Below are 57034 nucleotides of genomic sequence, written 5' to 3'. Positions count from 1 at the left end.
AGTTGATCGCGCCGCCCAGCTCTCCGCTGACGCCGGTCTTGAAAATCAGCGGCGGGGCGCCGAAAACCTGTTCCGTCTCCGCGGCGAGGTCCATGCCGTATTCCTGCTGTGCGTAGGCCCGCAGGATGATCCAGCTCTTGTCCAGCGGTCCGCCGGCGATGCCGATCTTCTGGCCCTTGAGGTCCGCAAGGCTCGTTGCCGCGCTGCCCTCCGGGACCATCAGCGCACCAACCGCGCGGCTGTAGGGCACGAAGACGAAGTCCTTGCCCTCAGACCGCTGTCGCGCCACCCAGAGCCAGTCCGAGACGATCACATCCGCCTCGCCGCCCTGGAACGCCACTTGCGCCGCCGGACCGCCGGCCATGCCCTGCACCTGAAGCTCGAAGCCGTGCGCGGTGTCGAAGCCGTTATCCTTGATGGTGGTCAACTCCCAGTTGACCGTTCCGGATTCCTGCACGGCCGCACGCAGCACCGGCATCTCGGCCCAGGCCACGCCTGCCGTCAGGGCCAGCACGCTTGCGGCGCTGCCCAGAAGTCTCATGAAGCTCATGGCTCTCCTCCCAGAGTATCTCTGTTTTCAGAGTATCAGGGCGAGTTTGCCCCGATATACGACCAATGGACAAGGCAGACTCACGCATCCGTTGACATGGATCAACAAGATTGCCGCCCCTCGGGTACAGGGTGCGGCCAGGTTGAAGAAAGGATCAAGACGATGCGTACCCTGCCCCTCCTGATGGCCGCTTTCCTGGGCGCGGCCCCGGCCCTTGCCGACACCTTCGAAGAGGTCAAGGTCACCGCGGGAAAGACCCTGTTCGACGGCGAATGCCGCCGCTGCCACGCCCCGAACAGCACCGATCCGTCCTACGGGCCGCCGCTGGAGAACGTGCTCAATCGCGCCGCCGGATCGGTGGAAGATTATGACTATTCCATAGCCTTGTCCGCCTCCGGCATCGTCTGGACCCCGGCGGCGCTGCGCGCCTGGATGGAGGACAACGACGGCTTCATGCCGGGGACCAAGATGCGCCACGTCGGCATCGAGGACCGCACGGTGCAGGACTTCATTCTCGCCTACCTCGGGTCGATCTCGCCGCAGGACAACACCGCCATCGACGGCCAGTAAGCGTCCGCCCCGGCAGGGCCCGTGCCCTGGCCCGGGCCGCCCGCCCCGGGCGATTCCGACACGCCGCGAATCGCCCGCCTCCTGTCAAGTGCCGAACAGTCGTACGACCTATGGCCCGTACCACGGTTGCGTGATCTGCTTATAGGCTCTGGGCAGCAAGACCCCGTCGGACACTGGTCCGGCTCCGGGAGACCACTGCTTGTTCACGGGAGGAGACACATGAACAAATTCGTCGCAGCCGTCACCATCGCCCTGCTCGCCGCATCCGGCGCGTCGGCTCAGGTGACCGAGGACATGCTGGCCAATGACGCCACCATGACCAACCAGGTCGTCACCAACGGCATGGGCCGCAACCTGCAGCGCTACTCGCCGCTGGAGACCCTCAACAAGACCAACGTCAAGAACCTCGTTCCGGCATGGGCCTTCTCCCTTGGCGGCGAGAAGCAGCGCGGCCAGGAGACCCAGCCGCTGGTCTATGACGGCGTGATGTACATCACCGGCTCCTACAGCCGCATGTATGCCATCGACGTGAAGACCGGCAAGGAACTCTGGCAGTATGACGCCCGCCTGCCCGAAGGCATTCTGCCCTGCTGTGACGTGATCAACCGCGGTGCGGCGATCTACGGCGACAAGGTCATCTTCGGCACGCTCGACGCGACCCTCGTCGCGCTGAACAAGGACACCGGCGACGTCGTCTGGCGTGACAAGATCGCCGACTACAAGGCGGGCTACTCCTACACCGCCGCACCGCTGATCGTGAACGGTCTCGTCGTGACCGGCAACTCCGGCGGCGAATTCGGCATCGTCGGCGAAGTGCAGGCCCGCAACGCCGACACCGGCGAGATCGTCTGGACCCGTCCGATGATCGAAGGCCACATGGGCACGCTCAACGGCCAGGAATCCACCATGACCGGCACGCTCAATGCGACCTGGCCGGGCGACATGTGGAAGACCGGCGGCGGCGCGACCTGGCTCGGCGGCTCTTATGACGCCCGCACCGATACGCTGATCTTCGGCGCAGGCAACCCGGCCCCGTGGAACAGCTGGCTGCGCGACGCGGGCCAGAAGAACGACGGCACCGGCGACAACCTCTATGCCGCCTCCCGCGTCGGTATCGACCCGGCCACCGGCGAGATCAAGTGGCACTTCCAGACCACTCCGCGCGAAGGCTGGGACTATGACGGCGTGAACGAAGTGGTTGCCTACGACAGCCGCGACGGCCAGATGCGCCTCGCGACCGCCGACCGCAACGGCTTCTTCTACGTGCTGAACGCCGAGGACGGCAAATACGTCGGCTCCACGCCCTTCGTGAAGGACATCACCTGGGCCAAGGGCATCGACGAGAACGGCCGCCCGATCTTCAACGAAGAGAACCGCCCGGGCGATCCGACCGCGGCAGCCGATGGTGCGAAGGGTGAGGTCGTCTTCGCCTCCCCGTCCTTCCTTGGTGGCAAGAACTGGATGCCGATGGCCTTCTCCCAGCGCACCGGCAACTTCTACGTGCCGTCCAACGAATGGGGTATGGACATCTGGAACGAGCCGGTCGCCTACAAGAAGGGCGCGGCCTACCTCGGCTCCGGCTTCACCATCAAGCCGAACTACGAGGATCACATCGGCTCTCTGAAGGCGATCGACCCCGACACGCTGGAGATCAAGTGGGAAGCCAAGAACGAGGCTCCGCTCTGGGGCGGCGTTATGACCACCGCTGGCGGCCTGGTGTTCTACGGCACCCCGGAAGGTGAGTTCAAGGCACTCGACGACGAGACCGGCGAGGTGCTCTGGTCCTTCCAGACCGGCTCCGGCATCGTCGGCCAGCCGATCACCTGGGAGCAGGACGGCGAGCAGTATGTCTCCATCGTCTCCGGCTGGGGCGGCGCGGTTCCGCTCTGGGGCGGTGAAGTGGCCAAGAAGGTCTCCTACCTGAACCAGGGTGGCATGGTCTGGACGTTCCGCCTGCCGAAGGAACTGGCGGCGAACTGAGCCCTGCCAGCCTGACCGAACACGAGCGCCCGGGTTTCGACCCGGGCGTTTTCCGTTTCAGGGGACGAGGACGGAGGCGGGTTTATCCGCACCATACCGCTTGCACTTTGCCGCAGATTGCCGCAACTTGCCGCAAAACACCGCAAGAGGCCGCATGATCACCGATCCCCCCCTCCACAGCCCCGAGGCCAGGCAGGACCTGCTGCGCCAACGCCTCGAACGGGGTGAGAGCCTGCGGCTGGCCGGACTTGCGGAGGAGTTCGGCATCTCCACCGACAGTGCCCGCCGGGACCTCAAGGCACTGGAAGCGCAGGGCTATGGCCGCTGCATCCGTGGCGGCGCCCTGCCCGTCGCGCGGCTCTCGCCGCCGACGCTGGCGCGGCTGGGCGAGCATGTCGAGGCGCGCCAGAGAATCGTCGCCGCCACCCTGCCGCTGATCGAGGACGGCATGGTGCTGCTGCTCGACGGCGGCACCACCGTGCTCGCCCTCGCCCACGCGCTCCCACCGCTCCCGCAGGCCCTCGTCGTCACGCCTGCGCCTGCCGTGGCCCAGGTCACGCTGGCCAAGGGCATCCCGACGCGGATGATCGGCGGCCGCCTCTCGCCCGGCGGGGCCATCGCGGTGGGCCACGACGCGGTGCGGCAGGTCGAAGCCATCGCCGCCGACCGTGCGTTCCTCGGGGCCTGCGGGCTGTCGCTGGACTTCGGCCTCTCGTCGGACGACGGCGATGAAGCGGAAGTGAAACGCGCCATGCTGGACGCCGCGCACGAGACGTGGATACCCACCATCGCCGCCAAGCTCGGCCGCACCACTCGCCATCACGTCGCCCCGCTCGGGCGGCTCACCGGCCTCGTCACCGACGCGCCGGAGCCACAGACCCGGCCTTATGCCCAAAGCCCGATGAAAGTCCTCCATGTCTGACGTCTACTCGACCCGCGCCCGCATCGCGGTCTCCGCCACCTTCGCGCTGAACGGCTCCCTCCTCGGGGCCTGGGCCTCCCGCGTGCCTGCGGTGGTCGAGCGGTTCTCCCTGAGCGACGCCACCCTGGGGCTGTTCCTGCTGGTCATGGGCATCGGCGCGCTGATCTCCTTCCCGCTGGCGGGCAGCATGGCCGACCGGCGCGGCGCCTACCCGGTGACCGTGGCCCTCGCCGCCCTCTACCTTGCCTCCATTCTGCTGATCGGCTTCGCGCCCGGCACCGTCGTGCTTGGCATTGCGCTCTTCCTCTTCGGGATCGGCCACGGCGCGATGGATGTCACCATGAACAGCTGGGCGGCAGAGGTCGAACGCGCCTCGGGCAAGTCGATCATGTCCTCCTTCCACGCCATGTGGAGCCTCGGGGCCGGTCTCGGCGCGGGCGGCGGCTGGCTGGCGACGAAGGCCGGGCTGCCGCTGGAGTGGCACTTCACCCTGACCGCCCTGGCCGCTGGCCTGCTCTTTGGCCCGCTGATGCGCAGCCCCTGGCAGTCGGCGCGGAGCGCACCCGGGAAGAAAGGCCCGATCTTCGCCCTGCCGCGCGGGCCGCTGGTGCTGGTGGGGGTCATTGCGCTCTGCGCCGGGGTCGGCGAGGGCGCAGCGGCGGACTGGAGCGCGGTCTACCTGCACGATGTCATCGGCGCCAGCCAGTCGCAGGCAGCGCTCGGCTACGCCGTTTTCTCCGCCACCATGGTCGCGATGCGGCTCTGCGTCGACGGGCTCATCACCCGCTTCGGCCCGATGAAGGTGGCCCGGGCCAGCGGCCTCTTCGCCGCCTCTGGCTACCTGCTCGCCGTCGGCCTGCCGGGCTTCACTCCGGCGCTGGCGGGCTACGTCCTGATGGGCATCGGTTACGCGGCGGTCATTCCGCTGGGCTTTTCCCGCGCCGCGCGCGACCCGCATGTGCCGCCGGGTCAGGCCATCGCCTCGGTGGCGACCCTGGGCTACGGCGCGATGCTGATGGGCCCGCCAACCATCGGCTTCATCGCGGAGCTGACCTCGCTCAGGGTCTCGCTCGGGCTGATCGGGGTCATGGCGCTGCTCATCGCCGCGCTGGCCCCGGTGCTCCGCCGCTGAGCCAAAAGGCAAAAGCCGTCAGCGGCTTTTACCGCGCCTTGAACAGCCCGCCCAGAATACCGCGGACGATGCGCCGCCCGGTGGTGCCGGTCAGTTCCTTGACCACCATGTCCTGCATCTGCTCGCCGAAACTCTTTTCCTCCCGCGTCCGCCGCACCGGCTTCGACGTGGAGCGTCCGACCTGCGTGCCGGAGTAGCGCCGCCCGGCGTTGTACTCCCGCGCCGCCGCCTCCTCTTCCTCTTCGGCCTTCTCCGCCGCTTCCGCTGCCCGCGCCGCGTCGTCCGCACGCTTCTTCAGCATCTCGAAGGCCGACTCGCGGTCCAGCCTTGTGTCGTACTTGCCGCGCAGGGCAGAGGCGCCCAGCACCCCGCCGCGCTCCGCCGGGTCAATCGGGCCAAGCTGCGACGACGGCGGGCGGATCAGCGTCCGCTCCGCCATCCCCGGCACGCCTTTCTTCTGCAGCATCGAGGTCACCGCCTCGCCGACACCGACCTCGCGGATCGCCTCCTCGATGTCGAAGGCCGGGTTCTCGCGGTAGGTCTCCGCCGCCAGTTTCAGCGCCTTGCGGTCCCTCGCGGTGAACGCCCGGAGCGCGTGCTGCACCCGGTTGCCCAGCTGACCGAGGATGTCCTCCGGGATGTCGTCCGGGCTCTGCGTGATGAAATAGACACCGACGCCCTTCGACCGGATCAACCGCGCCACCTGCTCGACCTTGTCGACCAGCGCCTTCGGCGCGCCGTCGAACAGCAGATGCGCCTCGTCGAAGAAGAACACCAGCTTCGGCTTGTCCGGATCGCCCACCTCCGGCAGTTCCTCGAACAGCTCGCTGAGCAGCCACAGCAGGAAGGTCGCGTAAAGCCGCGGGCTCTGCATCAGCGTATCGGCGGCGAGGATGTTGACCCGCCCGCGCCCCTCGGCATCGACGTACATCAGGTCCGCCAGATCCAGCGCCGGCTCCCCGAACAGCGCCGTGCCGCCCTGGGTTTCCAGCACCAGAAGCCGCCGCTGGATCGCGCCGACGCTGGCGGTGGAGATGTTGCCGTAGCGCAGGGACAGGCTCTCGCGATTTTCGCCGACCCAGACCAGCATCGCCTGCAGGTCGCTCAGATCGAGCAGCGGCAGCCCTTCCTCATCCGCCACGCGGAAGGCGATGTTCAGAACGCCCTCCTGCGCCTCGCTCAGCTCCAGCAGCCGTGCCAGCAGCAAGGGTCCCATCTCCGAAACCGTCGTGCGCACCGGGTGACCCTGCGCGCCGAACAGGTCCCAGAAGGTCACCGGAAACGCCTCGTAGCCGAAATCGTCGAAACCGATGGTGGCACAGCGCTCCATGAACGGGCCGTGCAGCTTGCCCGCCGGGTCCCCGGCCTTGGCCATGCCCGACAGATCGCCCTTCACATCCGCCATGAAAACCGGCACGCCCGCTTTGCAGAACCCTTCCGCGAGGATCTGCAACGTCACCGTCTTGCCGGTCCCGGTCGCGCCCGCCACGAGGCCGTGACGGTTGGCATATTTCAGGGTCAGATGCTGCTTTTCCCCGTACTGCGGGCCGCCGCCGCCCACGAAAATGCCGTCCGTCATGCTACGCTCCCGATAATTCCAAGGCTGAACATACATCCTTAACCAATTGATGCCATAGTCTATCTGTCCGGGATGACATGTCCTCTCCTATCCCGGACAGACTTCCTCCCTGTCAGACTGGCCGCGCCCCCGGGCGCGGCTTTTTTCGCATCCGGCGCAGACGCGCCCCCGGGGACGGCGGCCCGGACCGACATTCGGTTAACCTTCTGCGCTGCGGCAGAAATTCCGTGAAAAAACCCTGTTGACCGCCGCTTTGACTTCTCGTAGCGTTCCGATCAATGAAAAGTCGGCCAGTCCGACAGGGAGTGAAACGGAAAGGGGCCGTACCGGCCCCTTTTCAAATTTTACAGCCTATTCAACCGTTTGTGACCCGCCGTTCACGGCAATTTTTGGCCCGGGTTCGCGAAGGTCAGGTATTTCGACCCTGACACTGCCGCGCTGACGTGTTAAGCGACGGGTAACCCGAAAGAGGATTTCAGAGGACATCCATGACAAGACCCATTCTTCTTCTGTCGCTTCTGGCCGCGCTCGGTGCGGCGCCGGCATTGGCCCAGGACACCGCAACGGAACCGGCCGCCGAGCCGGCCCAGGATTCGCAGGCCGGCAGCACCAACATCGGCGGTGCGCTCGACCTCGGCGAGGAGGATACACCTGAGTCGCAGGGCAATCCGAACCAGCCGCAGACCTACATCAAGGACACCTTCGGCGACTGGTCCCTGCAGTGCCTCCGGGTCGAAGGCCAGGACGAAGTCTGCCAGATGTACCAGCTCCTGAAGGACAAGAACGGTGCCTCCGTCGCCGAGGTCAGCATCTTCAAGCTCAACAACGGCGGCCGCGCGGTGGCCGGGGGCACCTTCGTCGTGCCGCTCGAAACCCTGCTGACCCAGAAGCTCGCGGTCTCCGTCGATGGCGGCCAGGCCCGGCGCTATGACTACAGCTTCTGTGCGCCGGTGGGCTGCTACGCCCGTGTCGGTTTCACCGCCGAGGACATCCAGCGCTTCAAGGCGGGCGCCAAGGGCGTCGTGACCATCATCCCGGCGCTGGCCCCGGATCAGAAGGTCGCGGTCGACATGTCGCTGAACGGCTTCACCGCCGCCTATGAGCAGGCGTCCTCGCTGAACCAGTAAATCCCGTCCCAAAGACGGCCAAAGCCCCCGGATGCCCCGCGCCTCCGGGGGCTTTTTCATACCCGGCAGACAGTTATGTCTTGATTGACCGGAGTTTTACGGGAACCTGACCGGGTTGCCTTGCCCGATTGCATTTTTTCAGCCGAAGATTTCAGGAGCGCCCGCCATGACCGATGCCGCCCACGTCGCCAAAACCGCCAAGACCTACGCAGGCTACGCCAAGGCCGCCGCCGACAAGCTGGAGGGCTGGCAAAAGGAAGCGGCCAAACTCTCGGAAGCGGGCAAGACGCTGAACGATTTCCAGACGGTGATGCAGGGCCTGACCTGGGCCGGCAAACTCTCGGCGGGTCTCGGGGCGGTGTCCTTCGGGGTGGCCGCCATCGCCTCCTTCCTGCCGGTGCCGACCACGGAGGACAAGATCTACAGCGCCGTCCAGGCGCTGCAACGGCAGGTCTCCGACCTCAAGACCGACATGGAAACCCTGTTCGACGAACTGGAGGAAAAGGTCTACCAGGCGGTGATCGAGTGGCTGCTCCAGTCCGACCATATCACGCATATCAAGACCGCGACCGACATCCTTGAAAGCATCGCCGCGCGCCGGGCCGATCCCGCTCTGGGCGGACTCACGTCCGTCGAGGACGACCTCTTCAACATCAACCCCGATGCGCTGCGCTATGCGCTGACGGCCATCGAAACCGCGCTGACCACGCAGGAGCACAAGAAAAACCTGCTGTGGCAGACCTATGATCTGTCTTATGGCGACCCGCGCGAGATGATCCGCGTCGGCGGGAATTACCAGAGCCTTGCCATGGCGGCGGTGTCGGCCTTCGGGGCCTGCAAGGTGATCCATGCCCGCAGGGCAGCCGAAGCGGCGGGCGAACCCTTCGGCGAGGCCGAGGCCGCCGCCGTCATTGCCGAGGCCGCCGGATACGAATCGGTGCCCACAGATCCCGCCGGGCAACTGGCCCATATCGTCGACACCGTGCGCCAGCAGGTCAACCGCTGCTATGACCGCCGCGAGCGCGAGGCGGTCGTGAAGCACTACTTCGACACCAAACTCAAGGCAAAGCATCGCAAGGCGCTCACCAACTGCCAGGGCTACGCCGAAACGATCGTCAAGGACCTGCACACGCAGTTCCCCTACCTCAACTTCTCCGCCATCGTGACCTGGGGCTGGCGCGGCGACACGCGGCGCGGCTGGCATGTGGGCGGTGCGGAGTACGGGGTGTTTTCTTATGGCCGGATGAAACCCGAGGCGGACAGTGGCAGCGATCCGGAGGATCGGCGCAACCTCATCGTCTATTTCGCGCCGCGCACCGAGGCGGGCGATCCGCCGCTTCATGTCCTGCCGACCCTTCCCGAACCCAGCCCGGCGCGCAAGACCGCGCTCGGACTGATCTCGATGGCGGCCAACTATCCAAAGCACGGCGGCCTGTTCCGCCAGTGGAAAAAGATCGGCATGACCGGCTCCGTGACCACGCTGATCAAGTCGCTTTACCCCGGCTACATGGGCCGGATGCCGAAGCATTGGGGCGGGGATCTGGTCTGGGCGTGCTATACGGACGACACCTTCGGCACCTTCGCCGACGACGGCAAAAAGACGGGAGACGAACGGGCGGCGAACGCGCTGCTTGCGGTGATGGGGGTGGCGAGCCAGAACCCGATCGGCTTCGTGATGAAATACGACGTGACCTACCTGCGCAAACGCCCTCCGGAACTGGAATGCCGATACTACCAGGTCATCGGCATCTGGGACGACGCGCATTGACCGGGCGTTGCTCCGCGGCAGGGTGGGTCCCAAGCCTTGCAGCGTCCCGCCTTTTCCCCGAATGACCCTGCGCCACACATGTCCCGATAGCACCGCAGGTGCGACAGGGTATTTGTGGCTCAGGTTCAAGGCGGGGCGCTTTAGTGCCGTGTCGCTGACCCCGGCAGCCCGTCCAGCACCGCCCGTGCCGCCCGCAGACCGGGGAAATCCCCGCCCCGGCCAAGGCGCTGCATGGTCAGGTCCATCGCCGCCTGCTGGTCACCGGGATGGTCCAGAACCTCCAGCACCGCCTTCGCAATCGGCTCCGGCTGGCATTTCTGGCCGATGAATTCCGGCACCGCGCGGGTCTCGGACACCAGATTGACCAGGGTTACCGTATCCACCAGCAACATCCGCCCGATGATCTGGCGGCTAAGCCAGCTCATGTCATAGGCGATCACCATCGGCGTGCCCGCCGCCGCCAATTCGAGCGAGACCGTCCCGGACGCCGCCAGCGCCACGTCCGCCGCCTTGAACGACGCGCGTTTCATCGCGCCGCCCGCGTCGCCGTCCGGCGCGATCACCAGCGGCGATCCGGGCCAGCCCGAGACTGCCTCGCGCACCGCCGCCGCCACGTTGGGCGCGGCGGGCACCACCAGCCGCAGGTCGGGACGCGCCGCGTGCAAACGCCGCGCGACATCGGAGAAGATCGGCATCAGCCGGGAAATCTCGGACCGGCGCGAGCCCGGCAGCATCAGGGCCATCGGCCCGTCGATGCCCTGCCCCGCCCGGAACGCCTCCGCCTCTGCTTCTGTCGCCTGCGGGTCCGTCACCACCGGATGCCCGACGAAATCGCAGGCGATCCCGGCGGCTTGCATATACGGTGGCTCAAACGGCAACAGCGCCAGAACCTGGTCCACATGCGCCGCCATCTTCGCCGCCCGCCCCGGACGCCAGGCCCAGACCGTCGGCGCGACGTAGTGCACGATCCGCACATCCGATCCGGCCTTCACCAGCCGGTTCACCCGCAGGGAAAATTCCGGCAGGTCGATGGTAATGAGCACGTCCGGGCGCTCCGCGATCACCGCCTCCGCCGTCTGCCGGATCCGCGCCTTCAGGTGGCGGTATTCCTTCAGGATCTCGCCGATCCCCATGATGCTGATCTCATCCATGGGAAACAGGCTCTCCAGCCCTTCGGCCGCCATCCGCGCCCCGCCGATGCCGCGAAACGTGACATCCGGAACCAGGTCCTTGAGACCCTGCATCAAGGCCGCGCCCAGCTTGTCGCCGGAAGCCTCGCCCGCCGTGATGAACACCCGCATCAGACCGCCCTTTCCCGGACCCAGAGGAACAGACCCGCCTTGTCGAGCGTCCGGATCACCTCGGCGCGGTCCAGCACCATGACACCGCCCGCCTCGATCACGATACCCGCAAGGCCCAGTTCAACGACCCGTCGCGCGGTCTCCGGGCCGATCACTGGCAGGTCGGCCCGCCGGTCCTGTCCCGGTTTCGTCGCCTTGTAGAACACCGCGCCGGGGCTCGGCTCCATCCGCGCCAGCATCGCATCCGTTCCGTCCTGCCCTTCGCGGGCGATCACTTCGCCGCCGCGCACCACGCAGGCCTGCCCGAGATCCTCGCGAGCCTGGCTGAGCGACACCCGGTCGCCCTCCTCCGCCGCGTGGCGGGCTTCCTTGTCCGGCTGGACCCTGGTCAGCACCCCGGCAGGCGGCAGCAAGGCAGGCGCAACCTCATGCGCGGCCACGACCTTGAACCCCGCCTCCTCGATCAGCGCAATCACGATCCGCAAGGCGCCATCATCGCCATGGGCGAGCGCGCGCTTGATGCCGGGGACGAGTTTCAAGGTTGCGAAATCCAGTCGTAGCAGCGAGAGCCGGGGGCGATCGACGCTGCCGCACAGGCACAGCTCCGTCACGCCCCGGCGTTTCAAACCGTTCAGGAACCCACCCAGCCGTTCGAGACGGAACACATGATCCGCGGTCAGCCGATCCGGCTCGGACCCCTCCAATGCGCAGATCAGCGGCGCATCGGGCAAGGCCGCCACCACCGCAGGCGGCAATGCCCCGCGCCCGGCGATCAACGCAAGCACCGGGATCAGCCCGGCGTCAGGAACGAGCGGTCGCTGTCGCCCAGCACGAAGTCGACGATCTCGCGAACGTAATCGCTCTGGGTCTCCTCTCCGAGCCTGCGCGCCCGGTCCTGGAAGGCGCCTTCGCCCTGTGCCAGCATCTGGAACGCCGCCCTGAGCGCGGTGATGTCCGAACGGGCCACGCCCCGGCGCTTGAGGCCAACGAGGTTCAGCCCGTCGAGCTTGCCGCGCGGCGCCTGCACGAGGCCATAGGGAATGACGTCGTTCGTCACCATGGTCACCGCGCCGATGATCGCGCCCTTGCCGATGCGCACCCATTGGTGCACACCGCTGAGCCCGCCGATGATCACGTCATCCTCCAGCACGCAATGCCCGGCCAGCGCGGCTGAGTTTACCACGATCACCCGGTTCCCGACCTGCGCGTCATGCGCGACGTGGCAGCCCGCCATGAACAGCCCGTCGTCCCCGACGCGCGTGACGCCGCCACCGCCCTCGGTGCCGGTGTTCATGGTCACATGCTCGCGGATGCGGTTGCGCTTGCCGATGACCAGCTTCGTCTTTTCGCCCTTGAACTTGAGATCCTGCGGGATCTCGCCCAGCACGGAGAAGGAAAACACCGTGGTCTCGTCGCCGATCTCGGTCTGGCCGGTGACCACCACGTGGCTCTTCAGCGTCACGTTCTGGCCGATCACCACCTCCGGGCCGATATGGCAGAACGGGCCGATGTAGCTGCCGCCGCCAAGGACCGCGCCCTCTTCGACGATGGCGCTCGGATGGACCGTCGCGGGGGTCACGCGGGCAGGTCCATCATGGCGGTGAACTCGCATTCCGCGGCCATCTCGCCGTCGACTTCCGCCACGCCGCCGAACTTCCAGACCTTGCCGCCGGGCTTGCCGCGTAGCGTGGTCAGCTTCATCCGAAGCTGGTCGCCCGGAACCACCTTGCGGCGGAACTTGCAGTTGTCGATTGCCATGAAATAGACCTTCAACTCCTTGTCCGCGAGGTTCAGCGCCGTGCCCACCATCACCGCCGCCGTCTGCGCCATCGCCTCGACGATGGTGACGCCCGGCATGATCGGCAGGCCGGGAAAATGGCCCTGGAAATGCGGCTCGTTCATGGTGACGTTCTTGATCCCGACGGCGGACTTGGTGCCGTCGATGTCGATCACCCGATCGACGAGCAGGAACGGGTAGCGGTGCGGGATCAGCCGCTGAATCAGCTGGATGTCCGCGGTAAGCAGCGTGTCGGTCATGGCCGGGTCCTTTGTCGTTTGCATCTGCCTAGCAACCCGGACGGACCGGGGCAAGGTTCAGGGCTGCGTGGGTGCCGCTGGCGTTGCGTCCGGCTCCGGCGCCGGTGCGGGCGCGGTCTCGGCGGGGGGCGGCAGGTCGTCGCCCGCGCCGATCTGCGCGTCCATGCGTTCGATCACGAGGTCCGTCACGTCCACGTCCGAAACCGCCACGATCACCGCCCGCCGTTCGAGGATCACCGCGGCGCGACTGTCCACCATGATCTGGCGCAGGATTGGCTGGACGATCTGGATCATCTGCCGCCGCGCCTCGTCCGGACGGGCGCTGACCTTGCGGGCCTTGGCGTCCTGCTCGTCGCGCAGGCGCTGCACCTTCTTGTCGAAGGCGTCCGCCAGCGTGCGGAAATTCTCCGGCGACAAGGTGGCGCGCTGCTCGGTCAGGCGGCGCTCCTCCTCGGTCAGCTCGGTTTCGATCTGGCGGTTCTCCGCGGCCAGTTCCGCGCTCTCGCGCTCGATGTCGGCGATGGTGCTCTTGCCGTAAGCGCTCTCGGAAAAAACCCGCTCCAGCTCCAGAACGAGGATCGGGCTTTGCACCACACCCTCGCTCAGAGCGCCGCCCACCGGCTGCGCCGCCCCGGCCAGAGGCCAGAGCGCCAGCGTCAGACAGGCCAGCACGCGGCGCATGGCGTCAGAATTCGGTGGAGACGGACAGGTTGAAGTTCAGCGGCTGGTCGTATTTCTCTTTCTTCACCGCTTCGGAGAAGTTCAGCCGCAGCGGGCCGATGAAGCTGTCCCAGAAGATCGAGAAACCGACCACGTGCCGGGCGTTGAAGTCCGAATAGAGCACGTTCGGGTTGCCCGTCGGGTTGTCGTAACCCCAGACCGAGCCGACGTCGTAGAACACGCCGCCGGTGATGCCGTATTCCTCCGGCAGACCGAGCGGGAACTCCGCCTCGAAGCTGGCGACGGCATAGTAGTTGCCGCCCAGCACGTCGTTGACGTCCGTCCCGGCGATCTTCTCGCGCGGGCCGATGCCGCCATATTCGAAGCCGCGCATCAGGTTCGGGCCGACCACGAAACGGTCGGTCACCCGGCTGGAGCCCTTGGAATAGCTCAGTGCGCCACCCTCGATGGAGGCCCGCAGCGTGACTTCCTCGTTCATCACCTTGGTCTGCGCCACGGCCTTGGCCTTGGTCCGGATGAACTGCGTATCGCCGCCGAGACCGCCGAAGTCCTGGCCGAACTCCAGCAGCACGCCCGCATTCGGGTTCAGGCCGGTGCGGCGGGTGTCGTAGCTGAAGGTATAGCCGAGCGAGCTGTCATAGCGCTCGCCCAAAGCCGCCTCGCGCCCGATCTCCGCGCCGACCTCTGCCTTGCCGCTGAGCGTCGGGCTGCCGAAGACGGTGGTATAATCCAGATCGCGCATGTCCGAATAGCGCAGCGTGTAGCGCAGTTGCAGACGGCCGTTCTCGGACACCGGGAAGGTGATCGACGGCTGGAACACGCCATCGGCGGTGTTGTAGTTGCTGGTCAGGATCTCGCTCTCGGCATAGCTGAGCGCGAGGCCGAAGGCCACGTCCCGGCCGAGGAAGCGCGGCTCGACGAAGTTCAGGTTGTAGCGGTTGGCGCCTGCGGTGGTCTGCACGCCGAAGCTGAAGGCCTGCCCGCGCCCGAGGAAGTTGCGCTCGGAGAAGGAGATCGACGCGCCGAAGCCGTCGGTGGTCGAGTAGGAGCCGCCGAAGCTGAGCGAGCCGGTGGGTTTTTCCTCGACATTGACGTCGACGATCACCTGGTTCGGGCTGGAGCCCTCGCGTGCCTGCACGTCTGCCGTGTTGAAGAAGCCGAGCGCGCGGATACGCTCCGCGCTCTCACGGATCGCGCGCGGGTTGAACGGATCGCCCTCCGCCACGGTGAACTGCTCGCGCACCACGCGGTCGAGCGTGGTGGTGTTGCCCTCGATGTCGATGCGCTCGACGAAGATGCGCTCGCCCCGGGTCAGCATGAACTCCACGTCCAGCGTCAGGTCACGGTCGTTGCGGGTGATGCGCGGCTCGACCCGGACGAAATTGAGCCCCTCGGAGATCGCCATGCGCTCGAGGCGGGCAATCTCGTTCTCCACCTTCATCGGCGAATAGACCACGCCGCTGCGCAGCTTCACCGCCTTCATGAAGGCGTCGCTGTCCACCTCGGGCAGGTCGGAGGTCACGGTGACCTCGCCCACGTTGAACTGCTGGCCTTCCTCGATGTTGAAGGTCACGAAATAGCCGTCGCGCTCCTGCGCCAGCTCGGCGTTCACCCCGGTGACGCGGAAGTCGACATAGCCGCGCGAGGCGTAGAAGTCGTTCAGCAGCTGCTTGTCGAACTCGATGCGGTCCTCGACGAAGGTGTCCTTCTTGATCAGCGCCCGCAGGAAGCCCGCCTGCTTGGTCTCCAGCACCCGGCGCAGACGGCGGTCGGAATAGATGCCGTTGCCGGAAAAGCCGATGCGCTCGATCTCGGAAATGCCGCCCTCGAAGATCTCGAAGGCGAGATCGACGCGATTGTTGCTGCGCTTGATGACCTTGGGAGTCACCCGCGCGGCAATGCGGCCCTGCTGGGCGTAGGCTTCGGAAATCGCCTGCGCGTCGGCCTCGGCCTGACGCGGGCTGAAGACGCGGCGCGATTGCGACTGGACGATGGACGCAAGGTCATCGTCCTTGATGCGCTTGTTGCCTTCGAAGTTGATGCGGTTGATCGTGGGATATTCGACAACCTTGATGAGCAGCGTGGAGCCCTGCGGGATGAGTTCGACGGATTCGAACAGGCCGGAGCCGACGATCCGCTGATAGGCATCGTTCAGCTGCGCGGCGCTGACCTGCTGACCCCGGGCGATCCCGGCATAGGACAGGATGGTGCTGCCCTCGATGCGGGCGTTGCCCTCGATGGTCACGGAATTGAAGGCATAGGCCTGGGCAAAGGCAACCTGCGGAACACTCACGGCACCGACTCCGGCCGCGAGGGCAATGGCAACGGCCACCACCTTCGACGCCTTCGAAACCCGGTTGTTCCCGATGAAACCCTTTTGCGCGCTCTGCGCGGAAACGACAGTCGTCATTATCGCAATCCACTCCGACATCCCTTGCAAAGTCACTACCGGGATTGGAGAGGGTTGTCAAAAGCCGATGGGCCTATGTCCTACCATATGTTGCGGTTTTTGCCGTGATAGGCGCAAACCGGCTCACGCCGGATTTTGCGCTTGACTATCAGACCAGCAGCGCCCCGAGGTAAGCCCCGAAAAACAGGGCAAAGATGATCGTCGCGATGTACAGCAGCCGGTCCCAGTTGATGGTGACCAGCAGGCTCACGCTGCGGTATCCGGCTTGAATCGTCTGCATGGATTCGGCTCCCATATCTACAGGACCCTTGATGACGCAGAATTGGGGCAGCAATTTGGCGGCTGCCCCGAGAATTGTCGTCAGTAGCAGAACAAATCGTTCGTCAGGCCGAAGATCATCAACGCCAGCACGACAGTCAGGCCGATGGACATCAGCACGCGCAGCGCCTTGTCGCTCGGCGGGCGGCCGGAGACCGCCTCATAGGCGTAGAACACCAGGTGCCCGCCATCGAGCACCGGCACCGGGAAGAGGTTCAGCATCCCGATCGCCGTGGACAGCACCGCGATGAACCAGATGAAACTGACGGCGCCCTGGCTCGCCATGTCGCCGGAGGTCTGGGCGATGCCGATGGCGCCGGAGAGGTTGCAGCTGCTGATTGCGCCCGTCGCCATGTGCCACAGGCCGGAGACCGATCCGGACATGATGGTGCCGACCTGCGCCACCGCATCGCCGAGCGCCTCGCCGAGACCAAGGCGCTCGGTTGCCGGTTCGAACAGCAACCCGCTGCCCAGACCGATGCGATAGACAGTGCGGAACCCGCCCTCGGGCTGCGGCTCGTCCACCCGGCGCGGGGTCAGGGTACGGGTCAGCACCTCGCCATCGCGCCAGATCTCCAGCTGCGCCGGGGCGCCTTCGGAATTTTCGATGACTTCGGGCAGTTGCTCGAAGGCAAACACCGGCTCGCCGTTGAGCTTGGTGATCACGTCGCCGGTCTCCAACCCGGCATCCATCGAAGCCGAACGCGGCGCGACGCTGCCGACGATGGGCGCGAGGAAATAGGGGCCGGTGACGGTCAATTCCCGCCCGTCCCGCAGCACCCGGTAGTCGAGTTGCGGCTCACGCGGCAGGGCCGCCATGAAGGCGTCATAGGCCACCTTGTCCTCCGCGTCCGGCAGGGCCTTGCCCGCGATGGCGAGGATCTGGTCGCCCTCCTCCAGTTCCTGCACGAAGGGCACCGGCTTGAGGCTGGAGATCACCAGCGGGTCGGCGGGCTGGCCCCGCACCATGAAGACCCCGGCAAAGATGATCAGCGACAGGATGAAGTTGAACAGCGGACCGGCGGCGACGGTGGCCGTGCGCGCCCAGAGCGGGGCGCCGTCCATGGTCGAGCGCCGCTCTTCCTCGGAGATCCTGTCATAGACCGCCGCATCGCGTCCGCCGGAGGGGTTCGCGTCGCCCTTGAACTTCACGTATCCGCCAAAGGGGATCGCCGCGAGCTGCCACTTCGTGCCGTCCTTGTCCATCCGGCTCCAGAGCACCGGCCCGAACCCGAGCGAGAAGACTTCCGGGAAGATCCCCGATTTCTTGCCGACGATGTAATGGCCGTATTCGTGGATCGCCACGATGATCGAGAGGGCCACGACAAAGAACAGGACCGCCCACAGGAGGCCGCCGAATTGCGTGATCAGCGAAGTGAATTCCAAGGTCTTGCCCCCTCTTTCCGAGTCGTCAGACAGCCATGACCTCGCGGGCCTTCGCCCTCGCTAGATGGTCTGCCTGCAGGGCGTTATCAAGAGTAACTTCGGCATCAATAAGGCCCGTCTGGGCCGAAAGCCGGTTAAGAACCTCTTCGACGACACCCGCCATGCGTGTAAAGCTTATGCGCTTTTCGATGAATCCGTCCAGCGCAACCTCCTTGGCCGCGTTGAACACGGCCCCCGACAGCCCACCCTGCGCCATCACCTCCCGCGCCAGCCGCAGCGCCGGCCAGCGGGTCTCGCAGGCGGGGCGGAAGGTCATCTGCCCGAGTTTCACCAGATCGAGCCGTTCGACCGGCAGCGCCCGCCGCTCCGGGTAATGCAGGGCAAAGCCGATGGCGTGGCGCATGTCCGGCATCCCCACATGCGCCATCAGCGCCCCGTCATGGAAGCCGACCAGCGCGTGGATCATCGATTCCGGATGCACGACCGTTTCGATCTTCGACGGGTCGATGCCGAAGAACTCCCGGGTCTCGATCAGCTCCAGCGCCTTGTTGAACATCGAGGCGCTGTCGATGGTGATGCGCTGGCCCATGTCCCAGTTCGGATGCGTCGCGGCCTGCTCCGGCGTCGCGTTGTCGAGCCGGTCCAGAGGCCAGTCGCGGAACGCGCCGCCGCTGGCGGTGATCACGATGCGCTCCACCGCCGCGATATCCTCGCCGATCAGCGCCTGAAACACCGCCGAATGCTCGCTGTCCACCGGCAGGAGCGTGCCCCTGCCCTCCCGCGCCGTGCGCATCATCAGCGGTCCGGCGCAGACCATGCTTTCCTTGTTGGCCAGCGCCAGCGCCGCGCCGCCTTCCAGCGCCCGGAGCCCGGGCTCCAGCCCCGCCGCGCCGACAATCGCCGACATCACCCAATCCGCCGGCCGCTGCGCCGCCTCGATCAGCGCCGCGCGCCCCGCCGCCGCCGCGACACCGCTCCCGGCCAGAGCCTCGCGCAGCGCGGGCAAGGCGCTTTCGTCGGCGACAACCGCGACCTGCGCCCGCAGCGCCACCGCGTCCCGCGCCAGCGCCGCCACGTTCCGCCCGCCGGTCAGCGCCACGACCTCGTAGGCCTCCCGGTCCCGGGCGATCAGGTCGATGGTATTCTGGCCGATGGAGCCGGTCGCCCCGAGGATGGACACGCGCCGCATGGAGGCCTCAGACGCCCGGCGGGAAACCGATGATCTGACCCGCGATCACCAGAAAAACCGAGGCGCCCAGCATCCCGTCGAAGCGGTCCAGCAGGCCGCCGTGACCCGGAATCAGGGTCGAGCTGTCCTTCACCCCGGCCCGCCGCTTGATCGCGCTTTCGGCGATGTCGCCCAGCTGGCTCGCCATGCTGACCGCGATGGACACGCCCGCGAGGCCCGTCCCGGCAATGGTCCATTGCGCAAAGATCACCCCGACGATGGCCGCCGCGATCCAGCCCGCGACGGTGCCTGACCAGGTCTTCTTCGGACTGACCCGGGGCCAGAACTTCGGCCCGCCGATCATCCGGCCCGCGAAATACCCCGCCACATCCGTCACCACGACCACCAGCACCAGCCAGAGCATCCAGACGAGCCCGAACTCGCCGCGCAGCGACATCATCCCGAAGCCTGCGAGCAATATCAATGCGGTAAACACCCCGTAGGTCACGCCGCCCCGTCCCATCCGGCCGAGGCCCACCATCGACGGCGCCAGCAGCAGCGGCAAGGTCACCGCCGGGGGCAGGTGCATCGCCAGCATGGACACCAGCGCCGTGATGCCTGCGAGGATCAGCGCTTCGGTCTTCCGCGCCGGGTCCAGCATCCGCACCAGTTCCCACACCATCAGCCCGGTGATGACCGCGATCAGCAGCTGGAACACCAGCCCGCCGAGCCACACCGCGATCAGACCCACGGCGATCATCGCGATCCCGGACAGCACGCGCGGTTTCAGATCGTCCCAGTTCGCGCTCATGTCTTCACCGCACCATAGCGGCGCTCCCGCTTGCCATAGGAGGTCACAAGGCGGCCAAGCTCCTCGCCGGTGAAATCCGGCCAGAGCGTGTCGACGAATTCGTATTCCGCATAGGCCGACTGCCAGAGCAGGAAGTTGGAAATCCGCGCCTCGCCGCTGGTCCGGATGACAAGGTCCGGGTCCGGCAGCACATGGGTGTCGAGATACTTCGGCAGGGTTTCCTCGTCCACGTCCGCCGGATCGAGCTTGCCGTCCGCCACATCCTGCGCCAGCCGCTGAGTCGCGCGGGCCACCTCGTCGCGGCCGCCGTAGTTCAGCGCGATGGTGAGGTTGGTGCCGGTGCAATCGGCGGTCAGCTGCTCCAGCTCGTCCATCAGCGCGGTCAGTTTCCTGTCCAGCCGCACGCGGTCGCCGATGAAGCGCACCTGCACGTTGCGCTCCTTCAGCGCGCGTGCCTCCTTGGAGATGTAGCGGCGGAACAGGCTCATCAGCCCGGCCACCTCGACCTGCGTGCGCTTCCAGTTCTCCGTCGAAAAGGCAAAGATCGTCAGGTACTTGATGCCGAGGTCCGGACAGGCCTCCACGACCTCCCGGACCCTTTTGGCGCCGGCATGATGGCCGAACAGTCGCGGGCGGCCGCGCATGGTCGCCCAGCGACCGTTGCCATCCATGATGATGGCCACGTGGCGCGGTCCTTTACTCTCGCGGAGCGGTTTGTTCATCATGGCGGTCCTGACGATCGGCATGGGTCGAGCCCGGGGCCGCAAGCCGCCCCGTGGTGGCTCAGACCTGCATGATCTCTTCCTGCTTGGTCTCGAGTTGCTCGTCCACCAGCTTGATGTACTTGTTCGTGAGGTCCTGGACCTCCTGTTCCCAGAGCTTCTGGTCGTCCTCGGACAGGCCGTCTGCCTTGCCCTTCTTGATCTGATCCATGCCATCGCGGCGCACGTTGCGGATGCTGACGCGGGCGTGCTCGGCATATTGCCCGGCGACCTTGCCCAGCTCGCGGCGGCGCTCCTCGTTCAGTTCGGGAATCGGCAACATGATGATGGTGCCGTTGAGCTGCGGGTTGATGCCGAGGCCGCTGTCCCGGATCGCCTTTTCCACCTTGTTCACAAGGCCCTTGTCCCAGACGTTGATCGTCACCATGCGCGGCTCCGGCACGTTGACGGTGCCGACCTGGTTGATCGGGGTCATCTGGCCGTAGGCGTCCACCATCACCGGCTCCAGCATCGAGCCCGAGGCCCGCCCTGTGCGCAGCGAGGCGAATTCGGTGCGCAGGTTGGCGATGGCGCCGTCCATGCGGCGTTTCAGATCATCGGTATCGAGCTCGAATTCATCTGCGGACATCTGCCTGTCTCTCCCTCTTCGGTGCCGCCGGTCCGTGGCGGCAAAAGCTGGTGTTGCTATAAACCCGCAACGGGCGTGTTGTATAGAGCATGGCGTTGGAGGAAAACCGCAAATTCCGCGATAGCTCTCGGGCGGCGGTGCTTTGCGCGGGCGTGGTGAGCCGTGACGGCATGATCGGGACCGACCCGCGATCATGAACCAGAGGCGCAGATCCCGGTAAAAGCGTGCAGGAATTTACCGCTTTGATGCGGAAAACGCCGGAGCGGGAAAGGGAGTCTTTACCTTTCGGGCGCACAAACGGGCGAACTCGAGTCTCAGCTTTGAAAGTATGCCATGCAGGTCTGTTTCGTCGCGTGCCCCGATGCCTCCATGCTCGACATTGCGCTGTCGCGCCATGTGCTCGAACTGGCCAACCGCTGTTCCGGCCGGGACCTCGTCACCTTCCGCACCCGCACCCTGACCGGCGAGCCGGTCGTCACCGCGGAAGGCGCGCGCCTGGTGCCGGACTGCACCGGCTGGGAGCGGGGGCCGGGGATCGACCTGATCCTCGTCTTTGCCGGGCGCGATCCGCTGGCGCGGATTCCCTTCGGTCTGCGCGGTTTCCTTCTCAATGCGTCGCAGGTGGGCGCCACCATCGGCGGCATCGGCGCGGGGACGCAGATCCTCGCCGAGCTCGGTCTTCTGGCGGGCCGGGAGGCTGTGCTGGCGGGCGATCTGCCAACGGACCGCGATCCGCTCTGGCCGGAGATTGCCCGCATCGAGGCGCCCTTCGTGCTCTCCATGCAGCGGCTCACCTGCCCCGGCGGCCTGCCGGTGGTGGACGCGCTGCTGGCCTGGCTGTCCCGCGCCGTCGCCCCGGAACTCGCGGCCGAGGTGCGCCGCGCCGGGGAGGCCCTCGGCTCTCCCGCCGCCCGCTCGGAGGACACGCCCGACAGGGTGCTTGGCCGGATGCAATCGGTGATGGCCGCGCATATCGAAACGCCGTTGCCGCTCGATGTCATTGCCCGCGAGCTGGAGCTGTCGCCGAAACAGATGCGCAGCCGGTGCAAATCCGGCTTCGGCATGACGCCCGCGGAAGTCTACCTCGACCTGCGCCTCAAGCGGGCAAGGCGTCTGGTGCAGGAAACCGGGCAATCCGTGCACGAAATCGCCTCCGCAACCGGATTCCAGTCGCCCTCTGCCTTCACCCGCAGTTACAAGACACACTTCGGCGAGACGCCGCGAGACCTGCGGGCGATGAAACGGACGGTCAGCCGTGCACGCGGGTATAGGTCCCCTGCCCCGCAAGGATCCCCTTGAACCCACCGGGCTCGTCCAGCGAAAACACGATGATGTCGAGGTTGTTGTCCCGGGTCAGCGCGATCGCGCTGGCGTCCATGACCTTGAGGTTCTTCGACAAGACCTCGTCGAAGGTCACGCTGTCATAGCGTTTTGCATCGGCGTGCTGCTTCGGGTCCTTGTCATAGACCCCATCGACCCCGTTCTTGCCCATCAGGATCGCCTCGCAGGCCATCTCGTTGGCCCGCAGCGCGGCGGCGGTGTCCGTGGTAAAGTAAGGGTTGCCGGTGCCCGCGGCAAAGATGCACACCCGCTTCTTTTCCAGGTGGCGCACGGCGCGGCGGCGGATGTAGGGCTCGGCGACCTCGTCCATGCGAATGGCCGTGATCACCCGGCAGAACACCCCCAGCCCCTCCAGCGCAGACTGCATCGCCAGCGCGTTCATCACCGTCGCCAGCATCCCCATGTAATCGGCGGTGGTGCGTTCCATCCCTTGGGCGCTGCCCGCCAGGCCTCTGAAAACATTGCCGCCGCCGATCACCATGCAGATTTCGACGCCAAGGTCGTGCACCGCCTTGACCTCGTTTGCGATGCGCTGGACGGTCGGCGGATGCAGGCCGTAACCCTGGTCGCCCATCAGCGCCTCCCCGGAGATCTTCAACATCACGCGTTTGAACTTGGTTTCCGGCGTGCCGCTCTCGGTCATGTTGCGCTCCGTCTTGGCTGGGGACTATGATCGCGGCCATGTTTGGCGTAAATCGGTGGCGGCTGCAATGCCCGGCTGCCGCATTGCAGCGCGGCACGGGGCCGCGACATCAGGACCGGACCGGGGCAGTATGGCAGTCTCTCATATGGCAGCGGCGCGCGAGGTGGCCCGGGGGTTCGATCCGGCGCGGCACGTGCTGATCGCCGGGCCGACGGCGAGCGGGAAGTCCGCGCTGGCGCTGGCGCTGGCGCGAGACCAGGGCGGCGTGATCGTGAATGCCGACGCCATTCAAGTGTATGAAAACTGGCGGATTCTGACCGCGCGCCCGTCAAAGGCGGAGGAACGGCAGGCCGCGCACGCGCTCTATGGCCATGTGCCGGGGGACCAGCCCTACTCCGTCGGCGACTGGCTTCGCGCGGTGGCGGCGCTGCTCGAAACGGGGCAGCGGCTGATCATCACCGGCGGCACCGGGCTCTATTTCACCGCCCTGACCGAGGGGCTGGCGGACATCCCGCTCACCCCGCCACGGATCCGCGCCGAGGGCGAGGCGCGGCTGGCGGAGCATGGCTTGCAGGCGATCTGCGCCGAGCTGGATGCGCGGACGCTGGAGCGGATCGACCGTTACAACCCGGCCCGCGTGATGCGGGCCTGGGAGGTTCTGCGGACGACGGGCCGCGGCCTCGCCGACTGGCAGGACGACACGCCGCCGCCGCTTCTGCCGCTCGATCATGCACAAACGGCCCTGTTCGATGCACCAAAAGACTGGCTGAGCCCAAGGATCGCGCAGCGTTTTACCAAAATGCTGCAGGCCGGGGCGCTGGACGAAGCCCGCGCCAACCTGCCGACCTTCACACGGGCCCTGCCCTCTTCCAAGGCGATCGGCGCGGCGGAGCTGATCGCAGTCCTCAGGGGCGAGATGACGGAGGCCGAGGCGACGACCCGCGCCACCATCCTCACCCGGCAATTCGCCAAGCGCCAGCGCACCTGGTTCCGGGCACGCATGGGGCGCTGGACCAGGATCCACCCCGGGGTGCTGGCATGAGCAGCGTTCCGGGCTTCCTGCGCAAGGCCATGCCGCCGCCGCCCGCGCCGAAGGGGCCGGTCAAATGCGGCTCCTTCGGGCTTGCCCTGCAGGGGGCGGCGTGGAAATACGAGTTGCAGCACGACCGACCCGACACCGTCCTGCTGTGGATCACCCGGGGCCAGGGGCGCGTCATCGTGAACGGCGTGCGGCGCGGGCTGTCGATGCACAGCGCGCTCTTCCTGCCCGCGGGCACGCTGTTTTCCGTCGAGTTGCCGAACACCGCGCAGGCGCTCTATCTCGAATGCCCGGCCGCTCTGACCGGCAGGCTGCCGCACGAGCCGATGCACCTGCGCATCCGCGACAGCCTGGCACAGGCGGAACTGACCGGCACACTCGACACCATCCAGCGCGAGCTGAGCCAGCGCAGGCCCTTTTTCGATGAGGCCATCGAAGGCCATGTCGGCCTGCTCGGGGTCTGGCTGAACCGGCAGGTCGCGGCGGGCAATCTCGACCAGGGCGAGGACAGCGCCGCGACCCGCCTCGCCCGCCGCTTCGCGCAGAGCGTCACCCGCGATTTCCGCACCCCGAACGCCATGGCGCTCTATGCCGAGGCGCTCGACGTGACGCCGACGCATCTGACAAGGGTGTGCCGGCAGACCTGCGGCAAGACCGCCGCCGACATCCTGACCGAGCGCAAGCTGCACGCCGCCCGCCTCGCATTGCTCGCGCCGCAGCCGCCGGTCAGCCGGATCGCCCGCGATCTCGGCTTTGCCTCGGCGGCCTATTTCACCCGGTTCATCCAGAACCACACCGGCCAGACGCCGACCGCGCTCCGGGCGCGGGCCAGGCCCCGGACCTGAACACGCGGTTTTGCACGAAAATCCCTTGCACCGGGCGTCCTGTCGTTTTTGAATGGTGGTCATGTCGCAAACAGACCACAAACGGTGAAAGCGGACGTTGACGCGGCGCGATTCACAGGGCGCAATGCATTCATAATCAGGCGACTTTCCGGCCTGCCCGTCCCGTGCCGGGCATCCGGTTCGTCAGCCGACAATAAAAGACCATGTGTCACAGGGAGACAATCATGACGCACCCCTCCGATGCTTCCGGGGTCCACCCGGCGGCCAAGATGTATGCCGACGAATTCAAGGCCGGTCAGATCGACCGCCGCGAATTCCTTACCCGCGCCACGGCGCTCGGGGTTTCCGCCTCTGCCGCCTACATGCTCGGCGGGCTCGGCAGCCCGGCGCAGGCCGCCTCGCACATGCAGATGGGCGGCACGCTGCGCATCCAGCAGGACGTTCGCGCGCTCAAGGACCCGCGTACCTTCGACTGGACGCAGATCGCCAACTTCGCGCGCGGCTGGCTGGAGTACATGGTCGAATACAACCGCGACGGCAGCCTGCGCGGCATGCTGCTCGAAAGCTGGGAGGCGAATGACGACGCCACGGAGTACGTGCTGCACGTGCGCCAGGGCGTGACCTGGAACAACGGCGATGCCTTCACCGCCGATGACGTGGTGCGGATGTTCGAATACTGGTGCGACAAGAGCGTCGAGGGCAACTCGATGGCCGGGCGCATGGCGACCCTGATCGACGCCGAGACCAACAAGCTGATCGAGGGCGCGGTGACCAAGGTGGACGATCACACCGTCAAGGTCACGGTGCCGACCTCCGACATCACGATCATCGTCGGCATGGCCGATTACCCGGCGGCGGTGGTGCATGCCTCGCACGATCCGGCGACCATGCTGGAGGACCCGATCGGGACCGGGCCCTACCTGCCGGAGAGCCTGGAGGTGGGCGTGAAGGGTGTTCTGGTGAAGAACACCGATCATACCTGGTGGGGCGACAGCGCCGAGGGCTACGGCCCTGCCGCGCTCGACCGCATCGAGTACATCGACTACGGCACCGACCCGGCGTCCTGGATTGCCGCCGTCGAGTCCGAAGAAGTCGACATGCTCTATCAGAACGTCAACGAGTTCATCGAGATCGCCGATGCCATCGGTTGGGAGAAGTCCGAGGTCGTGACCGGCTCCACGGTGGTTCTGCGCTTCAACCAGCAGACGCTGGTGGGCGATAGCGCGCCCTACGCGGAGGCCAAGCTGCGCGAGGCGGTGGTGAAGGCGGTGGACAATGCCATCTGTCTCGAACTCGGCTATGCCGGTCTCGGCACCGTGGCGGAGAACCATCACGTCGCCCCGGTGCATCCGGAATATGCGGACATCGGCCCGGCGCCCTTTGACCCCGCCGCGTCGAAGGCGTTGCTCGAAGAGATCGGCATGGCCGATTGGGAGCATGAGCTGATCTCGCTCGACGACGGTTTCACCAAGAACACCGCCGACGCCTGCGCCGCGCAGATGCGCGATGCCGGTATCCCGGTCAAGCGCACGGTGCTGCCCGGTTCGACCTTCTGGAACGACTGGGCGAAGTACCCGTTCTCCATCACCGAGTGGAACCACCGTCCGCTCGGCGTGCAGGTCCTCGCGCTGGCCTATCGCTCCGGCGAGGCCTGGAACGAAGCGGGCTATGCCAACCCGGAGTTCGATACGCTGCTGAACGAGGCGCTCTCGATTGCCGACGTCGAAAAGCGGCGTGCGGTGATGGAGAAGGTCGAGAGCACGCTGCGCGGCGACAGCGTCATCATCCAGCCCTACTGGCGCTCGCTCTACCGCCATTACAAGCCGGGTGTCGTCGGGGCGGAGATGCATCCGTCCTTCGAGATCCACCCCTACAAGCTGGGCCTCGCATCCTGATCGCAACACCATCGAAGGCCGCTCCCCCGGGGGCGGCCTTTCCTCCCTCGCCCCGCGTCGGGGCGGGCGATGGCTGCCTGATGCCACCTGACAGGGAAAGCTGATGGGACTGTTTCTCCTCAGGCGCATCGCGGTGATGATCCTTACCGCGCTCTGCCTAACCTTCGTGGTCTTCTTCCTGACCAACCTCTATCCGAACCTCGAAAAGCTGGCCAAATCGGAAGGCAACTTCCGCATGACCGACGACCAGGTCGAAACCTGGCTGGCCAATCGCGGCTATACCCAGCCGGTGCTGGTGAAATACGGCGAATGGCTCGGCGTGCTGCCGGGGTACGTGATCACCGGCACCGATGGCGAGACCCGCGCCCGCTGCGCCGAGCCGGGCCAGCCGGTGGAGGAGGCACGCCACTTCTGCGGCGTGTTGCAGGGGCATTGGGGGTTCTCTTCCGTCTTCAAGGTGCCGGTGCTGGAGAAGGTGGCGGACAGCCTCTCGCTCACCGGCTTCCTGATGCTCTGGGTGATGATCGTGATGGTGCCCTCGGCGCTGCTGATCGGCGTGCTGGCGGGGATGCGGGAAGGCTCGAAACTCGACCGCACGCTCTCCACCGTCTCCATCGCCACGACGGCGACGCCCGAGTACGTCTCGGGGGTGATCTTCATCGCAGTCTTCGCCTCCTCCGCCGTGGGGCTGAAATGGTTCAAGGGATCGGCGGCCAGCGCCATGGAGCACGCGACCTTCGAGAACTTCTTCCTGCCGGTGCTGACCATCGCGCTTTATGGCACGGGCTATATCGCCCGCATGACCCGCGCGTCGATGGCGGAGGTGATGACCGCGCAATACATCCGCACCGCCCGGCTCAAGGGGGTGAGCTTCCGCAACATCGTGGTGAGACACGCGCTGCGAAACGCGCTGATCGCGCCCTTCACCGTCATCATGCTGCAGTTCCCCTGGCTGCTGAACGGCGTGGTGATCGTGGAAACCCTGTTCAACTACAAGGGCTTCGGCTGGACGCTGGTGCAAGCGGCGGGGAACAATGACATCGAACTGCTGATGGGCGTCTCGGTCGTCTCCGTCGTGGTGGTGCTCGTCACGCAGCTGATTTCCGACATCGGCTACGTCTACCTCAACCCGCGCATCAGCGTCAGCTAAGGGAGGAAGTCCATGGAACCTCTGTCCTGGGGCGGCCTCATCATCCGCATCCTCGCGCAGTTCTGGCCCGTCTGGGTGGCGCTGGTGGTGACCTTCGTCGCCTCGATCCGCTACAAGCGCAGGCTCGGTCTCTATGGCAAGCTGTTCGACAGCACCATCGGCATGATCGGCTTCGCACTGGTGATGTTCTGGGTCTACACGGCGGTGTTCACCGGGGTGTTCGACCTGATCTCCACCCACGATCCGCTGGCGCAGATCGCGGCGATGAAGAACAAGGGGCCTGGCACCCCCGTGACCGGCGCGGAGGGGGTGTATCCGTATTACCTCCTCGGCGGCGACAACCTCGCGCGGGACGTGTTCTCCCGCATGGTCAAGGGCTCGCTGGTGGTCATGGCCATCGCGCCGCTGGCCACGCTCTTCGCCTTCATGGTCGGCATCACGCTGGGCCTGCCGGCGGGGTACTACGGCGGCAGGCTCGACATGGTGCTGTCCTTCGCCGCCAACCTGATCCTCGCCTTCCCGGTGATCCTGCTGTTCTACCTGCTGGTGACGCCGGAGATCATGCAGACCGGCCTGCCGCAATACATGGCGGTGGTGTTGTTCTTCTTTCCGCTGATCTTTGCCGGGGTGCTGATCCACGCCCGCTTCCGCACCCAGCCACAGAAGAACCTGACGTGGCTGGCGGTGGTGCTGGTGCCGATGGCGGTGATCTATGTCTCGGCGGTGAACGCGGCAGGCACCAGGGTGGACTTCTCTCCCGTCGACCTTTTCGACATCCCCTCGGGCATCCTCGTGGTCTTCGTCTCCGTGGTCTTCGTCAACGCGCCGACGGTCTTCCGCATCGTCCGGGGCCTCGCCATGGACATCAAGACCCGCGACTACGTGGCGGCGGCGCAGACGCGGGGCGAGCGTCCGTGGTACATCATGCTGTGGGAGATCCTGCCCAACGCCCGCGGGCCGCTGATCGTCGATTTCTGCCTGCGCATCGGCTACACGACGATCCTTCTGGGAACGCTCGGCTTCTTCGGCCTCGGCCTGCCTCCGGAAAGCCCGGACTGGGGGTCCACCATCAACGACGGGCGGCGGCTCCTGTCGATCTACCTGCACCCGGCGCTGGTACCGGCGCTGTCGCTGCTCTCGCTGGTGCTGGGGCTGAACCTGCTGGCGGACGGTCTCAGGGAAGAGAGCCTGAGGGATTGAGAAACACACGCCCCGGGCTTGACCCGGGGCCTCCTGCCATGAGGTCCCGGGTCAAGCCCGGGACGCGGAGGACACAAGATGAAAGACGGATATGACGGGCCGATCCTGGAGATCGAGGACCTTTCGATCAGCTTCTTCACCCGGCTCAGGGAAATCCCCGCCGTCATGGACTTCTCCGTGCGGGTGATGCCCGGAGAAGCCGTGGGGCTGGTGGGCGAGTCAGGCTGCGGCAAGTCCACCGTGGCGCTGGGCGTGATGCAGGACCTTGGCAAGACCGGGCGAATCGTGGGCGGCAAGATCAAGTTCAAGGGCCGCGATCTCGGGGCGATGTCACACGATCAGCTGCGCCGGATCCGGGGTTCCGAGATCGCCATGATCTATCAGGAGCCGATGGCCTCCCTCAATCCGGCCATGAAGATCGGCAAGCAACTCATGGAAGTGCCGATGATCCATCGCGGGGTGTCCGAGAAGGAAGCCTACGCCCGCGCCCTCCAGGTGGTCACGGATGTGAAGCTGCCGGACCCGAAACGCATTCTGGACAGCTATCCGCACCAGCTGTCCGGCGGCCAGCAGCAAAGGATCGTCATTGCCATGGCGCTGATGGCGGAGCCGTCGCTGCTTATTCTCGACGAGCCGACCACCGCGCTCGACGTGACGGTGGAGGCGGCGGTTGTGGAGCTGGTCAAGGAGCTGGGCCAGAAATACGGCACCTCCATGCTGTTCATCTCGCACAACCTCGGGCTGGTGCTGGAGACCTGCGACCGCATCTGCGTGATGTATTCCGGCGAGGCGGTGGAGACCGGCTCCATCGGGGACGTCTTCGACGAGATGATGCACCCCTACACGCAGGCACTGTTCCGGTCGATCCCGCTGCCCGGCGCGGACAAGAATGCGCGGCCTCTGGTGGCGATTCCCGGCAACTTCCCCCTGCCGCACGAGCGCCCGCCGGGCTGCAACTTCGGGCCGCGCTGCGAGTATTTCGTCGCCGGGCGCTGCGATGCGGTCGAGCGTGTGCCGATGGTGACGCTGGAGGACACGGCACGGCACCGGACGCGCTGCCTGCGCTACGCCGAGATCGACTGGGCTGCACCGCCGTCGAATGTCGTGGCGAAGGAGAAGGCGGAGCCGGGTCAGGTGGTCCTGAAGATGGACCAGCTGAAGAAATACTACGAGGTGGCGGCGAATGCCCTGTTCGGCGGGTCGGGCAAGACCAGGGTGGTCAAGGCCAACGAAACCCTGTCTTTCGAGGCCCGGGAGAGCGAGACCCTGGCGATTGTCGGCGAGAGCGGCTGCGGCAAGTCGACCTTCGCCAAGGTGCTCATGGGGCTGGAGACCGCCACCGATGGCCAGATCCTGCTCGACAACCGCAACATCGAAGGCGTGCCGATCGAGAAGCGGGACCGCAAGACGATTGCCGATGTGCAGATGGTCTTCCAGAACCCCTTCGACACGCTGAACCCGTCGATGACCGTGGGGCGGCAGATCATCCGGGCGCTGGAAATCTTCGGCGTGGGCGACAGCGACGCGGCGCGCAGGCAGCGGATGCTGGAGCTGCTCGATCTGGTGAAGCTGCCCCGAGAATTCGCGGGCCGGATGCCGCGTCAGCTCTCCGGCGGACAGAAACAGCGCGTCGGCATTGCCCGCGCCTTTGCCGGGGATGCGCGGATCGTGGTGGCGGACGAGCCGGTCTCGGCGCTGGACGTCTCGGTGCAGGCCGCCGTCACGGACCTGCTCATGGAGATCCAGCGCGAGCACAAGACGACGCTGCTGTTCATCTCGCATGACCTTTCCATCGTGCGGTATCTCAGCGACCGGGTGATGGTCATGTACCTCGGCCATGTGGTGGAGCTTGGCTCGACCGATCAGGTCTTCGCCCCGCCCTATCACCCCTATACCGAGGCGCTGCTCTCGGCGGTGCCCATCGCGGACACCTCGGTGGAGAAGAAGCACATCGTGCTGGAGGGCGACATTCCCTCCGCCATGAACCCGCCGCCGGGCTGCCCGTTCCAGACCCGCTGCCGGTGGAAATCGCAAGTTCCGGGTGGGCTGTGTGAAAAGGAGGTGCCGCCGGTGCGGATGATCGCCGAGGGGCATCAGGTGAAATGCCATCTTTCGGACGAGGAATTGGCGAGCATGGAGCCGGTGATCACGCTGGCGGCGGAGTGAGGGGATGGGACGTTATTGAGGGGGACGAGAATCGGATAGGTTTGGTAAACTTTGCGGTGCAGAGAATGGCAGCGAGGAGCCCAACTTGACCGATGCTGCGCGAAGTAGAAAAGTCTGTTCTAGAGATAACTCAGCCGCATTACAGGGTTAAAGCAATGGCGAGCGACAAAAGCGATACTTTCATCGTATTGCAAAAGGCGATGCAGTTAGGAGACCCAGATGCGTTTGAAGAAGCCTTGAGAGCTTGCTTTCCAATGCAGCATTGTGCAGGACTGTGCGAATTGCTTGCTGATGTGCTTCTCGAAGACTGGCACTTCCGCCACGAAGATGTCGCTCTAGCTATCCAAGACTTGAAATGCACATGTGCAATTGAAGCTCTGGAACGAAGGGCTTCAAGCAATCCGAATTACCTTGAATGGGATGAAAACCACGCGCTTGCTCGAAAATGCACTTGGGCTCTCGCTGATATAGGGACAGTCGAAGCGAAACAGGCACTTGAACGTTTGTCAGAGTCAGAGACTTTGGTCGTTCGCGGTTTCGCACAAAAACGTCTCGACAACTGGGACCTTGAAACCGCGCGCAAGGGCAATTGATTTCGCAAGCAATGCAAAAAGCGGTCACTCTTGATCGAGTGTCAAACGGCAGCTTTGTCCGCGCAGCGGCCACACCATGCACCCAAACCGATTCACAAAACCGACGGATCACAAACCCAACCGCCCACGCTCAACTGCCCCAGATCTTCTTCACGTAATTCTTCGTCTCGCGGTACGGCGGCACGCCGCCGTGCTTGATCACCGCGCCGGGGCCGGCATTGTAGGCGGCGAGCGCAAGACGCCAGCTCTTGAAGGTCTCGAACTGCATCTTCAGATACCGCGCCCCGCCTTCGAGGTTCTGGCGCGGGTCGTGCGGATCGACCCCCAGCACCTTCGCCGTGCCCGGCATCAGCTGCGCGAGGCCGATCGCCCCCTTGTGCGATTTCGCGGAGGCGTTGAAGCGCGATTCCTGTTGCACCAGCCGCAGGAACAGGTCCTCCGGCACGCCGTGCTTGCGGGCGGCGGCGCGGGCCATCTCGACATATTCGCCGCGATAGCTGCCCCGGTACTGCGGCAGGCTGCCGTCGAGCACGCCGTATTTCGTCGGGGTGATCACGCTCGGCGGCTGCAGCCGGACCGAGTTGTTGTACTGCTGCGCGGCGCGCGTATCGAGCAGCCGCGTCTGGCTGGAAAACAGCCGCGCCCGCCCCTGCGTCGAAATCTGCTCGGCCATCGCCGCCAGCGGCGCACAAAGCACCGCGATCCCGATCACCAGGCCGAAAGTCCCCCGAACCATGTCACTGTCCCTAATGTCCAAGCACAAAATCGCCCGCACTATAGCCCGGAAATCAGATATTGCTACCCCGGGCCTTTCAGCCGTGGACACGGGTGGTATAGGGTGCGGCAACTATCTGCCGACAAGAATCAAAGGGGAATGACGCATGGCCGGTTCAGTGAACAAGGTTATCCTGGTGGGCAATCTCGGGCGCGACCCCGAGGTGCGCAGCTTTCAGAACGGCGGCAAGGTCTGCAACCTGCGCATTGCCACCTCCGAGACCTGGAAGGACCGCAACACCGGCGAGCGCCGCGAGAAGACCGAGTGGCATTCCGTCGCGATCTTCCAGGAGGGCCTCGTGCGCGTGGCGGAGCAATACCTGCGCAAGGGCTCGAAGGTCTATATCGAGGGCCAGCTGCAGACCCGCAAGTGGCAGGACCAGTCCGGCCAGGACCGCTATTCCACCGAGGTCGTCCTGCAGGGATTCGGCGGCTCGCTGGTGATGCTCGACGGCCCGGGCGGCGGTGGCGGTGGCGGGGATCGCGGCGGCTTCGGCGGTGGCTCGCAGGGCGGCGGCGGCTATGACGACCGCGATTACGGCGGCGGTTACGACGACCGCGGCGGCTCCGGCTCCGGCCCCTCGCGCGCCCCGGCCCGCGACATCGACGACGAGATTCCCTTCTGAGCAGTGCTCCTTCCGGACAGACCCTGCGAGCGGCGCCCCTGTGGCGCCGTTCTGCTTAATGGGGCATCTCGATTGCGCGACATTCGTTAAACGGAAAAAATCGGCGGATTTTGTCGTTTTTACAGCCTGTTAACCAACAAATCGGGACCTCGATTGTGGCAAAACGATGGCAAACTTGCTAGAAATCCGGGCGCTTTGTGAAAAGTCGATCCCTGAAACCGCCAAGACGAGACGACCCATGAAAACCATCAAACCTTCCCTCGCCGCCGCCCTGTGCGGCGCGGTCCTGCTGCCCGCCGCCGCATCGGCCGCCACGGTCACCGTGTCCAGCACCGTGAATGTCACCCAGTTGATCAGCGTGGACGGCGCGGGAGACCCGAACTTTCAGGATCCCATCTCGGGCGACTACGTCTTCTTTGATGAATACCTGCGCATCCTGACCGAAGAGGCGAATGTCTGGGACCAGACACAGATCCCCTCCGCGCCGCCGGTCTCCAACCCCTATGACATAACCAGCAGCGGCCAGATCGGCTTCAGCTTCGTCTTCGATCCCGCGAGCCTGAACACTGCCGGGCTGCAGACCGGCGCCTTCGATCCGAACACCGGTGCCGGTGCGGTCAGCATGGGCACGCTCGCCGGTCCGGTGAACGCGACGATCACCAATGACCAGGGCGTCAGCCCGGAGGTGATTCCGGGTCCGATGGCGATCTATGCCACCAACGATTTCGCCACCGGCGATCCCGGCGTGGGCACCATCGACGCGCTGTTCGTCGTGATGTTCGACACCAGCCGGGCCGATGGCACCACCGAACTCGGGTTCTTTGCCGCGGGGTTCGACCAGAATTATTTCGAGAGCCTGACCGGCGGGACGACCTTCTCCTGGGCCGATGCCGGGCTGTCCTATCTGGAAGTGCGCAACTCCACCCATTCCACCGATGGCAATCCGCTCTGGGACGAGGAAATCCGCGGTTTCGGCAGCGGTTATTCCGTCACCTCCGGCAGTGGTGGTGGCGGTGGCCTCTCGCCGGTGCCCCTGCCCGCCGCGCTGCCGCTGCTGCTGGCGGGTCTTGGCGGTCTGGCCATGGTGCGCCGCCGCCGGGGGTGATCCCGGGTCCGGGAAGGACGCAGGGCGCCCCGGGGGGCGCCCTTTTCGCAGGCGGTTCCGTAGGGCGGGGCTGTGCCCCGCACCCCGCTCAGCAGGCGGCGCGCTGTTCCTGCAGCAGGCCCAGCACCGCCTCGCGCGGCACGTCGGAGGTGACGAAGCTCTCCCCGATGCCCCGGGCGAGGATGAAGCGGAGCTTGCCGTCGATGACCTTCTTGTCCTGACCCATCAGGTCGAGCAGCACCTCGGCGGCGGGCAGATCGCCCGGGATGTCCTTCAGGTCCCGCTTCATGCCCATCGCCGCCAGATGCGCCCGGACCCGGCTCGGGTCCTCCTGCGGGCACAGGCCAAGCCGCGACGACAGCTCGAACGCCAGCGCGCAGCCGATGGCCACACCCTCGCCGTGCAAGAGCCGGTCCGAGTAGCCCGTCGCCGCTTCCAGCGCATGGCAGAAGGTATGCCCGAGGTTGAGGAGCGCCCGGTCCCCCTGCTCCGTCTCGTCGCGCAGCACGATCTCCGCCTTCATCTGGACCGAGCGCGTCACCGCATGGGTCCGCGCCGCCAGATCACCCCCCGCCGCGGCCCGGCCGTTCTCTTCGAGCCAGTCGAAGAACGCCGCATCGCCCAGCAGCCCGTATTTCACCACCTCGCCATAGCCGGCGAGGAAATCGCGTTCCGTCAGGGTGCCGAGTACGCCGACATCCGCCAGCACCAGCGCCGGCTGGTGGAAGGCGCCGATCAGGTTCTTGCCCTGCGGCGCGTTGATGCCGGTCTTGCCGCCGACGGAGCTGTCGACCTGTGCGAGGAGCGAGGTCGGCACCTGCACGAAGCGCACGCCCCGGCGCAGCACCGCCGCGGCGAATCCGACGAGATCGCCGATCACCCCGCCGCCAAGCGCCACGACCACGTCGCGCCGCTCCACCTTCTGCTCCAGCAGCCATTCCACGGTGCGGGTGAACTGCGGCCAGCCCTTGGTGCTCTCCCCGGCGGGCAGCGTCAGGGCCACGCTCTCGATGCCTTCCGCCGTCAGGGCGTCCCGAAACGTCGCCAGATGCAGCGCCGCCACATGCGCGTCGCTGACGATCGCCACGCGCTTGCGGTGCAGCAGCGGGGCGATTTCCGCCCCGGCGCGGGCCAGCAGCCCGGTGCCGATACGCACCTGGTATTCGCGCCCCGGCAGCGGGACCTCGACGATTTCGCTCATGTCAGGCTCTCCAGTACATCCGGGCGCGTCTCCAGCAGCGTATCGCGCACGATGCGCCCCATGGCGTCCAGCGCGCGATGCGCCTCCGACATCACGGTGACATCCGCCAGCGCATAGGTCGGCACCCGTTTCTCATACAGCGCCCGCAGCGTCGCCTTGGGATCGGCCGAGCGCAGCAGCGGGCGGGTGGTCTTGTGCCGGACCCGCTCCCAGAGTGTCTCCAGATCGGCGTTCAGCCAGACCGAGACACCCTTGCGCGAGATCATCGCCCGGTTGCCTTCTGCCATGAAGGCGCCGCCGCCGGTGGACAGGACACAGGGCGTGCCGTCGAGCAGGCGGTCGATCACCTGCGTCTCCTTGCGGCGGAAGAAGGTCTCGCCATCGCGCTCGAAGATCTCCGCGATGGTCATGTTCGCGGCCTCCTCGATCTCGTGGTCCGAATCGCGGAAGGGAACGCCGATCTGGCCAGCCAGCGTCCGCCCCACGGCGGTCTTGCCTGCGCCCATCATGCCGACCAGCACAATCGTCTTGTGCAGGATCAACCCTTTGCCCCTTGTCCCCTCGGCCATCATTCGCCCATTCGTTTCTTCGTTGCGTGAATGACGTGAACGCGACAAAAAGGCTAGGTATAAACTGAAAAAACGCCGAGGCAGGGGGTCGCGCGCATGGGGCGCATACTGAAATACTTGTTTTATCTTCTTGTTCTTGGGGCACTAGTTCTGATCGGCTATGCTTACGTCGGACCGTTCTTCGGAGCGGATTTCAGCCCGCCCCAGACCGAGATTCGCCTGCCCGTCGACCTAGATGCCCAATAGGACCACCAGAATTCGCCGCCCGGCCCGCAGCCTCGCGGGATTGTGTAGTCTGTGCCTCGCGGCATGGCCCGCCGCCGGACTGGCCCAGAGCGACCCGGTTGCGGGCAGCGCCACACCGCCGAGCGTGACGGCCGCGCCGCTGGGGCAGCCGAACGTCGGCGGTGCCGGGCTGCTGACCGCCCGCATGACCGGCCTGCCGGGCACGATGTGGCTCGGCTCCGACCCGGCGCGGCTGCGCGAGCTGATCGCCGCCGCCCGGCCCGCGGTGCCCGCGCTGCGCGACCTTCTGCACACGCTGATGCTGGCCGAGGCCGATCCGCCCGCGCAGGGCGAGGCCGGGGTGGCGCATCTCGGCGCCCGTCTCGACTGGCTGATCCGGCTTGGCGCGGTCGAGGAGGCGCTGGCGCTGACCGAGATCGCCGGTTACGACGATCCGATCCTGTTCGCCCGCTGGGCCGACCTGAACCTGCTGCTCGGCGAGACCGACAAGCCCTGTGACGCGATGCGGGTCCGGCCCTCGCTGAGCAACGACATCGCCCTGCGCATCTACTGCACCGCACGCGGCGGCGATTGGGAACGCGCCGCGCTGCTGCTCGGCTCCGCCCGGACGCTGGGCACCCTGCCGCCGCGGGACGTGGACCTGCTGGAGCGGTTCCTCGACGGCGAGCTGGCGCAGGAGCGCACGGGGCTGATCCCGCCGGTGCGCCCGACGCCGCTGGAATTCCGCCTGTTCGAGGCCATGGGCGAGCCCTTGCCCACCGCGCCGCTGCCGCTGGCCTTCTCGGTGCTGGACCTTGGCGGCGACAACGGCTGGCGGGCGCAGATCGAGGCGGCGGAGCGGCTGGCCCGCGTCGGTGCCCTGCCCGCGAACCGTCTGCTCGGGCTCTACACGCTGCGCGAACCCGCCGCCTCGGGCGGCATCTGGGACCGGATCGCGGCCTTGCAGGACTTCGAGGACGCGCTGACGCGGGGCGCGGCGAACGCGGTGTCTGTGGCCCTGCCGAAGGTCTGGGCGCAGATGGCGAGCGCCGGTCTGCTGGTGCCCTTCTCCGACCTCTTTGCCGAACGGCTGGCGACGCTGGGCCTGAGCGGCCGCGCGGGCCGCATGGCGCAGCGCAGCGCGTTCCTGTCGCCGCAGTACGAGGCGCTGAGCGCGACGCTTGCCGACGAAGGGCCGGAAGTGCGGTTCCTGACCGCCATCGCCCGGGGCCAGCTGCCGCCGGACGCGGGCACCGTCACCCTGCCCCACGCCGAAGCCGTCGCCGCCGGTTTCTCCGGCGCGGAGATGCCACAGGTGCTGCGCGAGCAGCTGGCGCAGGGGCGGCTCGGCGAGGTGATCCTGCGGGCCGTGGCGCTGTTCTTTTCCGGCGCGGAGGGCAACAGCCGCGATCTGACCGACGCGCTGGTCACGCTGCGCAGCCTCGGGCTGGAGGACGTGGCGCGGCGCGCGGCGCTGCAGGTCATGCTGCTCGACGCGGAACGGGCGCGGCGATGAGCGACCGCCACTGGATTGCCACCTTCCTCGACGCAATCGCCGCCGAACGCGGCGCGGCGGGCAACACGCTCGCGGCCTACGAGCGCGATCTGGCGCATGTGCGGGAGTGGCTGACGGGCGCGGGGCTGGATTTCACCGATGCGCAGAAGGCGGATTTCGAGGATTACCTCGTCTACTGCGACCAGCAGGGCCTGAAACGGGCGACCCGTGCGCGGCGGCTCTCGGCGATCAAGCAGCTCTATCGCTTCGCCTTCGAGGAAGGCTTGCGCAGCGACAATCCGGCGATCCAGATCAGCGGACCGGGACGGGACAAGCGCCTGCCCAAGACGCTGAGCATCGAGGAGGTCGACCGCTTGCTGGAGGCGGCGGGCACGCAGGGGCGCACGGCGCAGGACAGCTTGCGCAACACCTGCCTGATGCAGCTGCTCTATGCCACGGGGATGCGGGTGTCGGAACTGGTGACCTTGCCGCTGTCCTCGGCGCGGGGCGATCCGCGGATGCTGCTGATCCGGGGCAAGGGTGGCAAGGAGCGGATGGTGCCGCTCTCCCCGCCCGCCCGCGCCGCGCTGGCGGTCTGGCTGGCGGAGCGCGATGCGGAAGAAGAGGTCAAGCGGGCCAAGGGCAAGCCGGCCTCCGCCTTCCTGTTCCCGTCGCGGGGCAAGGAGGGGCACCTGACGCGGCATGGCTTCTACATGCTGATCAAGGAGATCGCGGTGCGCGGCGGCGTCTCCCCGGAGAAGGTCTCGCCGCACACGCTGCGCCACGCTTTCGCCACGCATCTGTTGCAGAACGGCGCGGACCTGCGCTCGATCCAGACGCTGCTGGGCCATGCGGATGTGGCGACGACCGAGATTTACACCCATGTGCTGGAGGAGCGCCTGCGGGAGCTGGTGCTGGACCACCACCCGCTGGCAAAGGACTGAGCGCACGCCTGCGCCCGCCACGGCAGCGCGGTGCCGGACGGGTCTTGTCTCGTGGTGTCTCGTCCTTGCGATGGGAAGCCGGAAAACGGCGGCCGCCAGTTCGGATTTGCACGTCCGGGACGTCACGCCCGGCCTGATCGTCTGTACAGAGTGACCATCCCCGAGGGGCTGTCACCGTGCCCTTGCCAAAGGGGCGCGGCGCGTCAATCCAGGGTCTTTCCGTGGTATACCGGGGGTGATCCTGCGTGGCCGCGGTGAACGAAGTGTTACGGCACCGTGCGCTGGTCGGCAGGTCCCGGGTCGAGCCCGGGACTGCGGCGGAGTGCGGCGGGCAGGATGTCCTGCGACGGCCAGAGCCCGGACCGCAGCGCGTGGTGATAGCCCTGTCTCAGCCCGGCGTCCTCCATGGCCCGCGCCGCGCCCTCGTGGTCATAATCCAGACGGCAGATCTCTGCCTGACCGTCCGGGTGCAGGATCGCGTAGCGCGTCTGCGGCTGTCCGTCGTTGGGCGGCAGGCCGATCACCCCGGCGTTGACCCAGAACGCGCCGTCCACGGCGGTCCGGAACGGGAGGCCGCTGTGCCCGGCGAAGACGAAGGCCGGACGCGCGCCGGGCAGATGCGCCACCTCCTGCCGCAGCACCGCCGGCTCGGTATCCGGCCAGAGGAAGCGGTTCACCTCCCGCGTGCCGCCATGCACGAGCCGGAGCAGGCCAAGGGGCGAGGTCAGGTCCAGCGCATCGGGCAGACCCGCCATCCACGCCCGCGCCTCCGCCCCCACATGCGCATTCGCATGGGCGTACCAGCCCGCCGAGAGCAGATCGCAGGCGGTTCCTGCTTCGAACCCGCAGCCGCAGTCCAGCGCCCCCTCCGCCAGTTGCCGCTCGACGTTTCCCGCGATCACCCGGCAGCCCCAGTCGCGGATCTCCGCCACCGTGGCCTCGGGATCGGCGCAGTAGCCCACGACGTCGCCGGTGCACAGGCAGCGCTCCGCCGGGATGTCCCGCGCCCGCGCCATGGCGCGGATGGCCCGCGTGGCCTGCAGGTTGGAATAGGGTCCGCCGAAGACCAGGACCGGCCCCCCACCCAAGTCGCCTGACTGCGTTGTTCGGATCAACATGACACGGCCCCTTGAACCAGAGGGTCCCTGCCCCCATAACCACGCTGACACTAACGAAAGCCCTGCACAATGGAACCCGAGAGCACCCTTCTGGATGTCTCCTTCTGGATCACCGCCGCGTCCATCCTGGCGCTGCTGATGATGTCCGCCTTTTTCTCCGGATCGGAGACGGCGCTCACCGCCGCCTCGCGAGGGAAACTGCGGGCCGGGGCGGACAAGGGCTCGCGCGGAGCGGAACTGGCTCTGAAGATCACCGAGGACAACGAGCGGCTGATCGGCTCGGTTCTGCTTGGCAACAACATGGTGAACATCCTCGCGACCTCGCTGGCGACGGCGCTGTTCACCCGGCTGTTCGGCGAGAGCGGCGTGGCGCTGGCGACGCTGGTGATGACGCTGCTCGTGCTGATCTTTGCCGAGGTGCTGCCGAAGACCTACGCCATCACCAACCCCGAAACCGCCGCCGCCAGCGTGGCGCGGCCGATTGCGCTGATCGTGAAGCTCTTTGCCCCGGTGGTCAGCGCGGTGCGGATCCTGGTGCGCGGCGTGCTGCGCGTCTTTGGCGTGCATTCGGACCCGGACAGCCACATTCTCGCCGTGCGCGAAGAGATCGCCGGTGCGCTGCACCTTGGCCACTCCGAGGGCGTGGTCGAGAAGGAGGACCGCGACCGCATCCTCGGCGCGCTCGACCTGTCGGACCGCACCGTCGAGGAGATCATGCTGCACCGCTCCGGCATCGAGATGCTCAACGCCGACGCCGAGCCGCAGGACATTCTCCAGCAGTGCCTCGAAAGCTCGCACACCCGCCTGCCGGTCTACCGTGGCGAGCCGGAGAACATCGTCGGCGTGATCCACGCCAAGGACCTCGTGCGCGCCATGTACAAGCTCTACGAGACCGGCGGCAATGCCGAGGAGCGCTTCCGCGAGTTCCGGGTGCTGGACGTGGCGATGAAGCCCTACTTCGTGCCCGATACCACCTCGCTCGACGACCAGATGCGCCAATTCCTGCGCCGCCGCACGCATTTTGCGCTTGTGGTGGATGAATATGGCTCTCTCGAAGGGCTGATCACGCTGGAGGATATCCTCGAGGAGATCGTCGGCGAGATTGCCGACGAGCATGATCCCGAGGGCGAAGACGCGCTCGAGGTCGGCGCCGATGGCAACTACCTGATCGACGGCGCCATGACGATCCGCGATTTCAACCGCGCGACCGACTGGTCCCTGCCGGACGACGAGGCCAACACCGTGGCCGGCCTCGTGATCCACGAGGCGCAGATGATCCCGACCGTGGGCCAGGTGTTCTCGTTCCACGGCTTCCGCTTCGAGGTCATGGCGCGGGAGAACAACCGCATCACGCAGCTGAAGGTTCGGCCGCTGTAGGTCACCGCCCGAAGGGCCGGACAGGTCCGGGACCCGGTCGCATCCGGGGCGTGACCCGCAGCGTGCCATTGGCCGCCTGTCCCCGTGCCCATGTGCCGGGCGCGGCGGTGACGAGATAGGCCGCCAGCCCCAGCGCCAGCAGCGCGTTAGACAGCTGGAACAGCGCATCGAAGACCAGCGGCGCGGCGATCAGGGTCTCGGCGAACCGCAGGCCGCCCTGCGCTCCGCTCCACAGCAGACCGAAGCCGACCGCGCCCGCGGCAATGCAACCCGGGTCGAGCCGTGGCACGGCGGCGACCGGCAGGCCGATCGCCCGCGCCGGCAGGCGGTGGCCGAGATACAGGATACCGGCGGCGAGGAGGATGGCGGTGACCGGCATGGTCACGACAAGGGCGTCGTCCGGCACGGCCAGCAGCTCCGCAAGGAGCGTCATCGCGAAGACGGCGGCGCAGATGGCACCAAGGCAGGCCCCCGTTGCGAAGAGTTGATAGCGCAGCCGGTCACCGCGACCGACCCGCGCCCCACCCCGTCCCGGGGCCTCGCCCAGCAGCTGCCAGCGGTGCCAGGCCAGCGCCATGCGGGCGTAGAAGAACGCCGCGGCCACGGTCTTCCACAGCATCAGGTCGAGTTCGAAGCCGAAATCGAAGACCCATCCGGTCAGCACCGCCCAGAACAGCGGCGGAAAGGCGATGGCCGCCGTCACCGGCATATCGTGCACGAGCGCCCCGAACGCCTCCCGGAAATGGTCCAGTTCGATGGTCATGCTGCCTCCGCCATGCGTTGTGTCAACACGAGCGGCCAACTGCGGCTGCAGTATGACGAAGATCGGGAAATGACCGGCCGTTGTCGCCGCGAGACTCGCCCGCTCAGCGGTCGCAGGCGCAGCCCTGCCCCACATGGCAGGCTTTCGACGCCGAAATGCAGGAGTTGCCGCAGGCCTTGCCCTTGCGGCACGTCTTGCAGCAGGCGGCGCTGAACACCGGAGCACCGGGGTTTTCCAGTTTGAAACGCAGGCTGTCCGGAGAGACGACCTGGCTCGATTGCGGACCGGCAGGGTCCGCGATTGCAGGCATGGCCAACGACAGGGCCAGAATCAGCGCCCCCAGTTTTCCAATGACAGTCATGCAACCCGCTCCCTCGTCACCCACCGTTAAGGAAGGTTAACGATCCGGGCTGGCCGGTCAATGCGGATATGGGCGATGGCGGGAGGCGCTTTGTCCTGTTCCGGCGGGGCGCCGCTGCCCGTGCCTCAGGGCCGCTCGGCCAAAGGCACCCGCAACGTCAGGCGGTAGCCGGTCTCGTCCGGCCCGGCGGTCATCGTGCCGCCCAGCTGTTCCGCCGACGCCTCCATCAGGCGCATGCCAATGCCGGTGCTGGCGCTGTCGCCCGGACTGGTATTCGATCCGGCACCGCCGTTATCCGTGCAGATGAGGACCATCTCCTCCTGCGAACTGGTCAACGAGACCGTGACGACGCCGCTTCCCCCGACCGGGAAGGCGTGTTTGTAAGCATTGGCGACAAACTCGCTGACGATCATCGCGAGGGCCGAGGCCGTCTGCGGACTGGCGTTGCGCGCCACGCACTGGCTCTCCACCCGCACACCCTCCGGGGCCTGCCGCTGCAGCAAGGCCACCATGCGTCCGATGTACTGGTCGAGCGCCACCTCGCCCACCGTGTCCGACTGGTAGAGCGCCGCGTGCAACTCAGCCACCGCCATCACCCGCAGGTTCACCGCCGCGAGGATCTCCCGCGTCTCCTCGTGCCGGGCACGGGCGCGATAGAGCCGCAGGAACGACGACACCGTCTGCAACGAATTCTTGACCCGGTGGTCGATCTCGCTGCGCAGCACCTCCTCCGTTGCCAGGGCAGCGCGCAGGTCGAGCTGGCTCATCACCTGGTCGGCCAGCACCCGCAACACCTCGCGCTGCAGCTCGGTCAGCACGCGCGGCACCGTGTCGAGCACACAGAGCGTGCCGAGCTTGCGCCCGCTCGGGGTCACCAGCGGCGCTCCGGCGTAAAACCGCATCTGTCCGGACCGGCCGCAGCACAGCGGATTGTCGAGCGTGCGAGGATCGCTCAGCGTGTCCCCGATCTCGGTTATGCCGTCGACCAGGATCGCGTGCGAGCAGATCGAGGACTCGAGGTCGGTCTGGCCCTCGTCCAGCCCGACCCGCGCCTTGAACCACTGCCGCCCCTCGTCGACAAGGCTGATCAACGCCACGGGAACGTCGAGCAGCCGCGCCACCAGCGCGACGAGGTCGTCGAAGGCCCGCTCCGGCGCGGTATCCAGAATGTTGTATCGGTGCAGATCGGACAGACGGGCCGCCTGATCGTCCGGAGTGCTGGCCATGACCATATCGGCGCTCTCGAAAGATAATGCTGAGCATTGATGATAACAGAACCAAAAGGCATCGCAAGACATTGATTTTAATTAATAAGTTGACGTATTGCCGAATGTGCGTCAGGCAGTTTTCGACGCCTTGACCCGTGGATCGCGGCCGGAAAACCGGCTGCGGATGGCGGGCCCGGACAGGTATTTCAGGAAAAATATTCCTATCTTCTGCATATTTGGACCGGGTTTCCGGGTCCCGCGCACACCGGACACCTCCTGACGCTTTTGCAGGCGGATGCGGATAAAGCCTTTCTCAACCGTTTTCTGCTTTTTTGATTTTCGACACGAAGCCCGGAGCCGGAGCAGACCCGCGTGAGTCCCGAAGAGTGGATCGAGATTATCCGACTGAAGGCGAGGCTGGCCTCGCCCGAACCCAAACCGCAGCTGTCCTGGCGCCTGCAGGGGCCCAGACCGGAAGACCGGCGGTTGCCGCGCATGGTCTGGATCTCCGGTAGCACGCCGCACATGCCCTATCCCGATCCGAGCCCCAACCGGCGCCGGTGATCCCCGGTCCCGGTCGCCGGAGATTGCGCCCGGCCTTTCCCAAACCCGACATCCCGTGTCGCCATCAGCCAAGTCATGGGGCATGCTTGGCTTTTCAATCGATGTCAAAAGGGATCCGGGAGCACTGTCATGAAAACCACCACCCGCGTTGTCGTCATCGGGGGCGGCGTTGTCGGCTGTTCCGTGCTGTATCACCTGACCAAACTTGGCTGGTCCGATGTCATGTTGCTGGAGCGCTCCGAGTTGACCTCGGGCAGCACCTGGCACGCGGCGGGCGGGTTTCACACGCTGAACGGCGACACGAACATGGCGGCGTTGCAGGGCTACACCATTCGCCTTTACCAAGAGTTGGAAGAGATTACCGGCATGAGCTGCGGCCTGCATCATGTTGGCGGCCTTACATTGGCCGACAATCAGGAGCGGTTCGATATGCTCCTCGCCGAGCGGGCGAAGCATCGCTACATGGGGCTGGACACGGAGATCATCGGGCCGGAGGAGATCGCCAAACTCGCGCCGATCATCAACCTCGATGGCATCATCGGAGCGCTCTACGATCCGCTCGACGGGCACCTTGACCCTTCCGGGACAACCCATGCCTATGCCCGCGCAGCCCGCATGGGCGGGGCCGAGATCGTCACCCATTGCCACGTGAAGGAAACCACGCAACGTCCTGATGGCACTTGGGATATCGTCACCGACAAGGGCATGATCCACACCGAGCACGTGGTCAATGCCGGTGGTCTCTGGGCGCGGGAAGTCGGCGCCATGGCGGGGGTCTATCTGCCGCTGCACCCGATGGAGCATCAGTACATCGTCACCGATGAAACGCCGGAAATCTACGAGCGCGAGACCGAGCATCCGCACGTCATGGACCCCGCAGGGGAAAGTTATCTGCGGCAGGAGGGGCGCGGGCTGTGCATCGGATTCTACGAGCAACCCTGCCGCCCCTGGGCGGTCGATGGCACGCCCTGGACCTTTGGCCACGAACTGCTGCCCGACGATTTCGACAAGATCGAGGAAAGCATTGAATTCGCTTACAAACGCTTCCCGGTTCTGGAGCGCGCCGGGGTGAAGTCGGTCATTCACGGCCCCTTCACCTTCGCCCCGGACGGCAACCCGCTGGTCGGTCCGATCCCGGGTCTGCGAGGCTATTGGAGTGCCTGTGGCGTGATGGCCGGGTTCAGCCAGGGCGGCGGTGTCGGCCTGATGCTGGCGCAATGGATGGTGCATGGCGAATGCGAGCGCGATACGGCGGCGATGGACGTCGCCCGCTTTGGCGACTGGATCAGCCCGGGCTATACCCTGCCCAAGGTTATCGAGAACTATCAGACAAGGTTTTCAGTCAGTTACCCCAACGAAGAGAAACCCGCCGCGCGTCCGAACCGGACGACGCCGATGTATGACATCTTCGACGGCATGGGCGCGGTCTGGGGTCAGCAGTATGGGCTGGAGGTGGTGAACTACTTCGCCGCCGAGGGCGAGCCACGCTTCGAGACGCCCTCCTTCCGCCGCTCCAATGCTTTCGCAGCGACGGCGCGGGAGGTGAAGACCGTTCGGCAAGCCGTTGGAATCAATGAGATTCATAACTTCGGAAAGTACCGGGTACGCGGCCCGAACGCGCGCGGCTGGCTGGACCGCATCATGGCGGGGCGTATCCCGCAGCCGGGGCGGCTCTCCTTGACTCCGATGCTGGCGCATTCCGGGCGGATCATCGGGGATTTCACCGTGTCCTGCCTCGCGCCGGACGACTTCCGGCTCACCGCCAGTTACGGCGCACAGAATTACCACATGCGTTGGTTCCTGCAAAACGCGGAAGAGGGTGTAACCGTCGAGAATGTCAGCGATAAACTCAACGGTTTCCAGATCGCCGGACCGAAGGCGACGGAGGTTCTGCAGGCCTGCACGCGGCAAACCGTTGACCTCAAGTTCATGGACGTGCGGCGGATGACCGTGGGCATGACCGACTGCCTCGTGCAGCGTGTGTCCTACACCGGCGATCTGGGCTACGAAATCTACTGCGATCCGATGGCCCAGCGTCAGCTGTGGCGGACCCTGACCGAGGCGGGCGCGGCGCATGGCATGAAACCCTTCGGCATGCGGGCGATGATGAGCCTGCGGCTCGACAAGGGTTTCGGGTCCTGGGGGCGCGAATACAGTCCGGACTACACCCCCGCCGAAACCGGGCTCGATCGGTTCATTTCATGGTCGAAACCCGTTGATTTCATTGGACGGTCCGCCGCGGAAAAGGAACGCCGGACGCCGCCGGAGCGGGTCAATGCGGTGTTCGCCGTGGAGGCGGAGGACGCCGATGTGCACGCCTACGAGCCGGTGTGGATCGACGGCAGCGTTCAGGGGTTCTGTACCTCCGGCGGCTATTCGCACCATGCGCAGCAGTCCGTCGCGCTGGCGCTGATCCCGCGGTCGCTGGCGAAGCCGGGACTGGTGGCCGAAATCGAAATCCTGGGAAAGATGCGGAAGGCGACGTTGCTCGACGCCCCTCTCTTTGATGCGGACGGGGCCCGGATGCGCGGGTGATCCGCGACCGTGCTGATGCAGAATAACCTTTGCGTGCGCGGCATTTAGGGAAACGAGGCTGTCCTGACACAATATTGTGTCGGCATGACACGTCTGCGTATAACATTCTTTCAAACAGTCTGATATAACCAGCGCCATGCATGATATCGCCATCCTCATCCCCGCCGCCGGTGCCAGCTCCCGGATGCTCGGCAAGGACAAGTTGCTCGAGCCCGTGGACGGCATGCCGCTCCTGCGCCGCCAGGCCTCCCGTGCGTTGTTCACGGGGTGTCATGTCACCGTGACCGTTCCGGATCACGATCATCCCCGGTGCAAGGCGCTTGCCGGTCTGCCGGTCCAGTTGGTCGCCGTACCCGATGCGGCGGACGGGATGTCCGCCTCGATCCGGCGCGGTGTTGCCATGCTGCCCAAGGGCATGACCGCCGTGATGATCCTGCCCGGCGACATGCCGGATCTGGAGGTTCCCGACCTTCTCAAGCTCATCCACGGGTTCCGCGCCGTGCCGCATCCGATGTTGCAGCAGGCCTGCGGCGCGGACGGCACGCCCGGGCACCCTGTCCTTTTCCCCGCCGACTGTTTCATGGGCCTGACCCGGCTGACCGGCGACCAGGGGGCGCGGGAGATCGTGAAGGCCAATGCCCATCGGCTTGCCCGGATCCCGCTGGAGGGAGACCGCGCCCTGACCGACCTGGACACCCCGGAAGCCTGGGAGAAATGGCGGCAGAAAGGCTTATGCGCTGCGTGAGCTTTGATCCGCAACACTTTGATCAATAATAAAAACGGGGCAGATCACTCTGCCCCGTTTCGATTTCGCTCCAGCCCTTCGGAAAGAACCGGAGCGGGCTGCATAACCCGGTCCGGTCCCCCGGTTCAGCGCGTCAGAAGCTGCGCCTCGTGCTTTTTCAGCGAGCGGCGGGCGGCGCCGTAGGCCTTGAGGCCCTCGGCCTGTTCCAGTTCGGGGAAGAGTTCGTAGATCTCCTCGCGCTGCGCCGCGCCGATGCCCTTGAGCGTGTAGTCGCCCGGCTGGAAGCTCTCGGTCCACGCGCCGTTCGAGAGGATTACCTCGTGGTTCTCGAACATGATGTGGATGTAGCTCACGCCGAGGCTCTCGACCTCATCGACCCCGTCGAGGCCGGTCAGGTGCTTCGCCGCGACGAGCACTTCACGCTCCTCGAAGTAAAGCGCCGTCTTGTCGTTGGCCACCAGGATGCGGTGGTTCGGCGAGACGAGCATGTCGTGCTCCGGCAGGTTGTTGCCGAGGGCGCCCTTCTGGATCAGGATCGGCCGGAAGTGCGGCTTGCGGGCCAGATCGAAGCCGGTGAGGTCCTTGCGGCCGACCCAGCGGATCTCCTGGATGCCGTTGTCGCGGGTGATGACCCGGTCGCCGACCTGCAGATCCTCGACCAGACGCTCGCCCTGCGGGGTCGCGATCAGCGTGCCGGGGGTGAAGCAGGGCACAACTTCCTCGATCTCGAAGAAGTCCATGGTTCCCGTGACATCGCCCGCGGCGTTCAGGTATTCGACGGTGCCGTCGATGCCGTTGCCGTTGCTGTCCACGGAGGTGTCGACGATGCGCCAGTCGGTGCCACGCACGCCGGCGCCGGACATGTCGAGGATGTCGTAGTCATCCCCCGCCGCGCCGCCGTCGACGGTGTCGCCGATGCCTTCCTCGGCGCTGCCGACCACGATCACGTCGCGATCCGCGCCGCCCGAGATGCTGTCCATCCCGGCGCCGCCGTTCAGGGTATCCGCGCCCTGCCCGCCGATCAGCGTGTCGGAGCCGTCACCGCCGTCAAGCGAGTCCTCGTCGATGCCACCGTCAAGAAGGTCATTGCCAGTACCACCAGACAGAGTGTCGTCATCGTCGCCTCCAAGGAGCGTGTCATTGCCGTCGCCGCCGATCAGGCTGTCGCGGTCGTTCAGGGTGTTGACGTCGATATCGTCGGTCAGTTCCAGCGCCGCCGGGGCCGAGCCGTCGATGTAGTCGTCATCCGCCCCACCGTCGATGGTGTCGGAGCCGTGCCCGCCGATGAGCGAGTCCATGCCCGTGCCGCCGAGGATCAGGTCGTCGTCGATACCGCCGTCGATGGTGTCGTCGCCGCTGCCACCGTCGATGGTGTCATCGTCGTCGCCGGTCAGGATCGAGTCATTGCCGTCGTTGCCCTCGACATAGTCGCGGCCATCATCGGTGTTCGGGTCCGACAGGAAGCCGAGCGTCGGGAAGAACGGATCGTCACCCTCGTAGTTGGAGAAGGTATCGACCCCGGCGATGATGGTGTCGTTCCCTGCGCCGCCGAAGATGGTGTCCGCGCCCTGCGGATCGACCAGAACGTCATTGCCCGCGCCAAGGTCGACCCAGTCGTTGTCGATGCCGGGGTTGACGATGTCGTTGCCGTCGCCGGTGGTGATGGTGTCGTTGTCGTCGCCGGTGTTGACCACATCCACGCCGGCAGTGCCGGTGTAGTCGTCGAGGTCATCGGAGGGGTCCGGGTCCTCGTCGAGGCCGTCGAACGGGTCCTGGTCCTGCAGCGTCGGGTCGACCGGGAAGATGTCGGTGTCGATGCGCCCGAAGTCCGCCGGGGTCACGGTCACGATGATCTGGCCGGTGTCGGTGCCGCCGTTGCCGTCGGTGACGGTGTAGGGGATCACGTCGGTGCCGACGAAGTCGGTGTTCGGCGTGTAGGTCACGGTGCCGTCGCCGTTCAGCACGGCGGTGCCGTTGGTGGGCGTGCCGACTGCGGTGACGGTCAGCGGATCGCCGTCCGGATCGGTGTCATTGGCCGCGGGATCGCTGATCACCACCGGGGTGTTGATCGGCGTGTTGTCCAGATCGTCCACCGCACGCGGCGCACCGTTGCCGCTGCCGCCGCCGCCACCCCCGACCGAGACCGTGACGGTAGCCGTATCGGTGCCGCCGTTGCCGTCGGAAATCGTGTAGTCAAAGGTATCGGTGCCGGTAAAGCCCGCGTTCGGCGTGTAGGTCACGGTGCCGTCGCCGTTCACCACAACCGCGCCGCTTGTCGGCGTGGTGGCGGAGGTGGTGGACAGCGGATCGCTTTCCGGATCGGTGTCATTGCCGAGCACGTCGATGGTCACCGCGGTGTCGAGCGGCGTTGTCACACTGTCGTCCACGGCGTCCGGATCGCTGTTCAGCGCCGGATCGACGGTGACGGTGACGGTGGCCGTATCGGTGCCGCCATTGCCGTCCGTGATGGTGTAATCGAAGCTGTCGGTGCCGGTGAAGCCCGCATTTGGCGTATAGGTGATGGTGCCATCGGGATTGACCGCCACAGCGCCGTTGGCCGGAGTGGTGGCCGTGGTGGTGGTCAGCGGGTCGCTCTCGGGATCGGTGTCGTTGCCGAGCACGTCGATCACCACCGGCGCGTCGATATAGGTGCTGGCGCTGTCGTCGATGGCGTCCGGCGCGGTGTTCGCCGGCGGATTGACCGTGACGGTGACGGTGCCCTGGTCGCCGAGACCGCCGGTGTCGCGCAGTTCGTAGGTGAAGCTGTCGGTGCCGGTGAAGCCCGGGTTCGGCGTGTAGGTCACGGTGCCGTTGCCGTTCAGCACGGCGGTGCCGTTGGCAGGGGTGCCGACGGAGAGCACGGTGAGCGCGGAGGTCGGGTCCTCGGCGTCGAGGTCGTTCAGCGTCGGATCGAGCGTCACCGGCGTGGCCACGGTGGTGGTCTCGGTGTCGTCGAAGGCGACAGGCGGCGTGTTGGAGCCGTCATCGACCACAACGGTCACGGTGGCGGTGTCGAAACCGCCGTTGCCGTCGGAGATGGTGTAGTCGAAGCTGTCGGTGCCCATGAAGCCCGCGTTGGGCGTATAGGTGATCGAGCCGTCGCCGTTCACCACGACCGAACCGTTGGCCGGCGTGGTGGCCCCGGTGGTGGCCAGCGGATCGCCGTCCGGGTCGCTATCGTTGCTCTGCACGAAGATGGTGATCGGCGTGTCGACGAGGGTGGCCTCGGAGTCGTTCTGGGCCATTGGCGCACCATTGCCGCTGCCGCCACCGCCGCCGCCCACGTTGACCGTCACGGTGGCGCTGTCGGTGCCGCCGTTGCCGTCGGTCACGGTGTAATCGAAGCTGTCGGTGCCGGAGAAGCCGCTGTTCGGGGTATAGGTGATGGTGCCGTCACCATTGACCACGACCGAGCCATTGGCCGGGCTGGACGCCGCGGTGGTGGTCAGCGGATCGCCATCCGGATCGGAATCGTTGCCCTGCACGTCGATCGTCACCGCGGTGTCGAGCGCGGTGCTGCCCAGGTCGTCCACGGCCACCGGCGCACCATTGCCGCCGTCGACAATGTCGACGGTGCTGAAGTGCACATCGGAGATGGTCACGGCCTGCTGCGCCACGCCGCCATTTCCGTAGAGGATCTCGATGCGGTGCACCGGGGAGGAGATCTGCACGAAGACGGAGCCGCTCGGGTTCACGAAGTCGCCTTCGGTGGTGCCGGTCAGGGTCTGCCCGGTTTCCGAGACGGTGCCGACCGGCACGAGGTTCACGGCGACGGGGTTGCCGTCGATGTCATAGGCATTGACCGTCACGATGTCCTGGAAGCCGCCGCCATCGGTGTTGTCAAGATCGCCATTCAAGGCCGAGAAGTCGATGTCGTTGATCTTGAAGGTCACGCCCTGCACCTGGTCGGTGTAGGTCTCGCCGTCGCCGGTGAAGGTCAGCACGACGTTCGAGGTCGAGGGGTCGCTGTCGTCGTTGGAGTCGTCGTAGAGCTTCAGGAAGGAATTGGGGTTCAGGTAGCGGCTGGCGCCGATATAGCCCTCCTGGTCGAAGGTGAAGGCCGTCGCATAGGCGTCCTCGGCATTGAACGCGATGTCCACGGACACGCCGCCGGTGTCGACCGAAACCGGCGTGCCGTCAAAGAGCGTTGTGCCATAGGGACCCAGATCGCCCCAGTTCAAAAACAGATTTGCCATGTTACGACCCTCAGATCCTTCCCCGGGGCAGAACCCGGATTGCAGCAGCAGCGACAATGCGCAGCGCACTGCCGGTTTCCATCGTTACCCGTTGGGCATGCGATTTGTTGCGAAGTGTCCGGACTTCTGCCCGACCCGGCGCGGCAATCGCGCGGGCGCATCATCCCAAAGCAGCACGGGCAGAAATGCCCTCGCTTCACCTCGCATCCAATCGGATGCACATCAGATCAGCGGCCGCCCCCGTGGCCAACTTTCAATCACCCCCCAGTGGGCTTGAAGATATTAATACGCCCGGCCCGGTGTCGCACAAAGGACAAATTTGGTGCCGCGTTCCCCGTCGCCCCGACCAGGGTTTCAATTGTGACCAAGTTCGCCACGAATTTTCGGCGATTTGTGCGCATATTGTTTCCGTCTTATGCAGGGAATTTCGCAGCGAGACCGCTAAAAAGCGGCGGAAATCGGGCGCTGGCCCCTGTGGGCCTTGCCTTTGGCTGGTGCGATTGTCGCCCGGATGGGAACAGTCCCCTCCGGCGCACCAAGACGGCTGGCGCCGCCGTTCTGCCGCCCGATTGTGTCAAATTCCGTCAGACAGCCGGAACCAATGCCACCCGCGTGTGGCGATTGTTCACCGGACACGACACGGTCAGAGGCAGTTTGTCCGAATCAACTCCGGGATCGCGCCCTGTTTTTGCCACATTTGTCGTAGACTGCGCCGCTCTCGCCGCGCCCCGCGTCCCGGGCGCGCAATCCGTTAAAAAAGCGTGTACCCGCCATGGGGACTCCGTGCGTCATCCGTAGGGAATGCACCTGCCCCGGCGCCCGGAGGCAAGGCAACCCCGCGATGCGCGGTCGTCGGTTTTCAGCGATTTTCGGGGGAATATTCGGTTTCGACACGTTTGCGCTGGTACCCAAGGTCGGACTCGAACCGACATGACCGTTAGGCCGGGGGATTTTGAATCCCCTGCGTCTACCATTCCGCCACTTGGGCACTGGCGGGGGTTTAGCCTTCCTCCGGCGCGGCGTAAAGGGGGATTGCACCGCCCTGCCCCGCGTGGTTTGAGACGCGCAGCCGGAAAAGGATCGCCCATGCTGCGCGGACTCTACGATTGGACCATGTCCCGGGCCAGACACCCCAAGGCCCTGTGGTTTCTCGCCTTCGTCGCCTTCATCGAATCGTCGGTCTTTCCGATCCCGCCGGACATCATCCTGATCCCGATGATCCTCGCCGCGCCGCGCCGGGCCTGGCTTTATGCCGCGACGGCGACGCTGTTCTCCGTGCTCGGCGGGTTGCTCGGCTACGCCATCGGTTATTTCTTCTTCGAGGCCATCGGCCAACCGTTGCTGGAGGCCATGGGCAAGGGTGACGCCATGGCCGCCTTCAACGCCCGCTTCAACGGCGTCGGCTTCTGGGCGGTGCTGATCGCGGGCATCACGCCCTTTCCCTACAAGGTCATCACCATCATGTCGGGCTGGACCGCCATGCCGCTGATGACCTTCCTCGTCACCTCGATCATCGCCCGGGCGCTGCGCTTCTTCATCATCGCCGCGCTGCTGCGCACGTTCGGCGCACCCATTCGTGATTTCATCGAACGCTACCTGGGGCTTGTCTTCATCGGCTTTGTCGTGGTCTTGGTCGGGGGCTTCTACCTGGTGAGGTACCTATGAGCCGCAAACTGTTGATCGCCATTGCCGCCGGAGGCTCCGCCGCCCTCATGCTGGGGGCGCTGGGCTTCCAGTACATCGGCGCGATGCCGCCCTGCAAACTCTGCTATTTCCAGCGGTACGGCCATATCCTCGCCATCGGGGCCGGGGTCCTGGCGCTGGTCTGGCGGCCGAAGCTGCCGCTGGTGCTGCTCGGCGCGCTCGGGGCGATGAGTTCCTCGGTGATCGGCATGTATCACGCGGGCGTCGAGCAGAAGTGGTGGGAAGGGCCGACCACCTGCACCTCGTCCTCCATCGCCGGGCTGACGCCGGAAGAGCTGCTGGCGCAGATCCAGGCCGCGCCGCTGGTGCGCTGCGACGAGATCCCGTGGGAGATGTTCGGCATCTCCATGGCAGGCTGGAACGCCCTCGTCTCGCTCGGCCTTTTCCTCGTCTGGGTGATGGCTGCCCGCAAGGCGTGACCGCGTCGCCGGGACCTGCGACGCTCTGTGCAGGATTGATCTGTGCCGAGAGCAGCAGTATGACGACAGCATGCATTTCTTCGAAGGTGCCCCGCGCACCGTCCTCCTCACGACTCTCCTGCTGATCTATGGCGCCGGCGGCGGCTGGCTGGCCTCGCTGGCGCATCTGCCGATGCCGTGGATGCTCGGCAGCCTGCTGACCGCCGGCAGTCTTGTCCTGCTGATCAAGCCCGCCTTCCTCACCTCCTACAAGTTCCCGATGAAATTCCGCACCGGCTTCATCGCCATGATCGGCGTGATGATCGGCTCGCAACTCGAGGCCTCCTTCCTGTCGCTGGCCGGGGATCTCGTGCTGACGCTCTCCATGCTGGCGGTTTTCGTGGTGCTCGCGCATGGCGGCAACACGCTGATCTTCCGCCGCATCGGCGGCTATGACCGCGCCACGGCCTTCTATTCCGGCACCCCCGGCGGGCTGATGGAGAGCATCCTTCTGGGCGAGAACTCCGGCGCCAACATCACCGTTCTGACCGCGCAGCAGTTCCTGCGCATCATCTTCGTCATCACGCTGCTGCCGCTTGGCCTGTCTCTCTGGTTCGGGCATCCGGTTGGCAGCGCCGCAGGGCTCAGCCTTGGTGCCGCCACGGGAACCCCGCTGGGCTGGGGCGAACTGGCGCTGATCGTCGCCACCGGCCTTGCCGGTCTCGGCATCGCCTCGGTGATTCACCTGCCCGCCGGTCAGCTGACCGGACCGATCCTGCTCGCCGCCTCGCTCACCGTCTCCGGGTTGCTAGACGTGCATGTGCCGTTCTGGATGATTTGCACCGCACAGGTGGTGATCGGTGTCAGCCTCGGGCTGCGGTTCAACGGCATGAGCGCCCGCCTGCTGCGCAACTGCGCCGGGCTGTCGCTGCTTTCGGTGCTTTACATGCTGGCGCTCGGCGCGGGCTTTGCCACGGCTCTGCACTACGCCACGGAGCTGCCGTTCCTGCATCTCTTCGTCAGCTACGCGCCGGGCGGTGTGACGGAGATGTCGCTGGTCGCGCTCAGCCTCGCCGCCAATCCCACCTTTGTCAGCCTGCACCACATCGTGCGCATCCTGATGACGGTGCTGGAACTGACGGCCTTGTCCAAGATGCTGGGGCTGCGAGGACCGCAACCCTCACCCTAACCCTCGTCGCGCTCCATCAGGTCGAGCCAGTCCTCCTCGGCCTTCGCGAGGGCCTCCTGCCGCTCCACCAGTGCCTCGGTCGCCTTCTTGAATTTCAGTGGTTGCTTGGTGAACAACTCCGGGTCGGCCATGAATTCCTCAAGCTTGGCAATCTCGGCGGTCAGCCGGTCGATCTGCGCGGGCAAGGCCTCCAGCCGGTGCTTTTCGGTATAGCTGAGGCCGGATTTCTGCGCCGGTTTTTCCTGCGGCTTGACCTTCGGCTCGTCCTTCACCGGTTTTGATTTTACCTCCGGCGCCTCGCTTTCGCGCTTTTGCGCCTGGTAATCGCTCCAGCCGCCCGCATAGACCACGACCTTGCCGCCGCCCTCCATGGCGATGGTCGTCGTGGCGACGCGGTCGAGGAAATCCCGGTCGTGGCTGACCAGCAGCACGGTGCCGTCATAGTCGTCCAGCAACTCCTGCAGCAGGTCCAGCGTCTCGACATCGAGATCGTTGGTCGGTTCGTCCAGCACCAGCAGGTTCGATTCCCGCGCCATGATCTTCGCCAGGAGCAGCCGCGCCTTCTCGCCCCCCGACAGGGACCGCACCGGTGCCCGGACCTGCCGCTCGTCGAAGAGGAATTCCTTGAGATAGCCGACCACATGCTTCGGCACGCCGCGCACCATGACCTGATCGGACTGGCCGGAAACCCGCATGTCCGGGTCCGTGGTCATGTTGTCCCAGAGCGAGGCGTCGAGGTCCAATCGTGCACGATTCTGGTCGAAAATGGCAGGAACGAGGTTCGTACCCAACACGATCTGCCCGGAATCCGGCTGAATTTCCCCCATCAGGAGTTTCAGCAGCGTGGTCTTGCCCACCCCGTTCGGTCCGACGAAGGCCACGCGGTCGCCGCGCTGCACCGTCAGGTCGAGCTTGTTCACGATCGGCTTGTCAGCGAAGGCGTGGGAGACGCCCTTGGCCTCCACCACCTTCTTGCCGGACTTCGGCCCCGAGGCGAGGTCCATCGCCGCCTGCCCCTGCCGCCGGATCTGCCCGGCGCGGTCGGCCCGCATGTCCTGAAGCCGCCGCACCCGGCCCTGGTTGCGCTTGCGCCGGGCGCTGATGCCCTCGACGGCCCACCGCGCCTCCGCCTTGATCTTGCGATCGAGCTTGTGGCGCTGCATGTCCTCGTCTTCCCAGGTCTTGTCGCGCCAGGCCTCGAAATCGGCAAAGCCGCGCTCCTGCCGCCGCACCGCGCCGCGGTCGATCCACAGCGTCGCGCGGGTCAGCTCTTCCAGGAACCGACGGTCGTGGGAGATCAGCACGAAGGCCGAGCGCGTGGCCTTCAGCTCGTCCTCCAGCCACTGGATCGCCTCGATGTCGAGATGGTTGGTCGGCTCGTCCAGCAGCATCAGCTCCGGCTCTTCGGCCATCAGCTTGGCCAGCGCCGCCCGCCGCCGCTCGCCGCCCGAAGCGGTGGCCACCGGACGCGCGGGATCGAACTTCAGTCCCTCGGAGGCCCGCTCGACGCGGTACATCTCCGACGCTTCCAGACCGGAGGCTGCAAACGCGCCCAGCGTCTCGAATCCCGACAGGTCCGGCTCCTGCTCCATGTAGCCCACGGATACCCCGGTCAGCGCCACCCGCGCGCCGCTGTCGGCTTCCACCATCCCCGCCATGACTTTCATCAGCGTGGATTTGCCCGAGCCGTTGCGCCCCACCAGCGCCACCCGGTCCCCGGGTTGCACATTGAGCGAAAGGTCATGAAAGACAGGCTCCCCGCCGAAGGTCAGGGAGATGTCGGTGAGTTGGAGAAGCGGTGCGATAGCCATGGGCGCCAGCTAGGCAAGCCGCTTGCCAAGGTCAATCCCCCATGAACGCGATGCGCCGATCCCCTGTTTCTTCTCTTTGACAAATACTCAAAAACAGCGCCCGAAGGGCGCGTCGTGGCCGCAGGGCACCCCGGTCGACCTGCGCAAGCAGGTCGAAACCCCTC

At 66.1% G+C, this 57034-nt stretch carries 49 protein-coding genes and 1 tRNA gene (1 of these 50 only partly in view); 25 read left to right on the top strand and 25 right to left on the bottom strand.

Annotated elements, in window-relative coordinates; translation table 11 throughout:
* A protein-coding gene (locus tag ACP159_RS15860; protein WP_425100686.1) for an ABC transporter substrate-binding protein crosses the window boundary here: on the bottom strand, positions 1–550 show its 5' portion. The gene continues 425 nt to the left of window position 1, outside the view; the window shows 550 of its 975 coding nt (coding positions 1–550); it begins with the start codon at positions 548–550; its stop codon lies off the left edge, out of view.
* Between the two features lie 162 nt (positions 551–712).
* On the opposite strand from ACP159_RS15860, the gene ACP159_RS15855 reads away from it, so the two are divergent.
* From ACP159_RS15855 to ACP159_RS15840, 4 genes are all read left to right on the top strand, one after another.
* Positions 713–1120 carry a c-type cytochrome gene (locus ACP159_RS15855; RefSeq protein ID WP_425100685.1) on the top strand — a complete coding sequence of 136 codons (408 nt, stop codon included), beginning with the start codon at positions 713–715 and terminating at the stop codon, positions 1118–1120.
* 219 nt (positions 1121–1339) lie between these two features.
* Positions 1340–3100 (top strand): PQQ-dependent methanol/ethanol family dehydrogenase, encoded by a 1761-nt coding sequence (locus tag ACP159_RS15850; RefSeq protein ID WP_425100684.1) that lies wholly within the window; start codon positions 1340–1342, stop codon positions 3098–3100.
* Between the two features lie 154 nt (positions 3101–3254).
* Positions 3255–4022: a DeoR/GlpR family DNA-binding transcription regulator gene (locus ACP159_RS15845; protein ID WP_425100683.1), complete on the top strand. Its 768-nt coding sequence runs from the start codon at positions 3255–3257 to the stop codon at positions 4020–4022.
* Positions 4015–5154: an MFS transporter gene (locus ACP159_RS15840; RefSeq protein WP_425100682.1), complete on the top strand. Its 1140-nt coding sequence runs from the start codon at positions 4015–4017 to the stop codon at positions 5152–5154. The genes ACP159_RS15845 and ACP159_RS15840 overlap by 8 nt, the downstream gene beginning before the upstream one ends.
* A gap of 28 nt (positions 5155–5182) precedes the next feature.
* Here the strand turns inward: ACP159_RS15840 and ACP159_RS15835 are convergent, their stop codons facing one another.
* Positions 5183–6733, bottom strand: a complete 1551-nt coding sequence (locus ACP159_RS15835) for a helicase HerA-like domain-containing protein (RefSeq protein ID WP_425100681.1) — start codon at positions 6731–6733, stop codon at positions 5183–5185.
* Positions 6734–7221: 488 nt separating this feature from the next.
* Between ACP159_RS15835 and ACP159_RS15830 the strand changes: the two genes are divergently transcribed.
* Positions 7222–7860: an invasion associated locus B family protein gene (locus ACP159_RS15830; protein ID WP_425100680.1), complete on the top strand. Its 639-nt coding sequence runs from the start codon at positions 7222–7224 to the stop codon at positions 7858–7860.
* Positions 7861–8026: 166 nt separating this feature from the next.
* Complete coding sequence (locus ACP159_RS15825) at positions 8027–9628, top strand: hypothetical protein (protein ID WP_425100679.1); 1602 nt, start codon at positions 8027–8029, stop codon at positions 9626–9628.
* Between the two features lie 140 nt (positions 9629–9768).
* Here the strand turns inward: ACP159_RS15825 and lpxB are convergent, their stop codons facing one another.
* The 12 genes from lpxB to frr all read right to left on the bottom strand — a co-directional run bounded on the left by lpxB (position 9769) and on the right by frr (position 21090).
* Complete coding sequence (gene lpxB / locus ACP159_RS15820; RefSeq protein WP_425100678.1) at positions 9769–10929, bottom strand: lipid-A-disaccharide synthase; 1161 nt, start codon at positions 10927–10929, stop codon at positions 9769–9771.
* Positions 10929–11714 carry an LpxI family protein gene (locus ACP159_RS15815; protein WP_425100677.1) on the bottom strand — a complete coding sequence of 262 codons (786 nt, stop codon included), beginning with the start codon at positions 11712–11714 and terminating at the stop codon, positions 10929–10931. Before ACP159_RS15815 ends, lpxB begins: the two co-directional genes overlap by 1 nt.
* Positions 11715–11719: 5 nt before the next feature.
* Entirely contained in the window at positions 11720–12508 is a 789-nt protein-coding gene (gene lpxA / locus ACP159_RS15810) for an acyl-ACP--UDP-N-acetylglucosamine O-acyltransferase (protein ID WP_425100676.1), read from the bottom strand.
* Complete coding sequence (gene fabZ / locus ACP159_RS15805; protein WP_425100716.1) at positions 12505–12966, bottom strand: 3-hydroxyacyl-ACP dehydratase FabZ; 462 nt, start codon at positions 12964–12966, stop codon at positions 12505–12507. The genes lpxA and fabZ overlap by 4 nt, the downstream gene beginning before the upstream one ends.
* Before the next feature lie 57 nt (positions 12967–13023).
* Positions 13024–13647 carry an OmpH family outer membrane protein gene (locus ACP159_RS15800; RefSeq protein WP_425100675.1) on the bottom strand — a complete coding sequence of 208 codons (624 nt, stop codon included), beginning with the start codon at positions 13645–13647 and terminating at the stop codon, positions 13024–13026.
* Positions 13648–13651: 4 nt separating this feature from the next.
* Complete coding sequence (bamA, locus tag ACP159_RS15795; RefSeq protein WP_425100674.1) at positions 13652–16057, bottom strand: outer membrane protein assembly factor BamA; 2406 nt, start codon at positions 16055–16057, stop codon at positions 13652–13654.
* 148 nt (positions 16058–16205) lie between these two features.
* Positions 16206–16337 (bottom strand): hypothetical protein, encoded by a 132-nt coding sequence (locus tag ACP159_RS15790; RefSeq protein WP_425100673.1) that lies wholly within the window; start codon positions 16335–16337, stop codon positions 16206–16208.
* 80 nt (positions 16338–16417) lie between these two features.
* The gene (rseP, locus tag ACP159_RS15785) at positions 16418–17761 is read right to left on the bottom strand and encodes an RIP metalloprotease RseP (protein ID WP_425100672.1); all 1344 of its coding nucleotides are present in this window, start codon (positions 17759–17761) and stop codon (positions 16418–16420) included.
* Positions 17762–17786: 25 nt separating this feature from the next.
* Positions 17787–18950: a 1-deoxy-D-xylulose-5-phosphate reductoisomerase gene (gene dxr / locus ACP159_RS15780; protein ID WP_425100671.1), complete on the bottom strand. Its 1164-nt coding sequence runs from the start codon at positions 18948–18950 to the stop codon at positions 17787–17789.
* 7 nt (positions 18951–18957) lie between these two features.
* Positions 18958–19740: a phosphatidate cytidylyltransferase gene (locus ACP159_RS15775; RefSeq protein WP_425100670.1), complete on the bottom strand. Its 783-nt coding sequence runs from the start codon at positions 19738–19740 to the stop codon at positions 18958–18960.
* Entirely contained in the window at positions 19737–20462 is a 726-nt protein-coding gene (locus tag ACP159_RS15770; RefSeq protein ID WP_425100715.1) for an isoprenyl transferase, read from the bottom strand. Before ACP159_RS15770 ends, ACP159_RS15775 begins: the two co-directional genes overlap by 4 nt.
* Positions 20463–20523: 61 nt before the next feature.
* Complete coding sequence (gene frr / locus ACP159_RS15765) at positions 20524–21090, bottom strand: ribosome recycling factor (protein WP_425100669.1); 567 nt, start codon at positions 21088–21090, stop codon at positions 20524–20526.
* A 369-nt stretch (positions 21091–21459) separates the two neighbouring features.
* Between frr and ACP159_RS15760 the strand changes: the two genes are divergently transcribed.
* On the top strand, positions 21460–22389 hold the full coding sequence (locus tag ACP159_RS15760) for a GlxA family transcriptional regulator (protein WP_425100668.1): 930 nt from the start codon (positions 21460–21462) through the stop codon (positions 22387–22389).
* Here the strand turns inward: ACP159_RS15760 and pyrH are convergent.
* Positions 22340–23074: a UMP kinase gene (pyrH, locus tag ACP159_RS15755; RefSeq protein ID WP_425100667.1), complete on the bottom strand. Its 735-nt coding sequence runs from the start codon at positions 23072–23074 to the stop codon at positions 22340–22342. The two genes, ACP159_RS15760 and pyrH, sit on opposite strands and share 50 nt — an antisense overlap.
* A 130-nt stretch (positions 23075–23204) precedes the next feature.
* Here pyrH and miaA point away from each other — a divergent pair, with 130 nt between their 5' ends.
* The 7 genes from miaA (at position 23205) to ACP159_RS15720 (ending at position 31962) form a co-directional block, all read left to right on the top strand.
* A complete protein-coding gene (gene miaA, locus ACP159_RS15750) occupies positions 23205–24116 on the top strand; it encodes a tRNA (adenosine(37)-N6)-dimethylallyltransferase MiaA (protein WP_425100665.1) in 912 nt (303 codons plus the stop codon).
* Entirely contained in the window at positions 24113–24958 is an 846-nt protein-coding gene (locus tag ACP159_RS15745) for a helix-turn-helix domain-containing protein (protein WP_425100664.1), read from the top strand. The genes miaA and ACP159_RS15745 overlap by 4 nt, the downstream gene beginning before the upstream one ends.
* 224 nt (positions 24959–25182) lie before the next feature.
* A complete protein-coding gene (locus tag ACP159_RS15740) occupies positions 25183–26853 on the top strand; it encodes an ABC transporter substrate-binding protein (RefSeq protein WP_425100663.1) in 1671 nt (556 codons plus the stop codon).
* 103 nt (positions 26854–26956) lie between these two features.
* A complete protein-coding gene (locus ACP159_RS15735; protein ID WP_425100662.1) occupies positions 26957–28003 on the top strand; it encodes an ABC transporter permease in 1047 nt (348 codons plus the stop codon).
* Between the two features lie 12 nt (positions 28004–28015).
* A complete protein-coding gene (locus tag ACP159_RS15730; protein WP_425100661.1) occupies positions 28016–29203 on the top strand; it encodes an ABC transporter permease in 1188 nt (395 codons plus the stop codon).
* A gap of 78 nt (positions 29204–29281) precedes the next feature.
* A complete protein-coding gene (locus ACP159_RS15725) occupies positions 29282–31369 on the top strand; it encodes a dipeptide ABC transporter ATP-binding protein (protein ID WP_425100660.1) in 2088 nt (695 codons plus the stop codon).
* Positions 31370–31461: 92 nt separating this feature from the next.
* Positions 31462–31962, top strand: a complete 501-nt coding sequence (locus tag ACP159_RS15720) for a hypothetical protein (RefSeq protein WP_425100659.1) — start codon at positions 31462–31464, stop codon at positions 31960–31962.
* A gap of 130 nt (positions 31963–32092) precedes the next feature.
* On the opposite strand, the gene ACP159_RS15715 is transcribed toward ACP159_RS15720, so the two are convergent.
* Positions 32093–32698, bottom strand: coding sequence for a lytic transglycosylase domain-containing protein (locus tag ACP159_RS15715; protein WP_425100658.1), 606 nt, complete (start codon positions 32696–32698; stop codon positions 32093–32095).
* Between the two features lie 145 nt (positions 32699–32843).
* On the opposite strand from ACP159_RS15715, the gene ssb reads away from it, so the two are divergent.
* Complete coding sequence (gene ssb, locus ACP159_RS15710; protein ID WP_425100657.1) at positions 32844–33362, top strand: single-stranded DNA-binding protein; 519 nt, start codon at positions 32844–32846, stop codon at positions 33360–33362.
* A gap of 238 nt (positions 33363–33600) precedes the next feature.
* Positions 33601–34467, top strand: coding sequence for a VPLPA-CTERM sorting domain-containing protein (locus tag ACP159_RS15705; RefSeq protein ID WP_425100656.1), 867 nt, complete (start codon positions 33601–33603; stop codon positions 34465–34467).
* An 88-nt stretch (positions 34468–34555) separates the two neighbouring features.
* Here the strand turns inward: ACP159_RS15705 and aroB are convergent, their stop codons facing one another.
* Positions 34556–35668 (bottom strand): 3-dehydroquinate synthase, encoded by a 1113-nt coding sequence (gene aroB, locus ACP159_RS15700; protein ID WP_425100655.1) that lies wholly within the window; start codon positions 35666–35668, stop codon positions 34556–34558.
* A complete protein-coding gene (locus ACP159_RS15695) occupies positions 35665–36240 on the bottom strand; it encodes a shikimate kinase (protein ID WP_425100654.1) in 576 nt (191 codons plus the stop codon). The genes aroB and ACP159_RS15695 overlap by 4 nt, the downstream gene beginning before the upstream one ends.
* Before the next feature lie 232 nt (positions 36241–36472).
* Here ACP159_RS15695 and ACP159_RS15690 point away from each other — a divergent pair, with 232 nt between their 5' ends.
* Positions 36473–37978 (top strand): hypothetical protein, encoded by a 1506-nt coding sequence (locus ACP159_RS15690; RefSeq protein ID WP_425100653.1) that lies wholly within the window; start codon positions 36473–36475, stop codon positions 37976–37978.
* A complete protein-coding gene (locus ACP159_RS15685) occupies positions 37975–38901 on the top strand; it encodes a site-specific tyrosine recombinase XerD (RefSeq protein ID WP_425100652.1) in 927 nt (308 codons plus the stop codon). Before ACP159_RS15690 ends, ACP159_RS15685 begins: the two co-directional genes overlap by 4 nt.
* Positions 38902–39167: 266 nt before the next feature.
* Here ACP159_RS15685 and ACP159_RS15680 read toward each other — a convergent pair whose 3' ends face one another.
* The gene (locus tag ACP159_RS15680) at positions 39168–40019 is read right to left on the bottom strand and encodes a metallophosphoesterase family protein (RefSeq protein ID WP_425100651.1); all 852 of its coding nucleotides are present in this window, start codon (positions 40017–40019) and stop codon (positions 39168–39170) included.
* A gap of 69 nt (positions 40020–40088) precedes the next feature.
* On the opposite strand from ACP159_RS15680, the gene ACP159_RS15675 reads away from it, so the two are divergent.
* Positions 40089–41396, top strand: coding sequence for an HlyC/CorC family transporter (locus tag ACP159_RS15675; RefSeq protein ID WP_425100650.1), 1308 nt, complete (start codon positions 40089–40091; stop codon positions 41394–41396).
* 1 nt (position 41397) lies between these two features.
* Here the strand turns inward: ACP159_RS15675 and ACP159_RS15670 are convergent, their stop codons facing one another.
* The 3 genes from ACP159_RS15670 to ACP159_RS15660 form a co-directional block, all read right to left on the bottom strand.
* Positions 41398–42159: a hypothetical protein gene (locus ACP159_RS15670; protein ID WP_425100649.1), complete on the bottom strand. Its 762-nt coding sequence runs from the start codon at positions 42157–42159 to the stop codon at positions 41398–41400.
* Between the two features lie 103 nt (positions 42160–42262).
* Entirely contained in the window at positions 42263–42520 is a 258-nt protein-coding gene (locus tag ACP159_RS15665; RefSeq protein WP_425100648.1) for a hypothetical protein, read from the bottom strand.
* A gap of 125 nt (positions 42521–42645) precedes the next feature.
* A complete protein-coding gene (locus ACP159_RS15660; RefSeq protein ID WP_425100647.1) occupies positions 42646–43746 on the bottom strand; it encodes a sensor histidine kinase in 1101 nt (366 codons plus the stop codon).
* 354 nt (positions 43747–44100) lie between these two features.
* On the opposite strand from ACP159_RS15660, the gene ACP159_RS15655 reads away from it, so the two are divergent.
* From ACP159_RS15655 to ACP159_RS15645, 3 genes are all read left to right on the top strand, one after another.
* Positions 44101–44292, top strand: coding sequence for a hypothetical protein (locus ACP159_RS15655; RefSeq protein WP_425100646.1), 192 nt, complete (start codon positions 44101–44103; stop codon positions 44290–44292).
* A 129-nt stretch (positions 44293–44421) separates the two neighbouring features.
* A complete protein-coding gene (locus tag ACP159_RS15650; protein WP_425100645.1) occupies positions 44422–46827 on the top strand; it encodes a GcvT family protein in 2406 nt (801 codons plus the stop codon).
* A 136-nt stretch (positions 46828–46963) separates the two neighbouring features.
* Entirely contained in the window at positions 46964–47572 is a 609-nt protein-coding gene (locus tag ACP159_RS15645; RefSeq protein ID WP_425100644.1) for a nucleotidyltransferase family protein, read from the top strand.
* A gap of 125 nt (positions 47573–47697) precedes the next feature.
* Here the strand turns inward: ACP159_RS15645 and ACP159_RS15640 are convergent, their stop codons facing one another.
* A complete protein-coding gene (locus ACP159_RS15640; protein WP_425100643.1) occupies positions 47698–51768 on the bottom strand; it encodes an Ig-like domain-containing protein in 4071 nt (1356 codons plus the stop codon).
* Positions 51769–52670: 902 nt separating this feature from the next.
* A tRNA-Leu gene (locus ACP159_RS15635) sits at positions 52671–52756 on the bottom strand.
* 98 nt (positions 52757–52854) lie between these two features.
* Here ACP159_RS15635 and ACP159_RS15630 point away from each other — a divergent pair.
* From ACP159_RS15630 to ACP159_RS15620, 3 genes are all read left to right on the top strand, one after another.
* Entirely contained in the window at positions 52855–53433 is a 579-nt protein-coding gene (locus tag ACP159_RS15630) for a YqaA family protein (RefSeq protein ID WP_425100642.1), read from the top strand.
* Positions 53430–53891: a disulfide bond formation protein B gene (locus ACP159_RS15625; protein ID WP_425100641.1), complete on the top strand. Its 462-nt coding sequence runs from the start codon at positions 53430–53432 to the stop codon at positions 53889–53891. Before ACP159_RS15630 ends, ACP159_RS15625 begins: the two co-directional genes overlap by 4 nt.
* Before the next feature lie 70 nt (positions 53892–53961).
* Positions 53962–55059, top strand: a complete 1098-nt coding sequence (locus tag ACP159_RS15620) for an AbrB family transcriptional regulator (RefSeq protein ID WP_425100640.1) — start codon at positions 53962–53964, stop codon at positions 55057–55059.
* Here ACP159_RS15620 and ACP159_RS15615 read toward each other — a convergent pair.
* Positions 55056–56870, bottom strand: coding sequence for an ABC-F family ATP-binding cassette domain-containing protein (locus ACP159_RS15615; RefSeq protein WP_425100639.1), 1815 nt, complete (start codon positions 56868–56870; stop codon positions 55056–55058). The two genes, ACP159_RS15620 and ACP159_RS15615, sit on opposite strands and share 4 nt — an antisense overlap.
* Positions 56871–57034: the final 164 nt, after the last annotated feature.

This window comes from Tropicibacter sp. S64 (genome assembly GCF_049803835.1).
GTDB lineage: Bacteria > Pseudomonadota > Alphaproteobacteria > Rhodobacterales > Rhodobacteraceae > Pacificoceanicola.
This window is presented reverse-complemented; position numbering and strand designations above follow the sequence as displayed.

What these genes read in the sequence shown, in the direction of transcription:
- ACP159_RS15855 (WP_425100685.1), top strand. Translation starts at nt 713, where the DNA reads ATGCGTACCCTGCCCCTCCTGATGGCCGCTTTCCTGGGCGCGGCCCCG.
- ACP159_RS15850 (WP_425100684.1), top strand. Translation starts at nt 1,340, where the DNA reads ATGAACAAATTCGTCGCAGCCGTCACCATCGCCCTGCTCGCCGCATCC.
- ACP159_RS15845 (WP_425100683.1), top strand. Translation starts at nt 3,255, where the DNA reads ATGATCACCGATCCCCCCCTCCACAGCCCCGAGGCCAGGCAGGACCTG.
- ACP159_RS15840 (WP_425100682.1), top strand. Translation starts at nt 4,015, where the DNA reads ATGTCTGACGTCTACTCGACCCGCGCCCGCATCGCGGTCTCCGCCACC.
- ACP159_RS15835 (WP_425100681.1), bottom strand. Translation starts at nt 6,733, where the DNA reads ATGACGGACGGCATTTTCGTGGGCGGCGGCGGCCCGCAGTACGGGGAA.
- ACP159_RS15830 (WP_425100680.1), top strand. Translation starts at nt 7,222, where the DNA reads ATGACAAGACCCATTCTTCTTCTGTCGCTTCTGGCCGCGCTCGGTGCG.
- ACP159_RS15825 (WP_425100679.1), top strand. Translation starts at nt 8,027, where the DNA reads ATGACCGATGCCGCCCACGTCGCCAAAACCGCCAAGACCTACGCAGGC.
- lpxB (WP_425100678.1), bottom strand. Translation starts at nt 10,929, where the DNA reads ATGCGGGTGTTCATCACGGCGGGCGAGGCTTCCGGCGACAAGCTGGGC.
- fabZ (WP_425100716.1), bottom strand. Translation starts at nt 12,966, where the DNA reads ATGACCGACACGCTGCTTACCGCGGACATCCAGCTGATTCAGCGGCTG.
- ACP159_RS15800 (WP_425100675.1), bottom strand. Translation starts at nt 13,647, where the DNA reads ATGCGCCGCGTGCTGGCCTGTCTGACGCTGGCGCTCTGGCCTCTGGCC.
- bamA (WP_425100674.1), bottom strand. Translation starts at nt 16,057, where the DNA reads ATGACGACTGTCGTTTCCGCGCAGAGCGCGCAAAAGGGTTTCATCGGG.
- ACP159_RS15790 (WP_425100673.1), bottom strand. Translation starts at nt 16,337, where the DNA reads ATGCAGACGATTCAAGCCGGATACCGCAGCGTGAGCCTGCTGGTCACC.
- dxr (WP_425100671.1), bottom strand. Translation starts at nt 18,950, where the DNA reads ATGCGGCGCGTGTCCATCCTCGGGGCGACCGGCTCCATCGGCCAGAAT.
- ACP159_RS15775 (WP_425100670.1), bottom strand. Translation starts at nt 19,740, where the DNA reads ATGAGCGCGAACTGGGACGATCTGAAACCGCGCGTGCTGTCCGGGATC.
- ACP159_RS15770 (WP_425100715.1), bottom strand. Translation starts at nt 20,462, where the DNA reads ATGAACAAACCGCTCCGCGAGAGTAAAGGACCGCGCCACGTGGCCATC.
- frr (WP_425100669.1), bottom strand. Translation starts at nt 21,090, where the DNA reads ATGTCCGCAGATGAATTCGAGCTCGATACCGATGATCTGAAACGCCGC.
- ACP159_RS15760 (WP_425100668.1), top strand. Translation starts at nt 21,460, where the DNA reads ATGCTCGACATTGCGCTGTCGCGCCATGTGCTCGAACTGGCCAACCGC.
- pyrH (WP_425100667.1), bottom strand. Translation starts at nt 23,074, where the DNA reads ATGACCGAGAGCGGCACGCCGGAAACCAAGTTCAAACGCGTGATGTTG.
- miaA (WP_425100665.1), top strand. Translation starts at nt 23,205, where the DNA reads ATGGCAGTCTCTCATATGGCAGCGGCGCGCGAGGTGGCCCGGGGGTTC.
- ACP159_RS15745 (WP_425100664.1), top strand. Translation starts at nt 24,113, where the DNA reads ATGAGCAGCGTTCCGGGCTTCCTGCGCAAGGCCATGCCGCCGCCGCCC.
- ACP159_RS15740 (WP_425100663.1), top strand. Translation starts at nt 25,183, where the DNA reads ATGACGCACCCCTCCGATGCTTCCGGGGTCCACCCGGCGGCCAAGATG.
- ACP159_RS15735 (WP_425100662.1), top strand. Translation starts at nt 26,957, where the DNA reads ATGGGACTGTTTCTCCTCAGGCGCATCGCGGTGATGATCCTTACCGCG.
- ACP159_RS15730 (WP_425100661.1), top strand. Translation starts at nt 28,016, where the DNA reads ATGGAACCTCTGTCCTGGGGCGGCCTCATCATCCGCATCCTCGCGCAG.
- ACP159_RS15725 (WP_425100660.1), top strand. Translation starts at nt 29,282, where the DNA reads ATGAAAGACGGATATGACGGGCCGATCCTGGAGATCGAGGACCTTTCG.
- ACP159_RS15720 (WP_425100659.1), top strand. Translation starts at nt 31,462, where the DNA reads ATGCTGCGCGAAGTAGAAAAGTCTGTTCTAGAGATAACTCAGCCGCAT.
- ACP159_RS15715 (WP_425100658.1), bottom strand. Translation starts at nt 32,698, where the DNA reads ATGGTTCGGGGGACTTTCGGCCTGGTGATCGGGATCGCGGTGCTTTGT.
- ssb (WP_425100657.1), top strand. Translation starts at nt 32,844, where the DNA reads ATGGCCGGTTCAGTGAACAAGGTTATCCTGGTGGGCAATCTCGGGCGC.
- ACP159_RS15705 (WP_425100656.1), top strand. Translation starts at nt 33,601, where the DNA reads ATGAAAACCATCAAACCTTCCCTCGCCGCCGCCCTGTGCGGCGCGGTC.
- aroB (WP_425100655.1), bottom strand. Translation starts at nt 35,668, where the DNA reads ATGAGCGAAATCGTCGAGGTCCCGCTGCCGGGGCGCGAATACCAGGTG.
- ACP159_RS15695 (WP_425100654.1), bottom strand. Translation starts at nt 36,240, where the DNA reads ATGATGGCCGAGGGGACAAGGGGCAAAGGGTTGATCCTGCACAAGACG.
- ACP159_RS15690 (WP_425100653.1), top strand. Translation starts at nt 36,473, where the DNA reads ATGCCCAATAGGACCACCAGAATTCGCCGCCCGGCCCGCAGCCTCGCG.
- ACP159_RS15685 (WP_425100652.1), top strand. Translation starts at nt 37,975, where the DNA reads ATGAGCGACCGCCACTGGATTGCCACCTTCCTCGACGCAATCGCCGCC.
- ACP159_RS15680 (WP_425100651.1), bottom strand. Translation starts at nt 40,019, where the DNA reads ATGTTGATCCGAACAACGCAGTCAGGCGACTTGGGTGGGGGGCCGGTC.
- ACP159_RS15675 (WP_425100650.1), top strand. Translation starts at nt 40,089, where the DNA reads ATGGAACCCGAGAGCACCCTTCTGGATGTCTCCTTCTGGATCACCGCC.
- ACP159_RS15670 (WP_425100649.1), bottom strand. Translation starts at nt 42,159, where the DNA reads ATGACCATCGAACTGGACCATTTCCGGGAGGCGTTCGGGGCGCTCGTG.
- ACP159_RS15665 (WP_425100648.1), bottom strand. Translation starts at nt 42,520, where the DNA reads ATGACTGTCATTGGAAAACTGGGGGCGCTGATTCTGGCCCTGTCGTTG.
- ACP159_RS15660 (WP_425100647.1), bottom strand. Translation starts at nt 43,746, where the DNA reads ATGGCCAGCACTCCGGACGATCAGGCGGCCCGTCTGTCCGATCTGCAC.
- ACP159_RS15650 (WP_425100645.1), top strand. Translation starts at nt 44,422, where the DNA reads ATGAAAACCACCACCCGCGTTGTCGTCATCGGGGGCGGCGTTGTCGGC.
- ACP159_RS15645 (WP_425100644.1), top strand. Translation starts at nt 46,964, where the DNA reads ATGCATGATATCGCCATCCTCATCCCCGCCGCCGGTGCCAGCTCCCGG.
- ACP159_RS15640 (WP_425100643.1), bottom strand. Translation starts at nt 51,768, where the DNA reads ATGGCAAATCTGTTTTTGAACTGGGGCGATCTGGGTCCCTATGGCACA.
- ACP159_RS15630 (WP_425100642.1), top strand. Translation starts at nt 52,855, where the DNA reads ATGCTGCGCGGACTCTACGATTGGACCATGTCCCGGGCCAGACACCCC.
- ACP159_RS15625 (WP_425100641.1), top strand. Translation starts at nt 53,430, where the DNA reads ATGAGCCGCAAACTGTTGATCGCCATTGCCGCCGGAGGCTCCGCCGCC.
- ACP159_RS15620 (WP_425100640.1), top strand. Translation starts at nt 53,962, where the DNA reads ATGCATTTCTTCGAAGGTGCCCCGCGCACCGTCCTCCTCACGACTCTC.
- ACP159_RS15615 (WP_425100639.1), bottom strand. Translation starts at nt 56,870, where the DNA reads ATGGCTATCGCACCGCTTCTCCAACTCACCGACATCTCCCTGACCTTC.